The sequence below is a fragment of the Exiguobacterium sp. s56 genome, assembly GCF_018618255.1.
Taxonomy (GTDB): Bacteria; Bacillota; Bacilli; order Exiguobacteriales; family Exiguobacteriaceae; genus Exiguobacterium; species Exiguobacterium chiriqhucha.
This window is the reverse complement of sequence record NZ_JACSLR010000011.1, coordinates 55980-110985: the sequence shown is the minus strand read 5'-3', so window position 1 is coordinate 110985 and position 55006 is coordinate 55980. Positions and strand designations below refer to the sequence as shown.

Below are 55006 nucleotides of genomic sequence, written 5' to 3'. Positions count from 1 at the left end.
GGCAAACTTCTCATGTGTCGTATGCTCGACATAAATGACCGCATCACGAATCGAGTGCAGGAGGCGCGCCGTCTTCTCACGTTCTTCCTCGACTTGGTTGCGTTGTGTCGCGAGCGAAGAGGCCATTTGACGGAATGAGTTCGTCAGTTGTCCGACCTCATTTCGCGAAGAGACAGCCGCTGGAATCGGAATGATCCGTTCATCCGCCAGTCGATCACTGTTGATAATCAAGTTCTGCAGTTGACCGGTCAGTCGTTTCACGTAAGGACGGGCGGCGATAAAGAGGACGAGCAATACGGCGAGGAGAGAGAGGAGCCAGAGCACTTGCGCCCACTTTGTATGAGTGGCGAGTTGCTCCCGCAACTGATTCTCTTCTTCATTCAACGAGTTGCGGTATTCGGTAAACACCGTCTCCATATCGACGATGCTCGCACTCATGTCAGCTGCACTTTTTGAGTTGATTTTAAATTTGCGGTCGGCAGGCGGTTCCGCTTGCGGTGTCACTTTACCGAGCGTCGGCATTTTCAAAAACGGTTCGGTGACCGTCCCTTCGCGTTTGGCGATGACATATCGCTCTAGGCTCGGCATGACGCGTTGTTGATAAGCCGAGAATAGCGTCCGTGCGTCGCTGGCATACGTCTTCTCTTTTTCAGTGACCGCGTTCGTCTCGAACCATGTGGTCTGAATCTCAATTAAGTCTTGTTTTTCTTTCACGCGGGCGAGCATCGCCTCGTCGCCGAGGATGACATAGCCACGCATTTCATATTGCATCGACTGCCACGTCTCGAATAGTTCGGTCGCGTTCGTGCGACGTTCACTAATGTTCTCGAGCGATGACGTCGTCTGTTCGATTCGGTTTTCCGTATACATGTACACGGCGAGTGAGGTCAGGAGGATCAGTCCGATGAATAAATAGAAGACGAATAAAAACTGTCTTCCGATCCGCTGGTCAATCCATGCTTTCATAAAGACCGTTCCTTCCTGGAACTGCGTACATTCCTGCTGTGACAAATATCCTACGAGTGTCGTTCCTTCATTGTACAGATTTAAACCAGTTGTTTCCACCAATCAAGAAATAAGCGGAAATTTAACTATTATCTATTGAATAATAGTGAATGATGAGCTATTGTTTAATATATAGTAGAGGAGGCGAGGAAATGAATCCTCAGTTCAAGAAAGGCGTGCTCAATTTGTGCGTGCTCGCGCTCGTCGAGACGCATGACCGTTACGGATACGAGCTCGTGCAAGCCATCTCGGCAAAAGTCGCCATCTCGGAAGGGGCCGTCTATCCGCTCCTGCGGCGACTCACCTCGGACGGGTATTTCACAACGTACTTAAAGGAGTCGGCAGAAGGACCACCGCGAAAGTACTACACGATCACAGAGCAGGGGAAAGCTCATTTGGCAGAACTACGTGCGGAATGGGAAGCGTTCACGACCGGTGTCAACGAATTGATTGAAGGGGGAACGGATAAATGACAGAAGAACAGTATTTATTGGAACTCGAACGGTTACTGATGGGCATGAGCGTCATCGAGCGGGTCGATATTTTACGGGATGTGTCGGAATACTTTGCGAGCGGACGGGTTGACGGGAAGACAGATGCGGCGATGATTGAAGAACTCGGGGCGCCAAGCGCGCTCGCGAGCGAGTTGCTCGAATCAAACGAGCTCTCGTCTGAGGTGCGCAAAGAACCGGCCGTTGTCAAAAGCCAGAACGTGGCGTTTCGCAACGTCTCGATTAACGTCCTGCAAGCGCACGTCCAAGTCGTGCCGTCTCATGACGGCTTTGCCTACGCCACGCTCGAGACGGAACGAGACCACGGGGTGACGATGGAGATTGTCGGGGACACCCTGGAGATTCGAATCGAATCAGAGCGCCGGTTTGGTCTGTCGAACTTGTTCGCCTGGGCGGTGACCAAGGCACCGGTGTTACACGTCGAGTTACCACGCCATGCATATGAGCAAGTCGTCTTGAAAAATCGTCTCGGCTCCTGTGACGTGCGCAATCTCGAGGCCGCATCGGTCGAAGTTGAGAGTGAGAACGGGAGCATCACGGCCCATACTGTTAGCGCCAAGAGAGGCTCGTTCCGCTCTTCGAACGGGAAAGTCAGTCTCACGTCGATGACAGGGCAGGACCTTGACGCGCAATCGTCGAACGGACGCGTGGAAGTGCTTGGCTCGACTGTGGATCGTCTCGAGGTTCAGTCGTCGAACGGCCGTCTCGATATCCATGACGTGACAGGGGCAGTCGAGGCGAAGACATCGAACGGACGCATCGACTGTGTCATAGATGTGCTCGAGCATCCGGTCCGTCTGAAAACGAACAACGGACGCATCGATGTGCGTCTGAAGCGAGATCCGCGTGACGCCGTCATCCGGGCCAAGACGAGAAACGGCAAAGTCGAACTGTTCGGCGACCGGGCGAACGAGCGGACGTTCGGGGACGGGACGGTCGAACTCAAACTGACGAGCTCGAATGGGAGCATCACCGTCGAATAAGCATGAAAAAGACTCGCGCGTGAGCTATTCACGAGCGAGTCTTTTTGTTTACAGATCGTGGACAAGTAAGTAGGCGACACGGACCGGTCCGTGCACCCCGACAATCAAATTCATCTCGATATCGGCTGAGTTCGATGGGCCGGAAATGAAGTTGACCCCGTTTGGTGACGTGAGGTCTCCGTCTCGATCTAACGCACTGAGTTGCTTGGCCGCCTGCGTCATCCGCGGCACGAGCACCGATTTTGGGATGATGGCGATATGGTCGCGCGGCAATAGGCTGATCGTGCGTGACTTGCCGGGTGCTGCGTATTGAACGATGGTTGCACTCTCGGCGAGGGCCTGGTCGGCAATCGTGATGCCGATATCGGCTTTTATGGCGAGGGAACGGCTGTCTTCCGGTCGCTCCACATCCCACCAGTCAAACGATTCGCTCGTGTTTGGGGCCCACGCCTGAATCCGGTCGTCATGTTCAGCGATGATGGCTTTCCCTTCATACCGATCAATTAACAGACGGAGCGTATCATCGAGGTTGGCCGACTCGCATTCGACGACGTCGGTGTGGATGCGTGTCGCGACCATCCGGAATGTCTCGAGCAGTTCCTCGTCGGACGCATCTTTCAACACCTCGTCTTGCGGTCGATGCTTATACACTCGTTTCGGCGGCGTCAAATCGACGTCACGTCCGAGTTGCCCTGCGATTCGTTTTAGAAAATCCTCGCGATTGGTGATCGTGCCTGGATTCATTCTGCATTCCCCCGTTTCTTGAACCAATCCCGCACCGTCTGCTTGGCCGGTTGCGGTAAGTCTTTCGAATCCGTCCACGCCGGCAAGCCTTTGTCGATTTGTCCCGCTTTCGTGAACGGGGACGATGCGAACGGCGCGATGTGTTCGGCCGCTTCAAATAAGAACGGACTCGAGGACGTGACGGCGAAGCCTTTCATGGCGATGCGCTCGACGAACGGTGATTGTTTCTTCTCTTCGACGATGACCCGGCGATGCTCAATCAACAGCTCGTGAAGCGGGATTTTGACCGGACAGGCTTCCGTACAGGCACCGCATAGGCTCGAGGCGTATGGCAACTCTTTATAATTCTCGTATCCGTCGAGGAGCGGGGCGAGCACGGCACCGATCGGGCCCGGATAAATCGAGCCGTAGGCGTGACCACCAATATGGCGGTAGACTGGGCAGACATTGATACAGGCCGCACAGCGGATGCATTGGAGCACAGACTGGAACTGTGTGCCGAGGATGCCAGAGCGTTTGTTGTCGACGATGACGAGATGGAACTCCTCTGGTCCATCGACTTCGCCGTGACCGCGCGTGCCAGCGAACGTCGTGATGTACGAGGTGAGTCGTTGACCGACGGCGCTCCGACATAGCATATTGACGAGCACCTCGAACTCTTCATACGATGGCACGATCCGTTCCATGCCCATGACCGAGATGACCGTGTCCGAAAGCGACGTCACCATTCGACCGTTCCCTTCGTTCGTCACGAGCCCGACGGCACCGCTCTCGGCGATGGCGAAGTTACAGCCCGTGATGCCGACTTCTGCTTTCAAAAAGTCTTTCCGCAACTCACGGCGAGCATAACGCCCGAGCTCGGTCGGGTCGTTCGATCCTTCATAGCCGTGGGCCGTGAACGTCTCGTGGACGGCGTTTCGGTCTTTGTGCAAGGCCGGGGCGACGATGTGCGACGGTGGATCGTTGTCGAGCTGCAGGATCCATTCCCCGAGATCGGACTCGACGACCGTGCATCCTTCCTCATGGAGCGCCTCATTCAACCCGATTTCTTCTGTCACCATCGATTTCGATTTGACGACGTGCTTGGCATTCTTGGCGCGAACGACTTCCCGGATGTAACGGTTCGCTTCTTCCGGCGTCTCGGCGAAAAAGACGTTGCCGCCCCGTTTGGAGATATTCTCGCTCAATTGATACAAGTAATAGTCAAGATGTTCGAGCACATGTTGGCGAATCTCTTCCGAATGGTCCCGAAACGCTTCCCAATCCCCAAGCTCACCTGCCGCGTTCAGCCTTCCGTCACGTAATCGGTTCTGGGCCGAACTGACAGCTTGGCGCATGAATGGATTATCAATCCCGTCTTTGCGTCGATCTTGAAACTTCTCATCTAACCGAATCCCCATGCTCATGCTTGTTTCACCCCTTCGTTCAACACTTCCGCGATATGCATCACTTTGATTGGATGACCTTGTTTATGCAGGCGTCCCCCGATATTCATCAAACACGAGGCGTCCGCCCCGATGAGCACCTCGGCCCCCGAGTTCAAGATCGATTCAACTTTCTCATCGACCATCTGCACCGAGACGTCTGGCATCTTGACGGAGAATGTCCCCCCGAAGCCGCAACAGTTGTGGACATTGTCGAGCGGGAGCATCGTCAAGCCGTCGACATTTTTGAGCAACTGCCCCGGTGCCGCCTCGATGCCGAGCAGGCGCGTCATGTGGCATGAGGCGTGGTACGTCGCCTTGGCGGAGAACTTGGCCCCGACGTCCGTCACTTCGAGCACGTCGACGATGAACTGCGTCAACTCGAACGTCTTCGCCGCATGGGCCTCGGCCCGCATCTTCCAGGCAAGGTCATCTTTGAACAAGTGTGGATAGTCGCGCATCATCATGACACATGAACCGGACGGGCCGACGATATAATCGGCATCGGCCTTCTCGAACGTCTCAATCATATGCTTCGCAATCTTCTTTGTTTCTTCATGGTAGCCGCTGTTATAGGCGGGCTGTCCGCAACACGTTTGCTCAAACGGGAAACTGACGTCACAACCTAGATGTTCTAATAGTTCGACCGTCGCTTGTCCTACCGATGGGAACAACGTATCAGAGAGACAAGTGACGAACAGTGCCACTTTAGGCATGTCCATTCCTTCTTTCCTGTTCATAGTTTTATTCGTAAACGGTTTCACAGTTATTATTCCATAACAAACAGCCACAAAACAGAAAAATGGGACGAATCTCTCAAATAAATGTAAAATCCTACCTAATTGAGAACTAAATGATAATGAATCAAGATTCAGGATGGAACTGATATACGACAGTGTTCCCGTGCTGAATAACAGAAAAACCCTCGTCGGTCGACGAGGGCACGAATCTAACTTATAAGAAGAACATTTCCAAAATGAACAGTGCGCCGAACAAGTAGATGAGCGGGTGGACCGTCTCTTTGTTCATCGCTTTGAAGATTGGATACAGGATGAACCCGAAGGCGATCCCGCGTTCGATACTGCCCGAGAGCGGCATGATGAGAATCGTCATGAACGCCGGGAAGTATTCGCTGAAATCGGTCCAGTCGATATAGCGGACGTTCGTCAACATGAGCGCACCGACGATGATGAGCGCCGGCGCCGTGATGGCGGCAACGCCAGAGATGGCACCGATGAGCGGGCTGAAGAATAGGGTGAGTCCGAACAAACCGGCTACGACCGCTGTCGTGAGACCGGTCCGTCCGCCTTGGGCGACACCGGCAGCTGATTCAATGTAAGCCGTCGACGGGCTCGTCCCGACGAGCGAGCCACCCATTGTCGCGAGCGAGTCGGCGAACAAAGCGCGGTGACCGTTCTCAATCGTCCCATCCTCTTTCAACAGGTTGGCCTGTTTTCCGACACCGACGAGTGTTCCCGTCGTATCGAATAACGTGACGAGGAAGAATGACAAGACGGCACCGAACAAGCCGTATTGGATGACGTCTGAGAACGCCGTGAGCGGATTGACCATCAGTCCTTCCGGCAATGTCGGCATCGCCGTCACGCCTTCAATCTTCAAGAGACCCATGAAATAGGCGGCGATTCCGGTAAGTACCATCCCGATGAGGAGCGAGCCTGGGACGTTCCGAGAGAACAAGAGCGCCGAGACAATCAAGCCACCGAGGACGAGCAAGACACTCGGCGATGACAAGTCCCCGAGCCGGACAAGGTTCGCCTCATCCGCAACGATGAGACCTGACAACTTCAATCCGAGCGAGGCAATGAACAAACCGATACCGGTCGTGATGGCATGCTTGAGCGACGCTGGAATCGCTTGAATCAGTTTCGTCCGAATCGGTGACAGCGACAAAATCAAGAAGAAGACCGACGAGACGAACACGACGCCGAGCGCGGCTGACGGAGCAATCTGTTGCTGGGCGACGAGTGTATACGCGAAGAATGCGTTCAGTCCCATCCCTGGTGCAACGGCGATTGGGAGGTTGGCGTAGAACGCCATGAGGCCGGTACCAATCAAGATGGCGATGATGGTCGCCGTGAACGCTTGTGCGAACGGGATGCCGGCATCTGACATAATCGCAGGGTTGACGACGGAGATGTATGCCATCGTCACGAACGTTGTGATGCCGGCCATCACTTCTTGTTTAACGTTCGTCCCATGTTGTTTCAATTGAAAAAAGTTCATGAATAAAACTCCCTATCATTAGTAATTTCCGAACAATAATGTTCGTCAATCTTCGAATTAACGTTATCAACTTGATGACTATACAAAATGAGCTGGCTGTCGTCAATGATTTTGAGTGAAAATACCTAAAATATTCTCATGTAAGCGCTGAATGTTCGGAAATAGACAAAATAAAAATAGTACTTGCTCTGAAACGCGTTTCAGACTGTACGGTTAAGTCAAAGGAGGGAAAGCTCATGAATCCGACAACGTGGAAGACATGGTGTAGTGGGATCGTCTACGAACTCGTCATCAATCAGTTGTATACGCCGCTCGGAAGAATGTTGTGCGCCCGTTTCCAAGACGAGTTTCTTCATCTCTCCGTCGAAGAACGGTTTCGTCTCGTCCAAGCCATCCGGAAACAAGTGATTGCGAAAGGTGACAGTCAGGAGTCAGAGTGGGTACACTATATGCAAAGACTGACAGATTGAGGTGAAGCGGAATGGCGAACATCCGAGATATCGCGAAATATGCGGACGTATCCGTGACGACGGTATCGCGCGTGCTCAATGAGCATCCGTACGTGTCGAAAGAGAAGCGGGAACGGGTGCGACGGGCGATGGCCGAACTTGGCTATTTACGGAATCAGCAGGCGCTGACGTTATCGACCGGTCGCACGCAGCGTTTCGTCGTCGTGTTGCCGTATTTGGATCATCCGTATTATGGACTGTTCGTCAACGGGCTCGCGAAAGCTGCCCTCCAAAGAGATTATCGACTCGTCATGTGGCAGACAGAATATCAACTCGACCAAGAGCGGCAAGCGCTTGATTTATTGAAGCACCGTGAAGTCGATGGGGCGATTCTGTTATCCCATACGATGTCATTCGATGAGATGGAAACGTATAGACAGTTTGGTCCGATTGCGGTCGCGACCGTCGGAGCGCCGCAGACGATTTCTTCGGTCCACGTCGATCATTACACCGCGTTCGTCGCCGGTTTGCGCGTGTTGGCGCAAGCGGGATATGCCGAAATCGGCATCGTGTTGTCAAGACAAGACAGTCCAAGCTCGATCGCGCGTCAGCAAGCGTACTTCGATGAAGTCGAACTTGCGCGTGAGCGGTGGGTCTGGACCGGTTACTTGACGAGCGAGGACGGAATCGGACTGGCCGATGCGTTTCTGCGTCAACAAGAGCGTCCTCGAGCGCTCTTTTTCTCGTCGGATTATGTGGCGCTCGGTTTTTTAGGGGAATTACGCCGTCGCGGTGTCAGCATCCCCGATGAAGTCGCCATCCTGGGCTTCGATGGTCATCCGATCGGTCAGGCATTCGGTCTGTCGACGATGCACTCGCCAAATGAAGACATCGGCCGGACGCTGTTCGACGTGACGTTTGATGAAATGAACGGTGCAGCTTCGGTCACAAACAGTTTAACGGTCACGTATTTGCCGGGGACGACACTCTAGGCAACTTCCTCGCTCGTCTTTTCTGAAACGATTAGAATGGAGACAGAAGTCGAGAGGAGGATGACAGATGAAGATTAACGTGACAGAAGAAGCACTCCAATTTTTTAAAGATGAAATGGAAGTCGAGGCAGGCCAGACGGTGCGCCTCTTCGCCAAATATGGGGGTTCGACCGATTTGACGCACGGCTTCTCAGTGGGCGTCATCACAGAAGACATCGACAACGCTGTAGTCGAAACGGAAGAGGACGGGATTCGCTTCGTCGTGGCTGAACAGGATGAATGGTTGTTCCAAGGACAAGACGTCAACGTCGAGATTCGTGGCGACGAGGTCGTATTCGTTCAAGCGTGACATCACAGTTTGTTAACAGAAAGAATACATCCGTTTGAAGCCATCCAGCTCGGGGAACAGTCTACGACATGACAAAACCGAAAGGATGAGACAGATGTCAGAACAAGATAAAAAGCGTGAACAAGAAGAACAAGAGAAGTTGAAACGAGACCAACCGGATATTTCGCACGAAGAAGATTCAAAAGGGGATCATTCGGACCTCGAAGAGACGGACGAAGACGAACAAGCGTAAAGAGCCCCTAGTGGCTCTTTTTGTTTGGGAATTGAAAGAATGAGTATAGACGTTATAATGGATAAGGGAAAACTATCATAGTGAGGAGAATGTATGATGAGTACAGTACTAGTCTTTGGACATAAAAATCCAGATGCGGATACGATTTGCTCGGCGCTCGCTTACGCGGAGCTCAAGAAAAAGTTAGGGATGGACGCCGAGGCGATCCGCCTCGGTGAAGTGAACGGGGAGACGCAATATGCGCTCGACCACTTCCGCGTCAAGGCACCACGCCTCGTGGAACGCGTCTCAGACGAAGTGAACTCGGTCATCTTGGTCGACCATAACGAGTTCCAACAAAGTGCGGAAGACATCGCAGACGTGCGCATCCTTGAAGTCGTCGATCACCACCGTATCGCCAACTTCCAAACAGCAGATGCCCTCTACTATCGGGCGGAGCCGGTCGGATGCACGGCGACGATTTTGCTCAAACTCTATAAAGAGCACGATGTCGAAATCGCGCCTGACATGGCAGGATTGATGCTATCGGCGATCATCTCGGACTCGCTCTTGTTCAAGTCACCGACATGCACGGACGAGGATATCAAAGCGGCAAAAGAACTCGCAGCTATCTCAGGTACAGACATCGAGACATACGGTCTTGAGATGTTGAAAGCTGGAGCCGACCTTAGCCAAAAGACAATCCCAGAACTCATCTCGCTCGACGCGAAAGAGTTTGCGATGGGTGACTACCGCATTGAGATTGCTCAAGTGAACACGGTCGACGCGAACGATGTATTGAGCCGTAAAGCTGAAGTCGAAGCGGCAATGGCCGTGAAGATGTTAGACAAAGAACTCGATTTGTTTGTCTTCGCCATCACGAACATTTTGACGAACGATTCAGAAGCACTCGTTGTCGGTAAGAAGACGGATCTATTCGAGCAGGCGTTCAACGTCAAATTGGTCGATGGTCTTGCGACACTCCCTGGTGTTGTCTCACGTAAAAAGCAAATCGTACCGGTGCTCACAGCAGCGGCGACGAACTAAGAAACGAGAAAGGCTCGAATAAGAAACGAGAAAGGCTCGAAGCAGGTCAATCTGCTTCGAGCCTTTTTGCGGTTAAGATGCTTGTTTTTGTCGTCCATACGTTCCGATTCGCCATAATTTCTCGAACGGACCGTATCGATGTGATTTGAGCCACCACATCGAGAAGAACGCTTGGGCAATCAAAATTGCGATACTTAAGAACAATCCTTCCGTCAACGACAGGCGACCGTAGTAGCCGAGGGCGATAACGGGCAGGACGACGACGAGCGTGTGCGTCAAATAGTTCGTCAGCGCCATACGGCCGAGCGCCTGCAGCGGACGGAATGCGCGCCCGTTACGGACGGCGATCGTAAAGAGACAGACGTACGTCGTCGCGAGCAGTTTCCCAGAGACGAGGATAGCCGCAGAGTTCGTCGCCGAATACTCGGCACCGCTACCGTAGTGATGCCAAATAATAACTGCGAAGAACGGTAGGGCCGCTATCGTGCAGATGATGGCCGTCCGGGTCAATCCTCGGATGCTCCACGTGAGGAGTTTCCGTTCGCGTCCAATATACAGGCCGAACAAGAACAGGCTTAGAATTTCAACCCCAACAAAAAATGAGTTTTGGAACATGTCAAAAATCTCTTCGTCTAAGCGATAGTCGAACCATGGGCCGAATCCAGAATTAAAGATTGCCGGGAAAGGATCACCACTAAACCTAAATCCGAGCGACAATTCTAAGTACATGGATGAGACATAGAAGAGTAAAAAGCTCCCAATCAACAAACTCCATGCCCATGTCAAAATCGCCCGGTTGCTTAATCCATAAAACAGTGGGAGCAACAAGCCCCACATCGCGTACGTATGTAAGATGTCACCCGACCAAATGGCCAGGTGAACGAGTCCGAATAGAAACAAAATCGCGATACGGCGGATATAACGGGCGACCGAGTCCCCGCGCGCATACGAGCGCTCGAGAAAAATCGAGAAGCCGATTCCGAACAGGAGCGAGAAAATCGTGTAAAACTTCGTCTGGACGAACAAATCGAACAGCGTCCGAACGAGTAAATCGCTCCCCGCATAGTCGGCGCGACCGGAAATCCAGTCGCTTCCGAGCATTGTGGGGATATTGACGAGGAAGATGCCGCACAGGGCAAAACCTCGAATGATGTCATACAGAACGATGCGTTCATTAACTTGAATCGGGCCAGCCATACGCCACTTCCTCTACACGGATTAGAATACTTTTGTCGTCCACGATTCGCAGTTCCAGACGTCGGTGACGATGTCTTGATAGAACTCTGGTTCGTGACTGATGAGTAGGATACTGCCTTTATATTCTTTCAACGCACGTTTCAACTCTTCCTTCGCGTCGACATCCAAGTGGTTCGTCGGCTCATCGAGGAGGAGCAAGTTCGATTCGTTGTTTTGGAGCTTACAGAGACGGACCTTCGCTTTCTCTCCACCACTGAGGACCGCGATTTTACTCTCGATATGCTTCGTCATGAGACCGCATTTCGCGAGCATGGCGCGGACTTGTTGCTGGTTGAGGGACGGGAACTCGCTCCAAATCTCTTCGATACACGTGTTGTTGCTGACGGCCGCTTCTTGTTCGAAGTACCCGATCTCCAAGAACTCACCGCGTTCGACGGTTCCTTCAAGCGGGTTGATCATGCCAAGAAGACTCTTCAACAACGTCGTTTTCCCGATCCCGTTCGCACCGACGAGGGCGATCTTCTGACCGCGCTCCATTTGGAGGTCGAGCGGGCGTGAGAGCGGCTCGTCATAACCGATGACGAGATTTTTGGCGTCAAAGATGAGACGACCTGACGTGCGTGCCTGCAAGAACCGGAATTCTGGTTTCGGACGTTCCGCACTCAATTCGATGACGTCCATCTTATCGAGTTTCTTCTGGCGTGACATCGCCATGTTCCGCGTCGAGACGCGTGCCTTGTTGCGGGCGACGAAGTCTTTCAAGTCGGCGATTTCAGCCTGCTGGCGTTTATAAGCCGATTCAAGCTGCGAGCGTTTCATCTCGTACACTTCCATGAACTTGTCGTAGTCCCCGACATAGCGTGACAAGTCTTGGTTCTCCATATGGTAGACCAAGTTGATGACGCTGTTTAAGAACGGGATATCGTGCGAAATCAAGATGAAGGCGTTGTCGTAGTTCTGGAGATAACGCTTCAACCACTCGATGTGGGCCTCGTCCAAATAGTTGGTCGGCTCATCGAGGAGGAGGATGTCCGGCTTCTCGAGAAGCAATTTCGCGAGCAATACTTTTGTCCGCTGACCACCTGAGAGGTCCGTGACGTCACGGTCGAGTCCGACATCTAAAATACCGAGACCGCGAGCGACTTCTTCGACTTTCGCGTCGATGATATAAAAGTCGTTCGAATCGAGCATTTCCTGCAGTTCGCCGACTTCAGCGAGCATGTCGTCCATCTGTTCTGGCGTCGCATCGCCCATTTCCATATAGAGCTCACCGATTCGTGTTTCGGTGTCAATCAAGTATTGGAACGCGCTCTTCAACACGTCCCGAATCGTCATCCCACGCTCGAGGACAGCGTGCTGGTCGAGGTAACCGACGCGGACATTTTTCGCCCATTCAATTTTCCCTTCGTCCGGTTGGAGTTTGCGCGTGATGATGTTCATGAACGTTGATTTTCCTTCACCGTTCGCTCCGATGAGGCCGATGTGTTCGCCTTTCAATAGACGGAAAGACACGTCGTTCAAAATGGCGCGGTCACCGAAACCGTGGCTCAAGTTTTGTACTGTTAATATACTCATATTTCTTATTCGTTCCCTTCAAAGTTGACTATCCGATATTGTAGCATGGATTCAAAAAAATTAGTACGCCAGCCCGACTGATTGGCGGACGAAGTGTTGTTCTTCAACGGCGTTCAGCATGAACTGGGCGACATCGGCTCGTGAAATCTGTTTTCCGTTGTCTGGAATGCTGTCGACGGACGTGCGATACACCGAGGTCCGGGGACCGTCCGTCAGTTGCATCGGCCGCACGATCGTGTAATCGAACGACGAGTTGCGCCACAAATCGACCGCGGCCCGGTGATCACGGAGCGGCTTCCGAAGCATGAACGTCACGACCGTACCAGCGATTCCGGGAATCTCTTTATCGATTCCGGCCGAGGCGAGATAGACGACCCGAGTGACGTCATTTGCTTTCAGCGCCGGAACAAGTGCATCGGTGACGCGGGCCAAGAAGTCCGAATCGCTCAAGTCGGTCCCGAGACAGCTGATGACGGCGTCATGACCAGCGAGGGCATCTGTCAAAGCGGCGCTGTCTGTGACGTCGCCTTCGATGATTTCAAGTTGCGGAGTCGGAATCAATTTTTTTTGTTCCCGCACGAAGGCGGTCACATGGTGGCCATGCTCGATGGCCTGGTCGACAAACTGATGACCGGTCCGGCCAGTGGCCCCTAATACGAATAGCTTCATATGGATGTGGCTCCTCTCGTTTTTCCAGTATCTTTAGTATACAGGAGTTTCAGAAAAATCGAACTTTTAGCCGTCTTTTCCAAAACGGGTTGCAATTTATTAAATATCGTCTAGAATAAGTCCTATCTTATATAAATAAAAGATTCGCACTCGTATATCAGCGGGAATATGGCCCGCAAGTCTCTACCGAACCACCGTAAATGGTTCGACTACGGGTGACGCTTGTCGTGTGCATTCGTTTTGTTTCCATGCGGTTCGTCGTCCCCGGGTTGGGGTGACGAATCGCATTTTTTATTGGAGGGAAAACAATGAAGCAGTTAGAAGACAAAATCAGAGATGAAGGGCAAGCGTTGTCCGAACACGTATTGAAAGTCGATGCCTTCTTAAACCATCAAGTCGATCCTGTCTTGATGCAGGCGATCGGTCGTGAGTTCGCGGACCGGTTCCGTGACGCGGGAATCGATCGTATCGTCACATTGGAATCGAGCGGAATCGCCCCAGCCATGATGACGGCGCTTGAGATGAACATCCCGTTCGTCTTTGCCCGTAAACGTAAATCACTTACGCTCCAAGACGATCTCGTCGAAGCGGACGTTTACTCGTTCACGAAACAAGAGACGAACCGCATCAGTTTGAGCCGTCGCTTCGTCCAACCCGAAGAACGAGTGCTCGTCATCGATGACTTCCTCGCCAACGGGGAAGCCGCTCTCGGTTTGACGCAACTCGTCGAATCAGCCGGGGCGGTCGTCGCCGGTGTCGGCATCGTCATCGAGAAGTCGTTCCAACCGGGACGGGACAAGTTGCTCGAGCGAGGCTATCAAGTCGAGTCACTAGCCCGAATTGCCAAGCTTGAAGCGGGTGAGATTTCCTTCGTGGAGGTGGTCCGATGAATACGTTTAAGACAGCCAGCCTTGGTTTCCAACACTTACTCGCCATGTACACGGGCGCGGCCATCGTCCCGCTCATCGTCGGTGGTGCCATCGGACTCGGTCCGACGGAACTCGCGTATCTCGTCGCAATCGATTTGTTCATGTGTGGTGTCGCGACGCTGTTGCAAGTCTGGACGACTCGTTTCACCGGTGTTGGTCTGCCAGTCGTACTTGGTTGTACGTTCACCGCGGTCGGTCCGATGATTGCCATCGGTAGTTCGAGCGGTATCACCGCTATTTACGGGGCACTCATCGCGAGCGGAATCATTGTCATCTTAATTTCAGGCTTTGTCGGGAAACTGGCCCGCTTCTTCCCGCCGGTCGTGCTCGGCTCGGTCGTGACGATTATCGGTCTCTCGCTCATCCCAGTCGCTGTCAATGATATCGGCGGTGGGATGCCAGGTGAGCCTGGCTTCGCTTCGATGCAAAACTTGGCGCTCGGTGGCTTGACCATCGGTTTGATTCTCGTCTTGAACCGAATCGGTACCGTGTTCACGCGCGCGGCCGCTGTCTTGTTTGCGGTCTTGATCGGTACAGGGGTCGCCGCGTTCCTCGGTCTCGTCGATTTCAGTCCGGTCCGTGAGGCCGGTTGGTTCCAAATGGTACAACCGTTCTACTTCGGGATGCCGACGTTTGACGTCTCGGCCATCCTCGTCATGACGCTCGTGGCCATCATCTCGATGATTGAATCGACCGGTGTCTTCTTAGCATTGAGCGATATCACGAAAAAACCGATTGGCTCGAACGAGTTGACGAAAGGGTATCGGGCCGAGGGTGTGGCAACGATTCTCGGAGGGATTTTCAACAGCTTCCCGTACACGACGTTCAGTCAAAACGTCGGTCTCGTCCAATTGTCAGGCGTCAAATCACGTCGCGTCATCTTCTGGACGAGCGGTCTGTTGATTTTGCTGGGCTTCTTGCCGAAAGTCGCGACGTTCACGACATTGATCCCGAAACCGGTTCTCGGCGGGGCGATGCTCGTCATGTTCGGCACGGTCGCCGCGTCAGGGATTCGGATTTTGAGCCAAGTCGATTTTGCGAAAAATGAGAACTTGATTACAATCGCCTTGTCGATCGGTGTCGGACTTGGCATCACGGCCAACCCGGCCATCGTCGCAAATATGCCGGAAGCGGTGCAGTTGTTCACGGACAGTGCCATCGTCGCCGGATCGTTCACTGCCTTGTTATTGAACGGGTTCTTCCGACTCGTCGACCGGTTCCGTCCGGCCGAGGTCGTTGCCGATAACCGGCAAGTCAGCTAGACTGAAAGGAACTACGTAACTAGGGGGAACAAGCATGGGGAAAACTGCACTTGTCGTTGGCGCCACCGGATTGATTGGACGCGAACTCGTCGAACAGTTGCTCGAACAAGAACGGTATGATCAAGTCTGGATAATCGTCCGCCGCTCGAAACGATGGAGTCATCCGAAACTGCATGAAGTCGTCGGGTTCGAAGGAATGGACGAGGCGTTGCCGCACATTGATGATGTCTACTGCGCACTTGGGACGACGATTGCCGTCGCCGGTTCACGTCAGGCGTTCAAACATGTCGATCTCGACTTGCCGCTTGAAGTGGCACGTGTCGCGAAACGACACGGGGCGACACGTTACGCCGTCGTCTCGGCGCAAGGCGCGTCACTTCGGTCACCTTTCTTCTACAACCGGGTGAAAGGGGAGCTCGAGAACGGGCTCAAAGTGTTTGGCTTCGAACACTTGATTATCGCCCGTCCGTCGCTCTTGCTCGGAGATCGCGAGGAGTTCCGTCTCGGCGAGAAAGCAGCCGAGGTCGTCAGCCGTCCGCTCCAACCATTATTGCTCGATAAATTACCAGATGCTGCACCGATTCAAGCGCTCCATGTGGCGCGCGCGTTGATTATGGCCGCGGAAGAAGGACAAGGCATCGAAGTATTGACGTCTGGCATGATGCAGAGGATGAGCCAATGAACCCATTAACGAAGAAACGGACCAAAGCCGTCTTGATTGACGGTGTCATTGCCGGATTGCTAAGTTTTGGTGTCGAGCAGCTCGTCCGCAAGAAAGTGAAGAGCGAGTTCGTCCACGTCGTCATCACGCCGACACTCATCGCCTACGCGCTCGAGGCATGTCAGATGCGCCGTGGCGGACAGACGCTCGGGTATAAGCTGATGGGTCTCGAGTTGAAAAATGACGATGGGACACCGGTGACGGCCGAGCAAGCGTTCAAACGGGCGCTTCACCGCGACACGATCTCGATTGCCGCCTACGTCAAGGACCGCGCACACTTCGAGGCCGAAGACGGTGCCGTCTTGCCGCACGACGCTGCGTTCCATATGCACGTAACCGAAAAAAACTGACCTCACGCGAGGTCAGTTTTTTTAGTCTTTGATACGGCTGAGGATGGCTGTCGTCAAGGCGACGATTGTTCCGAGGACGAGTCCGTTCGAGAACACGGTCGCCAAGAGCGGCGGCAAATCGTTCATCGCCCCAGGTGGGAGCAACATCGCGCCGGCCCCAATCACAAGTGGAAGACCGACAGTGAGTGACGCCGTCTTTTGGTTCAATTCGAACGCTGCCTCGTTAATTCCGATGATAATCATCGTCGCGATGAGCGGGGTGACGATGGCGTATCCGACGGCGGCTGGGATGCTCGCGATGAGCGAGACGAACGGACCGATGAGGGCGAGCACCATCATCACAGCATGGGCCACGAGATGGGGTGAGCGATGGACGCTCTCCGTCGAGGATAAGAAACCAGCCGTTCCAGAGATGGCGACCGGTCCCGGTGTCCCAAACATGCCCGCCACCATTTGGCTGATGCCGCTGACAACGCCTGACGCCGGGACGTTCCCTTCGATTTGACGCTTCTCGCGCGAGCTGACGATGCGCTCAATCAATTTGATATTGGCAAGGACGTTCGTCATGAGCAGGAGCGTGATGACGAACGCAGTCGGGAGCAAATTCCAATCCCATACCCACATACCAAACGGGAATAGTTCAGGGACGAGGAAAAATGACTCAGAACGGACGATCGGATTCCCGAGACCGAGCATGTTGAATAGCCAAAACCCTACGATGAGCGTCATGACGAGGCCGTACTGCTTGAACCGGCTACGCTCGAGCGTGAGCGCGAATAAGACGAGGCCGGCCGTCGCCACGGCTTGGATTGTGTTGATGCCGTCCTCGGTCACGCCAAAGCCGCCTTTGATGACGGCACCCGACAGTTGCAGGACGAGCAGAATCATATAGACCCCGAGCACTTGTGGGGTGAACAACGACAGCATCCGTCGCAACAGTCCGGTGACAGTCATGACGACACCGAGCACACCACTTAAGAACAACATGAAACCGAGCGCTTGGAGCGTCTCTTGTCCGCTCCCATAAAGTGCTGGACCGATGGAGGCATAGAGTGTGAACACACCCCACCAAATCCCGGCTGGTCCTTCTAAGATGGGCAGGCGGTGGCCGAGAAGCGTCTGGATGATGCTGAAGAGTGCGAAGACGAACAGTGAACGTGAGATGAACGTCATCGTCTCGCCTGGCGACAGTTCAAATAAGGCAGCGATCGAGAGCGGTGGTACAATGTTTGTAGCTAAAATAAAAATAAACCACTGAATCGTCGTGGTTACAGAACTTTTGGTCATGATGTCCCCCTGCCATTTCCCTTTTTTAATACTAGTGTACCGTGACGGGGAAGTTGATGCAAATGGAGGTATATAATGAAGAAAAAACTGAAGTGGATTGGCCTCGGCCTATTAGGAGTCATCTTGGTCGCCATCATCGGCTTCCTCGTGTGGACGCAACTGACGTACGGACCGACGGAAGAGGCGCTCGGTTACGCGGCTGAGGCGACGGAAGTGAACAATCGTCTCGAGTTCGGGCAGACAGACAGCGAGGTTGGTTTCATCCTGTATCCTGGAGCGAAAGTCGAGAAAGAGGCGTACGCTTACTATGGCACCAGACTGGCAGAGGAAGGTGGCTTCGTCGCCATCCCATCGTTGCGCTTGAATCTCGGGATAGCAGATATTGATGCTGCGGAGACGATTATCGCCGCCCATCCAGACATCGAACGTTGGGTCGTCGGCGGTCATTCACTCGGCGGTTCGGCGGCGTCCGGTTACGCGCTCGAACACGAGGAGCAAGTCGAGGGGGTCATCTTCCTCGCCTCGTATCCGATTAGTACAATGGCGGATAGCAATCTGCGTGTCTTGTCGGTTTCCGGTGAACGTGACGATCTGGCCACACCGGCTGATATCGAGGCGAGCCGTGACAACGTCCCGGATGACGCCGTCTTCCATCAAATCAAAGACGGCAATCACGCCAACTTCGGAATGTACGGCCCGCAGGACGGGGATAACGATAGCCCACTCAGCGCCAAACAACAACTCGACGAGACGATTAATCAAATCTTGGATTGGCTCTAAAAAACAGCGTGCCCACATCATGGGGCACGCTGTTTTAACGTTGGTCGAGCTGATGACTGACCGCGGTCAGCAAGGCGGTCATGAGCGCGACGGCGCCACCGACGAGGGCGAGCGTCATGACAGGTGCGTTCGCATAGACAAGACCACCTAGGGCCGAGCCCATCCCGATCCCGACGTTGCTGGCGACCGGCATGAGTGACGAAGCCAGGCCTTTGGCGTCCGGATTGAACTTTTCGGCCAAGTCGATCAAATAGATTTGCGTCGAGGTCGTCAGCAGAATTGCCATGAACGACATGAGCGCGATATTGATCAGACCGAGTGTCACGTTCGATGTCGTCACGTACAAGGCAGCCAAGACGAGCGCTTGGATGAGAAAGACGAACCGGAGCCGTCCAATCGGATTATGGCTGGCGATTTTCCCGGCCGCCATATTGCTGAAGATGGAGATGAATCCGTAAGCGAACAGAATCGGGCTGACCCAAGCGACAGGGACGCCGAGCACGCCTTTCAAAATCGGCACGAGATACGTATAGACGACGTACGTCGCGCCGAAGCCGAACGCGGGGATGAAGAACGCGGTTAAAATCCGCGGGTTCGTCAAGAGGCGTAACTGATCGGCAATCGACGTCTTGACGCTCGTCAACTGACTCGGGACGACGCGGTAGACGGCGAGAAATGCGACGACGCCTAAAGCGGTCGTCAACAAGAACGTCGTTTCCCATCCGGCCCGTTGCCCGATGAACGTACCGAGCGGGACACCGAATACGTTTGCCATCGTGAAGCCACCGAAGATGAACGAGACGGCAATCCCACGCTTCCCGGTCGGCACCGATTCACTGGCGACGAGCATGGCGAGCGAGATGAGCACGCCCGTCACGACGGCGGTCATCATCCGGAGCGCGAGTAACGTCCCATACGTCGGGGCGAGACTGCTGAACAAGTTGAAGACGATGAATAGCGCGGTGAGCGTGAGCATCAGTTTTCGTTTCGGCAAATGACTCGTCAATGACATCGTCAGCGGGGTCCCGATGGCGAACGTGATGGCAAATGCCGAGACGAGCGTTCCGGCCGTGGCAATCGAAATCGACAGACCGTCGGCGATATCAGGCAAAATCCCGACGATGACAAATTCACTCGTCCCGAGCACGAACGTGAGCAAGGCGAGCGATAAAATGAGCGTCCAGTCGGTCCGACTGAGCGTTGAAGAAGTCGTCAAAAAGAATCACTACTTTCAAAAAGATTGTTGTTAGACATCAGTCGTTTCCAACCATACCGAATTTTCGCCAAAAGCAAAACCCTTTTCTCTCACATTGTAAAAGAAAAGGGTCTGATTAGCGCCAGAACGCGGTCGCTTCGACACCGGCGTGGTCGGAAACGACAGGACCGTTCTCGCCGTCAAAGACGACGGCGTGACGCGAGACATGAATCGGGGCGTTCGTCAGCATCAAGTCGATGCGAAGCGCCTGCTTGTTCTCGTCCCAGCCGGCAATCTTACCTTGGACGGTCGCATCACCTTCACGCTCGGTCGCCAAATGGAACAGGTCTTGGAGACCGTGCTCAATCAAGTAGTCGTACCCTTCGCCACGGATGAACGCGTCGTTATTGAAGTCACCGAGCAACAAGGCACGATCGTCGTCCTCGACGCGACGCAACAGTTCATCGAGCTGATGGCGCACCGGTTCATCGGCGTCATGCCACCAACCGAGGTGACATGAGTAAATTGCCGTCGGCGCATCCAAGCCGTCCAAGACCGCCTTGACGATTTTCCGAGATTTGTAATCGTTCGGATCGGTCGTCTGCGAGACGAAGAACGATTCGGTCGACACGAACGGAGTGCGCGACAAGATTGCGACCCCTTCCTCGTAGACGTCATAGCCGTAATGGGCGAAGTCCCACGTCATGTAGTAATCGACGCCTTGTTCTTTCAAACGCTCGACGAGCACATAGGCGAAGTTGTTCTCTCGAATCAAGCCATCGATGAGCGGGGCTTCTTTATGTTGATTCACTTCTTGGAGTGCGATGATGTCATATTCCTCGCTCGCGATCCGTTCGACAATCGAGTCGATTTTCTCTTGTTGACGGTCCTCTAACCAGGCGTGACAGTTCAGCGTTAATATATTCACGATAGTCCTCCTTTAGAAAAAAACAGGCCAACTCGTACGAGCTGGCCTGTTGATTATGCACCGATGACGTCTTGAATATCAGACTTCAATACGTCGGCTTTTGGGCCGTAGATTGCTTGGACACCGCGGTCTTTCAAGATGAGACCCATGGCGCCGTTCTTTTTCCATTCGCTCTCTTCTGAAACGAGCGACATGTCTTTGACTGTGACACGCAGACGCGTCATGCAGGCATCGACGTCTTCAATGTTATTTTCCCCACCGAGTAGAGCGATAATCCCCATGACCTGCTCGTTGCCGGTCACGTTCGATTTCTCAGTTGTTTCTTCCATGTAGTTCCCGTTGCGACCAGGCGTCGGAAGGTTCATCTTCTTGATGAAGAAGTTGAACACACCGAAGTTCAAGAAGAAGAAGGCCGCTGACACGAGGAAGAAGTTAATCAAGTCTTGGAGCAATCCTGCTTTCACAATCATCGGGATCCGTGTGAGCAATTCAATCGCACCGAATGCGTGGACACGAAGGTCGATGACATCCGCCAAAGCGAAGGCGGCACCGGCCATGAGTGCATAGACGACGTAAAGGACTGGAGCGACGAACATGAACATGAATTCGATTGGTTCTGTGACACCTGTCAAGAAGACGGCGAGACCAGCCGACAAGAACATCGGCTTGTATTGTGCTTTCTTGTCTTCGTCAACGTTGCGGTACATCGCGTAAGCAGCACCGATCAAGGCAGCGAACGACAAGATGACTTGACCGACTTTGAAGCGGGCCGGTACGACGTCTGCGAGCAATGCATTGTAAGCGGCTGTATCACCAGCGGCACGCAGGTTAACGAGGTCCGTTACCCAAGCCAACCAGAGCGGATCTTGACCTGCAACGACCGAACCGGCTGTCGCACCTGTCAAAATCGTATACGTGCCACCAAGTTCCGTGTAGTTCATTGGCACAGTGAGCATATGGTGAAGTCCGAACGGCAAGAGGAGGCGTTCGAGCGCACCATAGATGAACGGCGCGAGGACTGGTGCCGTGTTGCGTGACGTCGCAATCCATTCACCGAAGCTGTTGAGCGCACCTTGAATCGTCGGCCAAATGATTGACAAGGCAATCGCGGCAACGACCGAACCGAGGATGACGACGAATGGGACGAAGCGCTTCCCGTTGAAGAACGAGAGGGCGTTCGGCAATTTGTTGAAGTTATAAAACTTGTTATAAAGGGCACCACCGAGGAAACCAGCGATAATCCCGACGAACACGCCCATGTTAAGAGCTGGTGAACCGAGTACTGATGTGAAGTAGTCAGCGACGACAAGGTCAGCTCCGAAGAGTGACTGGACTGTCGCTTCCGGGTCTTGGAGCATCGTTCCGTTGACGGCAAAGATGGCACCTGTGACACGGTTAATCAAGATGAAGGCGATGAGTGCAGCGAAAGCACCGCCGGCTTTATCTTTCGCCCACGAGCCACCGATGGCGACCGCGAACAAGATATGTAAGTTGACGATGATTCCCCAACCGAGATCTTCAATGATGCGAGCCGTCGTGAGCAAGATGCTGACGTCTCCGGCTGACATGCCAATTAATTTACCGATCGAGATCATGAGACCTGCGGCTGGCATGACGGCAATGACGACCATTAAGGCCTTACCGAGTTTCTGCCAAAAGTCGAACGAGATGAGTTGTTTCATGCTATACGCTTCCTTCCTATACGGAACTTTTTATCTGTCTATGGCGACCACTAATGCAATCGCTTGCATAAATGATTGTAATCGATTGCATAAATTTGTGCAACCGTTTTCCTAATTTTCATGGATTTTCATAATCGAATCTGATTCGACTCGTTTCGCCCACAGCTTGTCAGTCGGAACGAATCTCGCTACAATACTAGAGGTTGAAAGGGGCGAGAACGATGGGATGGAGACAGACGACATCGGCATTATCAAAAGAAGAGCAGGCGGCCTTGCTTGAGGAGTTGTTGCAGTCGGGCCTGTTATTAGAAGAAGATCGATTACTGTATAGCATGTTGATGCCAGACCGTGTCAAACGGATGCAGGAAGTGTTGGCGTTACGGACGAACCACATCACGATTTTGACGGAAGGGGTCGATGATCCCCACAATCAGTCGGCCGTGCTCCGCTCGGCGGACGCGTTCGGTGTGCAGACGTTGCACGTCGTCGAGGGTCGGGCCAAGTTCAAACCGAACTCGATTATCGCCAAGAGCGCCGATCGTTGGGTCGACGTGGTCGAACACCCTTCCATTGAGGACGCGATTGACCGGTTGAAGGCGGAGGGATATCAAGTTCTCGCCACGGCACTCAGTGAAGAGGCGGTTCCGCTTGAGGACATCGACGTGTCGAAACCGACGGTGCTGTTGTTCGGGAACGAGCATCACGGCGTATCGGAACGGGCGCTCGCCAAGGCGGACGGCAATTATCTGATTCCGATGCAAGGATATGTCCAAAGCTTGAACATCTCGGTCGCTGCCGCCATCTCGTTATACGATGTGACGACGCGGGCGCGTCATGTCGTGACGGAAGGCTATGGACTGAAGGCGAAAGACAAGCAACGCATCTTAAAAAATTGGATGGTGAAGAGCCTTCCGAAGCGGTCGCTCGGCGTGTATAAGCAAAAAGGTTTGACCGCTTTTGCGCGCGAGACAGGAAAAACGGAGTAAACGGCGAAAGGTACACGCGTACGAACAACTTGTCCATATTCGGAAAGGGGATGGAAAGATGAGTACGACCAGTTCATTTATCGTGAAAGATGTGACAACGAATTTCAAAGACTATGAAGAGGAATTCTTTAACCTGTATCGGACGTTATACGGGGACATCGATCAACTGCGTTTTAAAGAACGGCTATATCGCCATGCGAATCCGCTCGTGTTGCTCGCGTTTTCAGACGAGCGTCTCGTCGGCTTCAAAATCGGTTATGAGGCCGAGCCGTATCGCTTCTATAGCTGGGCCGGCGGCGTTCACCCTGAGTTTCAAAAGCATGGCATCGGCCGCAAGTTGATGGACACGCAACTCGAATGGGTGAAGGCGCAAGGGTTCCATTCGATTCGAACGAAAGCGCGCAACACGAACAAAGGGGTCATCATCTTGAATCTGTTGTGTGGCTACGACATCATGGGGGCGTATACAGAGGATAACGAGCCTCGCATCATGATGGAGAAACAATTGAACTGACCGCTGAAGCCGTGGCGCATGCCACGGTTTTTTTATTGTCTTGAAACCAAATGGGACTGCATCCGTATTTATAGAAAAAGGGGGGCAACAGCATGGTCCATACGTTTGCATTTGGAGAGGAAGTATATATCGATTCGACCGGGATGGGGGATTCATTGTTCGAGGGGATGTTCAGCATCTTTCCGATTGTGATTATTAGTATTATCGCACTGATTGTGTTCGCCGTGATGGCAGGCATCCGCAATCAAGTGAAGACGAACAGCCTATTGAAAGATATGCAGCAGTTCGCGTCAGATCTGGCCGACCATCCGAGTGACGAGTCGGCGAACCGTCTCGCCGACTATTTGCGGGACGTGACGTCGTTCCCGGTCGAACGGACACAGATGGAGCCGTTCCGGGTCGCGCTCGGCAGCTATCACTTGATTATGGAGTCGTCGCACGTGCACGACGAGACGAAAGAGCGGATTGACCGCCAATATAAACGGCTCGGTATTTTAGACGGAGAGAAGTTCGCCGACGAGCCGGCACCGCGCCGCCGTTCAAGCTCGCATCATGACCATCATAATCACCACATGTAAAACGCGTCGGGAATGTTCCCGACGCGTTTTTCTTACATATAGCGGCTTGCATCAAATTCGATTTCGGTCCGATGGTTGGCCGTCTCGATGGCGCTGGCGATGCGGTTGGCCCGCTTCTCGACGTCAATCGCTTTCAAGCGATATAGCTCTGGATCGTAGAGTGCATGCTTGATGACGGCAGTCCCTTCACCAAAACCGTATTGAAACTCGCGCTTCGGACGCTCGGATAGTTCTTGATACATGCGGGCCTGAGCACGTAGTTGAATCGCGAACTCAATGGCCTCGACGAGTGGGAGTGGCCCGTCGTGCGTCTCAATTACCGTCTTCAAGTTCGCCTCATAAACGAGACGATCGAGACAACGCATATCTCGACGAATCGACTCGAGTTCGACTTCGATATCCTCGAGTGAGCGCGATTGAATCGTCGGGAGCGGCTCGTCTTTCTCGAGTTCGATGAACGCGACGCGCTCGACTTCTTCTAACAATTTATCAATCTGCTTATGGAGCAGGCTCTTCAGTTTGATGGCATCTGCCAAGTACATAGGGATTCCTCCTTCTGCTTTTTCTAACCGTACCATAATGTGACTCCTAAAAAAAGGAAGGCGTTACTTTTTCGAGACGAGGCGATATGATGAAAGAAAGAGAGGAGGGCGACCGATGAACAAGTGGAAAACGCAGTGGATCATTGCGATCGTCTTGGTCGTGTTCGGGACGGCGATGTTCCTCTATCAATGGATTGATTTGCGACCGGCGGAGATTCGGGATTATATCGTTCAATTCGGATGGCTCGCCCCGCTCGTCTATATCATCTTGTTCACGTTCCGTCCGCTCATCCTCTTCCCGACGTCCGTCTTGTCCGTCGCCGGCGGCTTGGCGTTCGGGACGTTCGCCGGCGTCGTCTATACGGTCATTGGGGCCACGCTCAGCGCCCTCGTCGCGTACTACGTGGCGATTCGCTTTGGTGACCGCTTTTTGCATCATTTCGAGACGAGCAGCTATGAGAAGCTGCAACATAAAATCGAAGAGGACGGCTTCTTCTACGTCTTGATTTTACGCCTGATCCCGCTCGTCAACTTTGACTTGGTCAGCTATGCCTCCGGGCTCGCGAAAGTGCGCCTCCCGGGGTACGTGCTCGCGACCATGGTCGGGATGATTCCCGGGGCGTTCGCGAACAACTTTCTCGGCAGCAGCCTCGTAAGCGGCGATGTAAAAATGGTATTGTTCGCGCTCGGCGTGCTAGTCGTCTTGACACTCGTTGCGACCGTGTTCCGCGAACCGATTAAACGACAAATCAATCGTTATAAAAAGAAGTAGGCGCTCATCGGCGCCTACTTTTTGATTTAACGGTTGTCGACCGTCTCAGGATACAAATCGTGGTTGAACAAACGATGTTCCGCCATTCTTTCATATTTCGTGCCCGGCTTGCCGTAGTTGTAGTACGGGTCGATCGAGATGCCGCCGCGTGGCGTGAACTTACCCCACACTTCGAGATAGCGCGGCTCCATCAACTTGACGAGGTCTTTTCCGATAACGTTGATGCAGTTCTCATGGAAGTCTCCGTGGTTGCGGAAGCTGAACAAGTACAGCTTGAGCGATTTCGACTCGACGAGCTTCTCGTCCGGGATGTATGAGATGTAAATCGTCGCGAAGTCCGGTTGGTTCGTGATCGGGCAGAGCGACGTGAACTCCGGTGCGTTGAACTTCACGAAGTAGTCGTTCTCCGGGTGACGGTTCGGGAACGCCTCGAGGACGTCCGGTGCGTATTCAAAAATGTAGGGGACGCTCTTCTGTCCGAGGAGCGACAAGTCTTGTAAGTCTTCTGGTCTCATGAGTATTCTCCTTAGACGCCACGTTCGTTGGCGTACAGTAATGTGTGCAGTTGCGGCAGGACACGGACGCTTTGCCATGACGGATCACGGGCGACGTCCTCCCATAGTTGTTTCAAGCGACGAAGCTGGGCGTCGGTGATGTCACCGTCCGCACCAGGCTCAGGATTGCCGGCCGATAAGTACATGACGTCCGGCGTATAGCGCGTCTGGACCGATTTCGCATAGGCGAGGTCGAGCTCATCGAAGACGGCGACTTTGAACGTCATCTGTTCGGGGCGCAGTCGTTCGACGATGGCGTCGAGTTTCTCCCAGTCGGTCGTCATGCCGGAAGAAGGTGGTTTCGGGCTGAGCGTCACGTCGTCGATGTCAGACAGCCAGTCCTGATAGCGGCTGCCTTGCGTCTCGACGGCAAGCTTGACGTCACGCGCCTTCAATTTCGCTACGAGCTCTTTCATCGCGGCGATGAGGAGCGGGTTACCGCCCGAAATGGTGACGTAGTCGTACACACCGAGCGCGTCGAGACGTTCGATGATTTCGTCGGCTGTGAGCATGTCGGGTTTCTCCGAGCCGTCCCATGTGAAGGCAGAGTCGCACCATGAACAGCGATAATCGCAACCGGCGGTCCGGACGAACATCGTCTTTTGCCCGATGGCGCGGCCTTCCCCTTGAAACGTCGGGCCGAACACTTCGAGGACAGGGATTTTCATCAGTCCACCAACCATTCGCGGCGGAACTCGGCGTACGAGGTCGGCGTCTCGTACAGTTTGACGAATTCGACGCGGACGTCGCGCTCGTCAGGCAAGTGCTTGGCGAGCTGTTCGAAAATCCAGTAGCACATGTTTTCGGCAGTCGTATTCATATAAGGTAACGACTCATTCAAATAACGATGGTCGAGGTATGGTTCGAGTTCTTCTTTAAAGATGGCTTTTAAATCACCAAAGTCGAGCGTCATGCCACGGTTATCGAGAAAACCGCTGATGCCCATTTGCAATTTATACGTATGTCCGTGCAGCGCGCGGCATTTGCCGTCGTAATCGAACAAATGATGGGCGGCATCGAATGTCACTTCTTTGACGATTTGGACGCGGTGCGGACAGTAGATGAGCGAGCCGTCTTGTTTAGCTTCGACACTCGTCGGGGCAAGGAATGGAGCGTTCTTCATACGCGCACCTCCTCATAAGCGGCGAGGCCGTTTTGACGGAGTACGCAAGCCGGGCATTCGCCACAACCTGATCCAAGGATGCCGTTATAGCACGTGAGCGTCCGTTCTTTGACGTAATCGAACGCACCGAGCTGATCCGCGAGTTCCCACGTCTGTTTTTTGTCGAGCCACATGAGCGGTGTATCGATGACGAACGGATAGTCCATCGCCAAGTTGAGCGTCACGTTCAAGGATTTGACGAACTGGTCCCGGCAATCCGGATAACCTGAGAAGTCGGTCTCACATACGCCGGTGACGATGTGATGCATACCGAGCTGTTTGGCCATGACGGCCGCAAAGGATAAGAATAAGTGATTGCGTCCATCGACGAACGTGTTTGGGACGTCCGCATTGTCGATGTCGAGATCATGTCTCGTGAGCGCATTAGAGGTGAGTTGTCCGAGTAAGGACAAGTCGAGGATGTGGTGCGGGACATCGAGTTCGGCCGCAATTTCTTTTGCGACCTCGATTTCCGCGTCATGGCGTTGCCCGTAGGCGAACGTCACCGCTTCCACATGAGAGAATTGTTGTTTTGCCCAAAATAGACAGGTGGTTGAATCTTGACCGCCGCTAAAGACGACCAATGCTTTTTCGTGTTGCAACGTGCACACTTCCTTTTTCGCTAGTTTTGATGTCGGAGGAGGTTACGAACTCCGGAGGTCACCCTCGAGCGTTTACTTTACCATAAAAAGACGTTTGACAGGGAAAAGAGAAGCAGGTATAGTAAAGAACATCACTGAAACACTTTCGCGCATAAAAGCGTTTAAGCGGTTAGGTAGAAAATAATGGAACTGAAAGGAGGGGACGTCGATGCAGATGAAAGGAAAAGAGGCTGTATTCGTCGTGCTGATGAGCGGGATTTCCCTGCTCGCACTGATGTTTTTGGCCAAAGCGACGCCACATATGGCGATCTTTGGCACAATGGTATTAATAGGGGGTTACGCGTATTATCGGACGCGTGATTTCAAACGAATCGAAGCGGCGATGATTAGCGGGATCCGTGAAGCCATCATGCCGGTCTTGATTTTACTGCTCATCGGGATGTTGATTGGCGTATGGCAAATGTCTGGCACCGTGGCGACGATCCTCTCCATCGGTTTAGATACAATTTCAGCACAATGGTTCTTGCCGAGCGTCCTGCTCATCACGATGATCGTCTCGTCGTTCACGGGCAGTGCCTTCACGACAGTCGGTACGGTCGGGGTCGCCTTGTTCGGAATCGGGATGGCGCTCGGGATCTCTCCGGCGCTCGCAGCCGGGGCCATCGTCTCGGGTGCACTCTTCGGTGACAAGATGAGCCCGCTGTCGGATACGACGAACTTCGCACCAGCCGTGGCTGGTGTCAAACTGTTCGACCATATCCGCTTTATGATGGGGACGACCGTACCGGCCATCCTCATCACCCTTGTCTTGTTCACGCTTCTCGGTCGGAGCGGTCAAGCGGCGGATACGACGCAAATCGCTGAAGCGCAGGCAGCACTCGCTGGACGATTCAACTTGTCATGGTTGACGCTACTCGCGCCGGTTCTCGTCGCGGTGCTTGCGTTCCGTCGCATGCCGGTCTTGCCGACGATGCTCGTCGGGATGTTCGCCGGGGTGTTGACAGCTGGTTTCGTTCAAGGCAACTGGAACGTCACAAACTGGTTCGGTGTCATGCAGGCCGGGTTCAAGTCGGGTGTCGAGAACGAGACGATTGCAGCTGTGCTCGATCGTGGCGGACTCGAGTCGATGCTCTGGTCGGTCAGTCTCGTCTTGATTGCGCTCGCGTTCGGTGGCTTGCTCCGTGAGCTCGGCGTATTCCAAGCGATTGTCGATGCGTTGCTCGAACGATTGAAATCACCAGGCAGCTCGGTGTTGTCGGTCGTCCTCAGCTCGATTGGCGTCAACTTGCTCGCGGGCGAACAGTACTTGTCAATCTTGCTCCCAGGTCAAGCGTTCAAGCAAGGGTTCATCGATCGCGGCATCGATCCGCGCTACTTGTCACGTGCCCTCGAAGACGGTGGGACGGTCATCAACCCGCTCATCCCATGGGGCGTGTCGGGTGCGTTCTTCGCGGCCACGCTCGGGGTGCCGGTGCTTGAATACGCACCATTCGCCTTCTTCCTCTGGCTCAGCCCGATTTTCTCGATTATTCTCGGATACGTGAAGTTGGGAAAGCAGCGTGAGACGATGCGAATCGCATCTTAATCGAATCACTCAAAAAAACCATCCAGGACAATTAGCTGTCCTGGATGGTTTTTGAGTGTCTCAGATAAAAGAGTTCTCGAGTTGCCATAACGCATCCCCGAACTGGTCGATGAGCGCCTGAGCCCTCGATTCGATGTCCGATGGCAAGTCGGCTCTTGAGAAATACTGCAAGTCCAGACTTTCTCCGTCGTTCATGGCTAACGTCCCTTGCACGCGCTTCGCATGGAAAAGGTTGATGACACTATACGTCTCATCCCCGTTCGGGTACGTAAAGTAAAATTTTGGCCCTGAGCAGACACCGATGAGTTCAAATTGATTGGTTTCAAGCCCTGTCTCTTCATTCAATTCACGAGCCGCCACTTCATCCAACGTCTCATTCAACTCCATCGAGCCTCCAGGCAATCCCCAATCGTCCGTATCGGAACGCTGTTGAAACAGCAACTCATGATTGTCATTCAAGACGAGCACGGTCGCCCCGACAGAGATTAATGGTCTGTTCCCGACTGTCTGTCTTAACTCTAATAGATACCCCACCTTGTTTCGCCTCACTTTCTCGTATGTCATATAGTTCGGCTCTCATCATGAAATCCCTTTGATCAGAAAAGGCATCTTCTTTGTGTCACCCCGTCTTCATTTGAGAAAATAAACCGAAGGAGGGATGACGATGAAACGACTCGATCCATCATTTTACGAGCAACCGACGATTGAATTGGCACGCTCATTGCTCGGTCACTATCTCGTCCACGATCATCTCGACGGTCAGATTGTCGGCAAAATCGTTGAGACGGAGGCCTATTTAGGTGCCATCGATCGGGCGGCCCATAGCTTCGGGGGCAGACGGACGAATCGGACCGAGGTCATGTTCGGATTGCCGGGACACGTCTATACGTATCAGATGCACACGCATACGCTCTTGAACGTCGTGAGCGGTCCGGTCGGCACGCCGGAAGCCGTCCTCATCCGAGCCATCGAGCCGATTGAAGGACAGGCCATCATCGACATGAATCGTCCTGGCATCAAACGGTTCGATCAGACGAACGGTCCCGGCAAGCTGACGAAAGCGCTCGGGATCACGATGGACCTGTATGGGCATTCGCTCCAACATGAACCGCTCTATATCGTCGAAGGGGACGTCATTCCAGACATCGAGGCCGGTCCGCGCATCGGCATTCCTAACACGGGCGAAGCGCGTGACTATCCGTATCGTTTCTTTGAACGCTCGAATCCGTACGTCTCCAAGTTTCGCTGAATGTTTATGCTCCGGTTAGGTGTGGAACACTCCCTATGTGCATAAAAATAATGAGGGAGTGTTTCAATATGGCAAAAGTAGCAACGCTAATCACAGACATGTTTGAAGACGTAGAGTTCACGGGTCCACGCGACGCATTGGTGGAAGCGGGGCACGAAGTTGTCACGATTGAAAAGAAAGCTGGGAATACAGTCGAAGGCAAACAAGGGGAGTCGAAGGTCACAATCGACAAAGCCATCGACGACGTCTCACCAGAAGACTTTGACGCACTGCTCTTACCGGGCGGATTCTCACCTGACTTGTTACGCGAAGATGACCGTTTCGTCCAGTTCGCCAAGGCGTTCATGGACGCGAAAAAGCCGGTATTCGCCATCTGCCATGGACCACAGCTGTTGATTACGGCGAAGACGCTCGAAGGCCGCGATGCGACCGGCTACAAGTCGATTAAAGTCGACATGGAATACGCTGGAGCGAAGTATGCGGACAAAGAAGTCGTCGTCTGCCAAGAACAGCTCGTCACGAGCCGACAACCGGATGACATCCCGGCGTTCAATCGCGAGATGCTCAATCTGCTTAAATAATGTGCAGGCCACGGAATTTTTCCGTGGCTTTTTTTGTGTTAGCGGGAATAGACAAATAAGGAGGAGATGTATGATGAAACGAGCACGTTCACCTAGTTAAGTCGGTCGAAACGTTGTGTTGCTCGGCTGGATGCGTTGGTTCGATGCGCTCATCCCAGCCTATACGATTGAACGTCTGTTTTGGGAGTCGCGGACGATCACGATTCAAGAGGTCGTCTATCTCGAGATGCTTTATGCCGTCCTCGTCGTGTTGCTTGAAGTGCCGACGGGTGTCCTTGCCGACCGATTCGAGCGGCGGCGTCTGATGCAGATCGGGGTCGGGTTGGAATGTCTATCGTTTATCGTTCTACTGTTGTCGTTCTCGTTTGTCGGGTTTGCTGTCGCCATCGCCTTGTCGGGCATTGGGGCGGCGTTTCGGAGCGGGGCCGAGAACGCGTTGTTGTATGAGACGCTCGAACAGGACGGGAAGGCGGGAACGTTTGAACGCACGATCGGTCGATTGAATGTCATTGGAATCGTCGCAGCCGTTCTCGCTGCCATCAGTGGTAGTCTGCTGGCGACACGCTTCCCGTTCGAGCTGAACTACGTGCTGTCGATTGTCAGTTTGTTCATCGCGACAGCATGTAGTTTTGGCCTTGTCGAACCGAGACGAGTCGTGTCGGACGAGCGCTTGACGTGGGCAGATATCGGGTCTGGTTTCCGCTTTATCCGGCAACATCGTCGCGTGTTCATCGTGACGTCGTTGTTTGTCGTGACCATTAGTGCGTTCAATTTTATCGATGAGTTCTGGCAACTGTATGCGCGCGACGTCGAGCTTCCGATTTATTGGTTCGGGACGATGTCAACGATCCTGCTGCTCATCCAAATACCGGGACAGTTGGTCGCACCGATGCTGCTACGCTTCGCCACGGCCGAGTGTTGGCTACGCTGGATCGGTTGGGGAATCGGCGTTGGTTTTGTCGTTCTCGGGCTCTATCCGGGGCCGATTGGTCTCGTGATTATGGTCGGAATGGCCTGTCTCATCGGTATTGTTGAACCGCTCTATCTCGGTGTGTTGCATCATCGGGTCCCATCCGGAATCAGGGCGACGACGGAATCGTCCGTCTCGATGTTGTTGCATGGCGGGATCATCCTGTTCGGTCTGTTGTTCGCCGCCGGGGCAGGTATGACGCTTTTTGCCGCCTTTTTGTTCATCGGGATCATCGTTTGTCTGCATCAAGCGATTGTCACGGTCATAGCGCGGAGAGAGGATGCTTCATGAGCTTCCTCTTTTTTACGCCTTAAGACCTAGGGCGGGTGAGGTTAAAGTTGTGTATGATAAGAAACAATACTGGAGTAGGAGATAAACAATGGAATGGTATGAATTATTTATTGGCTTTTTGTTAGGCGTCGTCGAAGGACTGACCGAGTTTGCTCCGGTATCGTCAACGGGACATATGATCCTCGTGGACGACCTGTGGCTCAACTCGAGTAGCTTCCTCGGTCAAGAGGTGGCGAACACATTTAAGATCGTAATTCAGCTCGGTTCGATTTTAGCGGTCATCGTCGTATTTCGAAATCGGTTTAAAGAGTTATTGAATCCGAAGGAGTTGCTCGCGATTCGTAGCAGCGGGCCGACAAAGAAACTGAACTTGCTACATATCTTCATCGGGCTGCTCCCGGCAGGCGTGCTTGGACTGTTGTTTGAAGACTACATCGATGAGAACTTGTTCTCCATCAAGACCGTCTTGATTGGGCTCGTCATCGGGGCATTCTTCATGATTGTAGCGGACTTGTCAGGCGTGAAGCGTCAAACGACGGCCACGCTCGATGAGATTTCGTATAAACAAGCGCTCGGTGTCGGCTTGATTCAATGTTTCTCGCTCTGGCCAGGTTTTTCACGATCAGGGTCGACCATCTCAGGGGGCGTCCTCTTAGGGATGAGTCACCGGGCCGCAGCGGACTTCACGTTCATTATGGCCGTACCGATCATGTTCGGTGCTAGTGCACTGTCGCTCTACAGCAAATGGGAGTACTTTACGATGGCGACCCTCCCGGTCTTCGTTGTCGGATTCATTAGCGCGTTCTTGTTTGCGCTCTTGTCGATTAAGTTCTTCTTGAAGTTGATCAACAAAGTGAAGTTGACGCCGTTCGCGATTTATCGCATCGTGTTGGCGGCTGTGATTTACTTCTTGTACTTCTAAGAAAAAAGCGCATGTCAGCACATGCGCTTTGAAACCAATGATCCATCAAGTTCGTATAACCAAGTAGAGGTGAGAACATGGAACATATCGTTGTCGTATTGGGAACGTTAATCGGCTTAGGAGCTGTCGGTACATTATTGTACGTGACACGCCTTGCCTATGAATCATGAGAACGGATAGTGATAGAAGCGCTCACGTTGGAGTAACTCCATGACGTGGGCGTTTTCTGCGTTGTCGATGGCGCGTAACAGGCCTTCCGTCTGTGAACGGTGGGCGAGCAACGCTTCACGCTTCGCCGCGCTCTCTTGACCGACTTCGATGACGACGTGCGGGTTTCCGAGTTCGGCGTCGGTGCGATGGTCGAACGCGACTCCTAAAAATTCAGGACGCTTCGAGGCATCGATGTCTTGCAACGCTCGGACGACCGCACGTGCCGTCGCCTCGTGATCGGGGTGGACGGCGTAACCCGGATAGAAGGAGATGACGCGTGTCGGCTGTACTTCCTCGATTAAGGCGCTGAAACGTGCCGCGAGTTCCGCTTCGTCTTCGAATTCGACGGTCTTGTCGCGAAGTCCCCACATGCGGAGGTCGTCGATGCCCATGACGGCACACGCTTCCTCGAGCTCATGTTTACGAATTTTCGGCAACTCTTCACGCGTCGTGAAAATCGGCGAGCCCATATTGCGGCCCATCTCACCGAGCGTCAGACAGACGTACGTGACCGGGAATCCGTGTTTATGGTGTTGGATAATCGTCCCGGCCGAGCTGAACGCTTCATCATCGGGATGCGGAAAAATAACGAGTAATGGTCCATTCATTGGCTTTCCACCTCCGAGGCTCCTTGTGGGAGCGGTTTGATGTCTAAGTGTAAGGCGCAGGCGAGGCGTCCGAGGCGGTCATGGCCGGCGAGCAGGAGCTGGTCTCCGTGCTGTTCGTAGTCGGTCAAACCTTCGACGTAAAGCCAACCATGATCGAGCTTCAAGCCGACCCGGTATGGTCCATCGCCCTTGATTTGGCCGATGCTATATTCGATGACGACGTTGCGGATAAACATACCGGCGTTATGAAAATCAGGGTCGTTATGCGTCGCATACGCCCCGTTCGTCGTCTCGACATGGACATAGAGCGGCATGGATACATGCGCGTCCAAATAAGTCTGGATGGTTGTAGGTTGAATTGATTTCACGCGGTTCCCTCCAATGGAAACGATGACCCGAGACATGCGTCCCGGGCCACCCGTTATGATTGTGTTGCTAGTTTTTTGCGGTAACCGGTATGGTTCGTTGGCCCAACATATTGGTTGAGGCGGAACGAGTGACGGACCGCTTCCGTGATGAACTCTTTTCCGATTTCGATGGCTTCATCGACCGAGTGACCGTTCGCGAGTGAAGCCGCGATCGCTGACGAGAACGTGCAGCCGCCGCCGTGTGTGAAGGCAGGGTCGATTTTTTCGCTCTCGAGGAGGCGATACTCGTTGCCGTCGTAAAGCACGTCAAATGCTGTGTCGAAGCCGAGCTTGCCACCGACTTTGACGATGACGATTTCAGCGCCGAGTTCATGGATCAAGCGAGCAGCCTCTTTGATTTCTTCCATCGTTGAAGGTGTCTTATCGAGGCCAGCGAGCATACGCGCCTCGAACAAGTTTGGTGTGATGATTTTAGCGACCGGTACGAGGTGCTTGCGCATCGCGACCGCGACGTCCGGGTTGAGAATCTCGTCGGCACCTTTACATGCCATGACTGGGTCGACGACCGCGTTTTGGATGCCGTACTCTTTAATTTTACGGGCAGCGAGTTCGATAATCTCTGGAGTCGGGAGCATCCCTGTCTTGACGGCATCGACACCAATCCCAGCGAGGACCGTATCAATCTGTTTCTCAATCAACGTCGTGTCGATTGGGAACACTTCGTGATGCCACGCATTATGCGGATCTTGAGCCACGATGACCGTGAGGGCGGTCATGCCGTAAACACCTAGCTCTTCCATCGTTTTCAAGTCAGCTTGGATGCCTGCACCGCCACTCGTGTCCGAGCCAGCGATTGTTAAAGCTTTTTTCATCGTCATAGTCGTTCAATCCCCTTTGTCTGTTTGGATAGTTTCACTATAACGACTTTTTGGCGTTACGACAAATCCCGAGGTCGCATCCAGACCGGAATAAGTTTTGAAAATTGATGGCAGGATTTCAATCGTATTTGGGGAATAGTAATGAATAGGGTGTAGACCACTTTCAATTTGGCTAGGAGGAAAACCGCATGTTAGTGCATAGCTTATGCATTCCGAAGAAAGATGTCGTCACAATCAGTGAAAAGGCGACATTGCGCGAAGCGCTCGACACGCTCGAAAAGACAGGCTACCGTTGTGTCCCTGTGCTCGATGAGACGGGAACGTTTTTCCGCGGTAATATTTATAAAATGCATATTTATCGCCACGGGATGAGTGGGGCGAGCCTAGACGATAACGTTATGGAACTCATCAAGAACACGCAAAAGTACGTTCACGAGTCAGACGGCTTTTTCAAAGTCTTCTTCTCAATCAAAGAACTTCCGTATATCGCGGTCTTGAAAGACGAGAGCAACGAATTTTACGGGATTTTGCCACACGGGAAGATGCTCGGCATGCTCGAAGAGGCATGGAGCCGTGACACGGGGAGCTATGTCGTCACGATTGCACTCAGTGAGCAGGCAGGGGCGCTCGAGAAAATCACGAAAGTCATCAGCAAATATTCATCAATCGCCAGCCTCATGACGCTTGACGCCAAGAGCAAGGTGTTGCGTCGCGTGTTAATCACGTTGCCGCCGGACTGTGACGAGAAGACAAAAGACAAGATTGTCGCCAAACTCGAACAAAAAGGGTTCCGCGTCGTCGAAGTCGAGAATTTAAATAACTGACGAAAGGCCTTCCTCGATGCGAGGAAGGCCTTATTCAATCCAATCGTTTTTCCATCCGGATATCCGGCCAAAATTGACCGTCCCAGTACGTGAACGCTTCGATACGGGCAATTTCGTGATAACCGAGCTTTTGATAGAGGCGATGCGCCGCTTCATTGAATCCGAACACACCGAGCTCGATGCGTGGCACACCTTGGGCACGAAGTCGATCTGCCAGTAACGTGAGGGCTGCGGTGCCGACGCCTTTCCCGCGACCTGTCTGTTCACCGATGACCAGACCAAGCCAAGCGCTGCCGCGTTCTTTGTCATACAAGTGCGGGGCGTCATAGATGAAGTTCACCTCGCCGATGAGCCGATCATCGTCGTAAATCAAGAAAATATCGTGCGTGTCCAGACGTTCCGTCAAGTCTGCGACCGTCATTTGGTGTTCCGCGACGAGTTCGGCTTCGGATCGGGCCGGACGAATCAAATGGACGATGGCGGGATCGTTATTCCAACGATTGAACGTCGCGACGATGGCGTCGGACGCTTCTCGCAATGGGACGAGCGAGATGGGCATCGAGTTCCCCTCCTTTCAGGCATTCTTCTTTGCCCTCGAACTGAAAAGTCCCCTTTTTACTGAATCGGCTTCAAGACGTTGAGGTGGCTCGGAAGCACTTCGAACGTGAGCGGGAGTTTACCGCCCGTATCTCCGTCGGCATTGACCGGAAGTGATTCTGGCGAGTCGACATGGACCCGTTTCGTCGTGAACGACGTGACGCTGTCCGTCTCTTTCAACTTGCCGGTGAAGAGGGCCGGTGCGAGTTGGATGGCGTCTTTAAAGCCGAGGTTCTCAAACAGATAGACGTGAAGTAACCCGTCGTTCAGTTCGGCGTCCGGTTCAAAGTTTTCAAACCCGCCGACCGAGTTCGTGAGGGCGATGACGACCAAATAGGCGTCTCCATCGAACGTGTGCTCTTCGGCTTGGACCGACAAGGCGTATGGACTATGCTCACGGAACGCTTTGATTCCTTCAATCAAGTAGGCGAACGGGCCCCATTTTGTTTTCTCCTCGACACTGACCTCGTCGACAGCCTCGGCGATGAGGCCGATCGCGATGACGTTCATGAAGTAGCCATTCTCGTATTTGCCGATATCCATCGGTGTCGGTTGCGCCGTCTTGAGTGCCTCGATGGCATTTGCGGGGTCGCTCGGGACGCCGAGCGCGCGTGCGAGATCGTTGACGGTACCGAGCGGGATGATGCCGAAATCAGGACGATGATCCGCTTCGGCGAGCCCCGTTACGGCCTCGTTCAGCGTCCCGTCGCCACCCATCGCGATGACAGCTTTATATTGTTTCGATGCCGCTTCTTTCGCAAAATGTGTGGCATCGTCTGCTTTCTCCGTGAACCGGACATCGACGTTGCCGTAACGCTCTCGCAAGACTTCCTCCGCGGCCGCGGCGTGTTCTTTCCCTAACTCTTTCCCGGACGACGGGTTGACGATTAACATGACTGTATCCATCAAAGCACATTCCCCTTTTCACATTCAGATATTGTCATCTATTCCCGTCCTGTGGCGAGACTAGTCATAAAAAAACAACACAGACGTGTTGTTTAATAATGGCGGAATGCCGACATATCGAGGTGGCTTGCATCTGATTCGTCGACGGCGAGTTCAATTTTCAAATGTTCATGGAACGGCGAGTCGAATGCACCCATGCAGGCGACCGGCTCATGGTCCGGGACGGGGGACTTACGTTTCGTTTTGACGAACAAATAGTCCTCACGCGACAACGTCAATAAGAAGCGTTCGACCGCATGGGGTTCGCGCGTGACGTTCGGCCATGGCAAGTGGTTGAATAGTAAAAAGACCGCGCCTTCTTTTTCGAGCGCATAGTCTGGGGCGATCCCTTCCCGGTTCAACAACTCGATGACCGTACTCAAATAGGCTTGTTTAATCGTCAATGATATCTCGTAATACTCACGCATACCGTCCACCCTTTCTAAAAATCGCAATAATTCCATTCTATACGTTTCAGACAGGGGCGACAACGAAGAAGTTTCTTGACGAAGCGTTTTTCCCACCGTATACTGCTCATGTCCTGCTATACTAAAGGTAAATGATGAACGAATTGAGGTGAAACCGACATGATTGAATCACTCGAATTGAAGGCATGGATCGTCTTGGCACGAGCGATGGACGCAATCAGTGACCGTGTGAAGGACGATTTACGACGCCACCAATTGAATTCAACAGAGTTCGGTGTTTTATCCGTCTTGTATAAACGAGGGGATACCCCGCTCCAGCAAATCGGAGACCAAATTTTGATTACGAGCGGAAGCGTCACGTACGTGATTGATAAGCTTGAAAAACGTGGCTTAATCGAGCGTGTGGCTTGTCCGTCTGACCGACGCGTTACATACGCCTCGTTGACAGAGGAAGGCAAGCGCTTGATGGACGTCGTCTATCCAGAGCACATCGAGATTTTTAAAGACATCTATGGTCCCCTTAGCGACCAAGAGACTGAACAGTTGATCGATTTATTGAAACGAGTCGGTTATAACGCGGCAGGCAAATAACGCCTGCCTGTTTTTTTTTGACTATTTATCTTGAAGTTAAACTAATTGACTACGAGATATACAGATGATATAGTTCTAACTGTTGTTACAAAAATAGAGATCACACTTATGGAGGAACCCATTTATGAAAAAGGTATTATACGTATCGGCTAACCCGAAACCAACAGAATTGTCATACAGCAAACAAGTCGCAGAAACGTTCATGACGACACTCACGAATGAGAATGCGTCACTCGAAGTCGAAGCAATCGAATTATACGATGTCGATGTTCAAGAAATCGACGGCGACGTCCTCAGCGCATGGGGCAAATTCGCTTCAGGCGAAGCCCTCACTGACGTCGAAGCGGCTAAAGTCGCGACGATGAACGGCATGCTTGAGAAATTCATGGAAGCTGACATGTACGTGTTCGCGACACCGATGTGGAACTTCTTCTTCCCAGCTCGCATGAAAATGTTCCTCGACAGCGTATTGACTGCTGGTAAAACGTTCCGTTATACAGAACAAGGCCCAGTCGGCCTTCTCGAGAACAAACAAGCGATCCACATCCAAGGTACGGGTGGAATCTACACAGGTACAGACCTCAACTTCGCAGACGCATACCTTCGTCAAGCACTCGCATTCGTAGGCGTGACAGAAGTGACGACACTTCCAGTTGAAGGCATGAACCAATACCCAGACAAAATCGAAGAAATCGTTGCTGACGCAAAAGCGAAAGCCGAAGCACTTGCGAAAGAAGTCGCAGGCGCGGTCACAGTATAATGATCAAGGGCGAGTCCAATCGGGCTCGCCTTTTTGTGTGCCATCGATTCGGGTATGATAAGACGGAAAGGGGAGAAACACATGGGAGAACAGTTATCAGATCGCCTGCTCGGGGATTGGAGCGACATCATCGCATCCGAGATGGCCGAGCCTTATTTTACTAACTTGAAAGCGTTCGTTGATGAGGCGTATGCGTCATCGACCGTATATCCGGCCCGAGAAGACATTTGGAATGCGTTCGTCTATACGAAGTTCAAGGACGTCAAATGCGTCATTCTCGGACAAGATCCATACCATGGGCCAAACCAAGCGCATGGACTGAGTTTCTCAGTCCAAGACGGTGTACGTTTCCCACCGTCGCTTCGAAATATCTTTCAAGAATTGCATGACGATATCGGCTGTCCCGTGCCGACCAGCGGGAATTTAGAAGCATGGGCCCGTCAAGGCGTGTTGCTGCTCAACACCGCGCTCACGGTCGAAGCAGGCAAAGCCGGTTCGCATCGGGGACAGGGATGGGAGCAGTTCACCGACTCCATCATCGAGCGACTTGGGCAGCGGGAAGATCCGCTCGTGTTCATCTTATGGGGGAACGACGCGAAGAAGAAACAGAAATTTATTGGCCCGCAACACGCCGTCTTGACCTCGGTCCACCCGAGTCCGCTCTCGTCGCATCGCGGCTTTTTCGGATCGAAGCCGTTCTCGCAAGTGAATGCGAAGTTGAGTGAGTGGGGTCAACCTGAAATCGATTGGTGTTTGTGACAGTCTGCAGATGCGGACTGTTTTTTGTTGACGGCGTCCAAATCGTCTGTTATCGTTACTAGCAACAAGATACTTTAGTGCTTAAAAGCGAATATGCATAGAAGCATAACTGTATAACAGTATAAAAGCGATGACCGAACCGAAGTAGAGACATCTTCCCTGGCCCAGAGAGCGTGTGGTGCTGTGAACACGCCCATAGGATGAATCGAATTACAGTTCGCGAGCTCTCACGTGTTGAGCGGTCCCCCGTTATCGGAGTAGAGTGACTAGACGTCCGTCTAGTAATCAGGGTGGTACCGCGGCATCGTCGTCCCTATCGAGTGAATCGATAGGGATTTTTTTACGTTCAGTCAACTAAAGGAGGAAACATCATGCTCACACAAATCATTCCACGCCATTTGGCCCCTCATATTTCGCCACAGTTCTACGACGAGTACACGCCGACCGATCATGCTGTCTGGCGCTTCGTCTTACGACTGAACTTGCACACGCTTGAAGGGAAGGCCCACCCGTTCTACATCGAAGGGTTGAAAAAGACGGGGATGGGACCGGAGCGTCTCCCGAACGTCGAACAGATGACCGAAGAGATGCGGTCGGCCGGTTGGTCGACGGTCGCAGTCGATGGTCTCATTCCAGGCGTCGCTTTCTTTGATTTCCAAGGCAACGGGATGTTGCCGGTCGCGACCGATATCCGAAAAGTCGAGAATATTTTGTACAGTCCGGCACCGGATATCATCCACGAGGCGGCCGGCCATGCACCAATGTTGATGGATCCTGAATTTTCACAGATTGTGAAGCGGTTCGGTCAGCTCGGGGCGAGGGCATTCATGAATCGAGAAGAACATGCCTCGTTCGCAGCACTTAAACGATTGACCGTCGTGAAGGAGAATGCGAACTCGACGGACGAGGAGATTGCAGCCGCGGAAGCGGCAGTTCATGCGGCCAAAGCCCAAGTGACCGGCTTCTCTGAAGCACAACAAGTCGCCCGCATCTTTTGGTGGACGGTCGAGTTTGGCCTCATCGGTGATGTAGACAATCCGCTCATCTACGGGGCAGGCCTGTTATCTTCGGTCGGAGAGAGCCGTCACTGTTTGACAGACGCCGTCACGAAGCATCCATTCAATTTGGAGCACGCCCTTGAGACGAAACAAGACGTGACGAATATGCAACGCGAGTTATTCGTCATTCCAGACTTTGAAGCGTTGAAGGACGCGCTAGACGAACTCGAGTCACGGATGGCGGTCAACCAAGGTGGGATCGCTTCGCTCGAGAAGGCGCTCGCGTCGGGCAGTCAATCGACCATCCGACTAGAAGACGGGACGGATCGCGTCGGTGTGATTCGTCACGTGACACGCTCTGGGGCACGTGCCCTCATCCAATGGGACGACTGTGTGAACGTCAATCACGGTCAATTGACGAACTTGCATAATCATGGCCTGCTCGTGCTCGATGGACCGCTTCAAGACGTGTTGGCGACAGCGGACATTCGGTTAGACGGTCAAGTCGTCAGCGAGACGACAGAGGCGTTGCATCTCGAAGACGTCGTCGTCACCATCGAAGGACGACAGATTAAACTGGAGACACTCGAAGTGAGACAAGATACGCTGCCGTCGATTTTCCCGGGTACCGAGATTGAAGAACTCGTCATCTTGGAGAAGCCGGTCCAGATTGAACGTGACGCCCGAGTATGGACGAACGATGACCCGATGTTCAATCAGGTCCGCAATATGCGGGAGCAAGGCGAGTCGATTGATGAGCTCGTGCCGACGATTCTTACCGATCATCCCGATGCTTGGTTGCTCCACATCGAATGTTTGGAGCTCGTCGAGTCTGATGCGCTTCGACAGGCGTTGACGGAACGGTTGCACGCGTTACGTGAGACGTCACCGTCGCGGCATGAGTTGATTGGCCGCGCGCTCGCATTGCTCAACTGACAAAAATAATCCCCGCCCAATGATGGGCGGGGATTATTTGTTAACGCGTCGTTTCACGCAAGAACGTGATTAAACGGCGATACGTTGCACTGGCTGCCGGCTTATCCATCTCAAAATGGTAGTCGTGGCCGAGTGTGTGCTCGTTTCGGTCATAAAAGACGCTCGTGACGTCCGCACGACCTGAGAGGATCGTCGCAAATTCTTTCGCTTGCGTTTCGAACGAACCGGTGTTGCCATCGGTGATAAACGTCGGAACGAACGTGGCCGGGATATTCACGAGCGGCGACGCTTCCGCGACGACCGGCAAGTCTTCCCAATTGTACGTTCCGAAGTAAGCCCAACCGATCCGTTTGAACAAGAAGCGGTTGACCGCCTTCGATGACTCGATGATGCTTCGTTTCAAGTCATAAGGACCTGACATGAGAATCGTGCCGAGGATCGCCGTTTTCGGAACGACTTGATTCACTTCGGCCGATGGTGCGTAGTCGTCGTTCAATTGAATACCGACGAACTGAGCGACGAGTTGGGCCCCGTTCGAGTCGCCCGCAAAAAAGACGCGGTCGAGGTCGAGACGGAAGCGGTCATTGTTTTCCGCGATATACGTGTATGCTTCTTCAAGCTGCTGGAGCGGGACGGGATACGTGACGTCAGGGGCAAGGGCGTAGTTGACGCTAACGACGTTATAGCCGTTGCTCGCGATTGACGTCGCATATTTGAAGACGTCGGCCTTGTCGCCACCGACGAACGAACCGCCGTGCACCCAAAAGATGGTCGGAACAATTTGTTTCTCGCCTTCATAGCGAATCAAGTCGAACGTCCCGTTCTCATAGGCTGAATGATAGTCGATATCTTTCCGGACCGATGTTTTTTGAACGACTTCATCAAACCCTTTGATGGCCACTTCGTTCCCGCCGGCAAATGAGGTCTTAACGAGACGTGAGGTCGGTTTCGGGGACAAAAATACGTAGGCGGCACCGGCGACAGCCGTACCGACCAGTCCAAGTCCTGCTCGTTTCAATCCTTTATTCATCGTAATTCCTCCTTGGTTCAATCCAGTTTGTTCACTTACCGATCGACGAGGACCGTTCCCATGAACGTCTCAATGACGTGGGCAATCCCGTCTTCGTTGTTTGATTTCGTGATGAAGTCGGCTTTGCCTTTGACCGTCGTGTTGGCGTTGCCCATGGCGACTCCGAGGCCGGCCCATTCAATCATCGTGAGGTCATTGTTCCCGTCGCCACAAGCGATGACGTGGGCTTGCTCAATTCCGACGTGTTCGGCGAGGAAGGCGAGGCTCGTCCCTTTCGTCACACCCGCTTCTGTGAACTCAAGGAAAAACGGTTTTGAACGCGCGACAGCAAGTTTTCCTTCAAGTTCGACTTGCAGTTTCGTTTCGATTGGAGCGAGCGTGTCGCCGTCACCGAGCATGAGACATTTGACGACAGGCGTCGTGACCGCTTCTTTGAAGTCGGCGACATGGATAACCGGCATCCCCGTCAATTCACCTTCGATATCAGTATACGGGTTCGGTTGATCGGTTACGATTTCGTTACCGATGTACGTATGAATCGCGATTTCTTCCCGGACACTGATATCATGGAGATGGGCGACCGTCTCCGGAAGCAACGTACTCGAGAAGATTTCTTCATTCGTCTCACAATTGATGATTGAGGCACCGTTGAATGAGAGAATATAGCTACCATATTTGGCAAGTTCGAGTTCACGGGCGGCATCCCACATCGCGTATGTCGGGCGACCGCTCGCGAGCACGACTTTATGTCCGCGTTCTTGTACATCTAGCAAGGCTGCTTTCGTCTTGGCGGAAATTGTATGGTCGCTCGTGAGGAGCGTATCGTCCATATCTAAAACAATCATCTTGTAACTCATAATGGTAAGGAGTCCTCCTTCAGAATCTAATGACTCCATCCTAATACGATTTGAGGTCAATTGACAACCTTGTCGCAAAAACGTAACTATAATGTAGAGTAGTGAACTTCAGAAGAGGTGGATATATGAATCGAATATTAGTAGCCGAAGATGAGCATGCGATTCGCAGCTTTATCATCGTTAATTTAAAACGAGCCGGATTTGACGTCTTTGAGGCGACGAACGGTCGCGAAGCGGTCACAGCGTTCGACCGTGAGCCGTTCGATGTCGTCTTGCTCGACGTGATGATGCCTGAGATGGATGGATTCGAGGCATGCGCCGCCATCCGCGACTTAGATGAGAACGTCGGCATCATCATGCTGACGGCACGCACGCTTGAAGAAGATAAGATTGAAGGGCTCGGCAGAGGGGCGGACGATTATATCGCCAAGCCGTTTAGCCCAGGTGAGCTTGTGGCACGGATTCAAGCACTCCTGCGCCGTGTCGAGAAAGTGAAGCGTAAAGAAAAGAAACGGTTGAAGTCCGGACCGTTCGCCATCGATTTGGCGGCGAAGCAAGTGACGAAGTATGGGCAGGCGATTGATTTGACCCCGACCGAATACGATTTGATTTGTCACCTCGTCCAAAACGAGGAAGTCGTCTTATCGCGTGACGCGCTGTTAGATGCCGTCTGGGGCATCAATTACTTCGGGGACAGAAAGACGGTCGACGTCAACATCCGTCGTCTACGTCAAAAGATTGAAGACGACCCGAGTCACCCGGCTTATATCGAGACGCTATGGGGGCATGGGTACAAGTGGCGGAGACATGACGGATGAAGCAACAGCTCGTCATTCGGATTATGCTCGTCATGACGCTCGTGCTCGTCTTTCTCGTGAGCGTCCTGTCGTACGGAACGTACCGCTATTACTATGAATATGAATCAGAGGCACTACTCAGCCATGCGACGACGAGCGCCTATCTGTATCCACAGGCGCAAGTCGGATTCGAGACACCGAGCGCGTTCTCGGTGCTCGTTCGGACGTTCGGCTATCCCGGTACCGATTTGACGATTGTCGACCGGACCGGTCAAATCATCAAAACGACGGGACAGCGGGCGCAACAGGCGGCCTTTTCGACCGAACAGTTGCAAGATCTCGCTCGAGGCGAGTCCGTCGTCCAAGACTACGATGCCGATGGGAATCACTATTTGTCGGTGACGAGTCCAATCATCACGGAAGAGACGAGTGAATTCGCCATCAGCTTCACGCGGCCGCTCGCCGACCTTGACACGTTGATTCGCGAGATTTGGATGGCTGTCGTCATGATTGGCGTCTTGATTTGGTTGGTCGCGCTCTATGCTGTCATTCGGATTGCAGACCGATTCGTGCGACCGATTCGAGACATCATTGAGACGGCCGATGAAATGGCGCAAGGTGATTTCGATGTTGAAGTCTATTCCAATGAAAAACATGAGCTCGGGGCACTGGCCCGGACGCTCACATATTTAGGTGCGAAAGTCCAGCAGCACCAATCGACGCGAAATGAATTTCTATCCAACGTGTCGCACGAGTTGCGGACGCCGCTCACTTCGATTAAAGGGTGGACGGAGACGATTCGAGGCGGGGACGAGAAAGTGTCGGACGAGACCGAGCTCGGTTTGAGCATCATCCATTCGGAGACGGAGCGGATGATCGGGCTCGTCGAGCAGCTGCTCGATTACACGAAGATTGAAGAGAGCCGGCTCGTCTTGTATCGGCAAGAACTTGATCTCGTGTCGTTGTTACGGAAAGTGACGATTCAATTGAAACAGTCACTCGAAGACAAACAGATTACGCTCATTGAGCGATATCCGCAAAAGTCGATCGGACTGTTCGATGAGAACCGGCTGAAGCAAGTATTTTTAAACTTGCTCGAGAACGCCATCCGCTTCTCGCCAGAAGGTGGGACGTTGACGGTAAGGTTCGTGCAATCGGAGCGAGTCGCGTTCATCTCAATTATTGACGAGGGACCTGGTATTTCACGGGAACACTTGCAGCGCATCACTGAAATGTTCTATCAGGCGCAAGTGACGAAAGGGAGCAGCGGGCTCGGCCTGGCGATTGCTAAGGAGTTAATCGAGGCCCACGAAGGAAAGCTCGTCATCGAAAGTGAGATCGGTCATGGGACGACGGTGACCGTTCTCTTGCCGCTCGACCCGAGCGAACTGCATTAAAAGGGTTAAACCTTCCGAATTCAGGATACATGTAATTGTATGTAGAATGAGGGAGGTTTTTTTCATGGCAACGAAATCATTGAAGCCATTGTCAGGTAGTCCGAACGCCGTCTCGACCGAAACGACAATCGAAGCGCTACGCATGGAGCCGCTCCCGTACGGGCGAGACCGCGCCGAGAGCATCGAGACAATCAAGATGGTGATGGGGCAACTGCCTCGGACCGAGCTCGTCAAGGAGACGGAGGACACGCTCCATTATGTCGTCACGACGAAACTGATGCGCTTTAAAGATGACGTCGAATTTCGATTCGACGATGAGACAAGACAAATTGAATTCCGCTCGGCATCACGACTCGGTCACTCTGACTTTGGAGTGAACCGGAAACGGATGCAAGACGTGAGTGAACGCTATCGGAGGTTGATGAGATGAAGGATTATCAATTGATTGTGATTGGTGGGGGTGCGGCCGGGATGACGGTCGCGGCCGGTGCCGCAAATTTAGGGGCGAAAGTCGCTTTGGTTGAGAAGAAAAAACACCTGGGTGGAGACTGTCTTCACGTTGGGTGTGTCCCGTCGAAAGCGCTGATCGCCGCCTCGAAAGAAGCGAGCAGCATGATGCAAGCTGCCCGAGTACTCGGAGCCGAGTTTGACGGCCGCGACCATTACCAGACGACGAAAGCACGCGTCGACCGTGCCCGTGCCATCATTCAAGATCATGATGGGACGGAACGTTTCGAAAAACTTGGGGTCGACGTGTATATCGGCGAGGCCTCGTTCCAAAGCCCATACGAACTCAAAGTCGGTGACGATTTACTGATTGGGAAGAAATTCGTCATCGCGACTGGCTCGCAACCGACCATACCGCCGATTGACGGCTTGGACGACGTGCCATACTTAACGAATGAGCAAGTGTTTGAAGAAGAGACGTTGCCGGAGAGCATCATCGTCATCGGGGCCGGGACGATCGGTCTCGAACTCGCCCAGTCGTTCGCTCGTCTCGGTAGCCAAGTGACCGTGCTCGAGGCACAGGATACGTTTTTACCGCGAGAAGACGAGTCGGTGAGCAAGTTGCTCCGTTCGCAGCTCGAGATGGCGATGCGCCTTAAAATCGGCATCAACATCAATCAAGTCTCGGAAGTCGAGGGACGCGTTCACGTCACCGGCGAAATCGATGGCGAAACGGTCACGTACGAGGCGGACAAGCTGCTCGTGGCGACAGGACGGAAACCGAGAATCGATGAGCTTCGACTCGACCGGGCTCACGTCCACGTCAAAGACGGATTCGTCGACGTCACGTCGACGTACCGCACGTCACAACCTCATATCTTTGCGATTGGCGATACGATTAAGACGTTACCGTTCACGCACGCAGCTGGCGAGGAAGGAAAAGCGGTCGTGGCCAACGCCTTGTTCGGACTTTGGAACAAGGTCGACTACACGAAGATGCCGTGGATCACGTTCACGGAACCGGAAGTGTTCCACGTCGGCATGACCGAAGCTGAGGCACGGGAGCGTCATGGTGACGATGTCGAGGTGTTTGAAGCGAAACTGTCCGAGGTCGACCGCTTCGTCGCCGACCGACAAGAGACAGGTTTCGTCAAAATTATCACGCGCAAGAACGGCAAAATCATCGGCGGTCACGCCATCGGTATGACGGCCGGGGATTGGATGCAAATCGTCGTCTATGCGATGCAACGAGGCGATAAAATCGGCAAGCTGTCCCGCATGATTTATCCGTACCCGTCGCGAAGCGAGGCCGTGAAAAAAGTGGCCGACCTTTACTGGCGGAAACGCTTGTTCAACAGCCCGCTCACGGATTTGTCACGCAAGTACTTCGAATGGACCCGATAACGAAAAATCCCACTCTCAACAGAGTGGGATTTTTTATGGCAAGACGATTGTTTCGAGCATCTTCGGTGAGCCTTCTGATAAATCGACGAGTGGTTTAATCAACACTTCGACGCGGCGGTTTTTCGAGCGCCCTGCTTCGGTGTCGTTCGTCGCAATCGGTTTGTATTCTCCGTAACTGGCAAGCGTGAATTGTCCGGGATTCAAAGCATCGTTCGTCAACAGACCGCGCATGAAAGCCGTGGCCCGGGCCGAACTGAGTTCCCAGTTCGACGGGAACCGGGCCGTGTTGATCGGGATGTTATCGGTGTGACCCGATACGACAATCTCACGGTTACCGGCTTTTTCCAGGATACCGCTAATCGAGCCGGCCACCGTTCTAGCCTCGGCGTCAAGCGTCGCTTCCCCCATACTGAACAAGGCTCGGTCTTGAATCGTCAAAACGAGACCGCTCGAGTTGATGGTCGCTTCAATCTCTTGTTCGAGCCCGTTCTTTTTGATGTATTGATTGACCTCTTCTTTTAACTCATCCAGTTTGGCGAGCTCATATGTCCGAGGATTCGCCGTCGTATCTGTCTTGTTCGTACGGCTGATGTCACTGTTCGAGGCGGTCGAAGCTTGGAACACGCTCGTCCCGCCAGAGAACACTTGGTTAAAGGATTGAGACATTTTCTCGAGCTTCGTCTGGTCGATGTTACTCGAGGCGAACAAGACGATGAAGAGGGCGAGTAAGAGCGTCAATAAATCGGCGTACGGGATTAACCAACCTTCCGGGATATGTTCCTCATGATCATGCTTCTTTTTGCGCTTCATAGTCGGCTCGCTCCTTTGGAGACAAATACACAGACAATTTATCTTCTAACGTCTTCGGAGACTCCCCACTTTGAATCGAGAGAATCCCTTCAATCATCATCTCTTTGATGATGACCTCGCTCTTCGAATACTGCTTTAATTTATTGGCGAACGGGAACCAGAGGACGTATCCTGTGAAAATCCCGAACAACGTCGCGACGAACGCGGCTGAAATCGCGTGACCGAGCTTTTCGATATCAGACAAATCTTTTAGGGCCGCAATCAAACCGATAACGGCTCCAAGAACGCCGAGTGTCGGCGCGTACGTGCCGGCTTGTGTAAAGATGTCCGAGTTTGCTTTATGGCGTTGCTCCATGTTCTCGATATCGCGCGACATGACCTCGGCGATATATTCGGATGGTTGGCCGTCGATGACCATCATCATCCCTTGTTTCAAGAACGGCTCTTCAACTTGTTCGAGCGCTGTCTCAAGCGACAGGAGTCCTTCTTTACGCGCTTGCGTCGACAAGTCGACGAACTGTGTCAACAGCCCGGATTTACTTGGTAACTCCTGCTTTTTGAAGAGAATTCCGAACAACTTCGGTACGTTTTGCAGCTGTTCTTTGGAAACGGCGATACTGACCGCGGCCGCTGTCCCGACAAAAATAATGACGAGTGCTGCCGGGTTGATGAGCGGGGCAATCCCGGCTCCTTTCAATACCATCCCTCCGACGAGGGTGAGGAACCCAAGTATGAGTCCTACTAACGTGACGACATCCATGTCTATGTTTTCCACCTTTCTAAAAAAAATCAGGAGACAAAAAAAGCGAGAGACTTAACTCGTCTCCCGCAAATGCGTTCCCGATGGTTAAGCGCCGTTTTCGTCAATCAGCATTTGGATGCTGATATTTCGTTCTTCACGCTCTATATCGGTTAACACGTCGTATTTTTTTAATAATGCGTACAATTGATTCACAACTTCTTGATCAAGTGACCAATGTAGCAGTTCTTCGAGCTGGAAATAAAGATGGGCGGGCATGCATTGTGACTGACGCTCCAACCTTCGCGAGACATCCGTTAGCGAATGATCTACCGTACTAGGGTCCACGGTTTCATTCAACCTCCTCAACATTCATAAAGTCTATCTCTCATATTACCAAAAAATCTGGCAAACAGTTAGCGATACATTTTTCTAGTTGGCAATTTTATAAGTGAGGAGTAATATGAGCCTTAGAAAACTTGATTTGAAGGAGATAGCGAGATGCGACATCGATTGACCGTACGGGAATTGCGCATAAAACGAATTGAGGCGCTTTACCGGCTCGTGTTTGAAAAGCCGGCCCGTTTTATCGCGACAGGCTTTTTGCTCGCCATTTTTTTAGGGGCGACGTTACTCTATATGCCGTTCGCACAGACACAGCCCGTGTCCTGGATTGATTGTCTGTTTATCGCGACGTCGGCCGGAACGGTGACCGGATTATCGACAATTGATATTGGGACTTCCTTTAATACGTTCGGTGAGCTCGTCATCGTCGCCTTGATTCAAATCGGCGGTTTAGGTTTTATGACGGTCGCGCTCATGCTGCTTAGTGTGCTCGGAAAGAAAATCGGTTTAAAGCAGCGCATCTTGCTCCAAGAATCACTCAACTTGTCGGGACCCGGCGGCACGGTCCGTCTCGTCCGCAACATCGTCTTCACGACGCTCATCGTCCAGTTTCTCGGCATGTTGTTTTTGACGGTCGAACTGTACAGCACCGGTGAGTATCGCTTTGGTGAGGCGCTGTATTATGGCTTTTTCCACGCGGTCTCAGCGTTTAACAACGCCGGGTTCGCCCTATGGCCGGACAATTTGATGCAGTTCGAGCAGAATACGGCCATTGTGATCACGATTGCTGTGCTGCTCATGATTGGGGGTCTCGGCTTCACGACCATCGCGGATGCGACCGAGGTGAAACGTTGGAAGCGCCTCGCCCTCCATTCGAAAATCATGATTGCCTCGCTTGCCATCGTCAACGGGATTGCCTGGTTCTCGCTCATGTTGTTTGAGTGGGTATCGAATGAGGGCGGACTGTATGGCCGTCCGTTCGGAGAAGCGATGCACGTCACCTTCTTCCAGGCTGTGACGACACGGACCGCAGGCTTCAATACAATCGACCTCACGACGATGGCGCCGATCTCAATCGGGGTCGTCTTGATTCTCATGTATATCGGTGCTGGAGCCGCTTCCACTGGGTCTGGGATTAAAGTGACGACCGTAGCCGTCATCTTGGCCGATATGTGGGCGTTCATCGTCGGGAAAAAAGAGACGGTCATCCTCGAGCGGACGATTGACGCGTTCCAAATTAAAAAAGCGTACATCGTGGCTATTACGAGTTTCTTCTTCATCTTATTGATTACCGCACTGACTATCTTGACGAACGGTCATATTCCGGCGACAGCACTCTTGTTCGAGACAGTCTCGGCCTTCGGGACGGTCGGGTTATCACTCGGGATCACGGCGGAACTGAACGATGCAGGTAAGAGTTTTATCATGTTCATGATGTTACTCGGTCGTGTCGGTTCGTTGACGATCCTCTTCACGGTCGCACGCCAGATGGACCGGAAGATTCGCTATCCAAAAGAGAAGTTGCTAATCGGATGACACACAAAAAGCCCTAATTAGGGCTTTTTGTGTGTCTCGTAATAGGCAACGACTTTTGGCAGATAGTCCTTTAAATCCGGACAGACGATATCAGTGCCGCTGAGTGCGCGGAGCGTCTGTGTCGAATCGAAATGGACTTGATGCTTAAAGTAGGCGAGTAGCTCACGCGGAACGCCGTAACGTTCCGACAGATGTAGCGCCGAGAATCCGGTCTCCGCGACCGCATGCGGGATGGTCCCGCGTGGAGGGCGACCGAACATCTCTTCGTGAATCATACGGTACACTTCGCGGGCCCCGTGTGGAAACGGGTCGGTCAAATGAAACGTCCGCTTCAAACCGACCGGAGCGTGAGCGAGATAAGCGGTTGCCTCGACGACGTAATTATAAGGAACGAGGTTTACTTCGATATTCTGTCGTCCAATGTAAGGCAGCGGGGCAGCTTGACGAAGTTGGTCCATTAACTTTAAGACGAAATAGACCCCGTCAAACTTCTTCGTCTCGCCGGTCTCGCTATGGCCAATGACGATGCCCGGACGGATGATGGTCACCGGCATCGAGCCGAGCTCGCGCGAGACGATGGCCTCGGCCTCATACTTCGTCGCCTCGTAATGGTTTTTAAAACGAACGCGGTGCCATAACTCGTTCTCATAAACGGTCCCTTGACGGCGTCCAGACACATAGGCGGTGCTGAAGTAGACGTACCGCTTTAAATAGGGTGCCCGTTTCGCCAATGAGGTGATGTGTTTCGTCCCGAGCAAGTTGATGCGATATCCGACATCATAAGGGATGTTCAAATCGTAAGCGGCTGCCAAATGGAACACGTAATTCACTTCACGCTCGATGACGGAGCGCATGATTGGATCAAGCACGACTTCAGGTAGCGTGATATCGGCCTCGACGAGCACGAGCTGATCATCTCGTAACGACGTCGCTTCCAACAGCTCCTGTTTTAAAGCATGTGCGCCGGAACGTTCGGTCGGGAGGTGGAGTGCGTAAATCGTCCCGATCTGATTCGGCAATGACGCGAGGTGCGTGATCATCTTTCCGGCTAAAAAGCCGGGGAAACCGGTGAAAGCGTAATGGTTCATAGTGTCTCCTCCGCTAAGTCCAACGTGAACGTGAATGTCGAGCCAACGCCAACGCTCGATTCGACCTCGATACTTCCGCCATGCGATTCGATGATTTCCTTACAGATGGATAGCCCGAGACCCGTCCCGCCGATTTGGCGTGTATCCGAGTTGTCGACTCGATAAAACTTCTTGAACAGTTCTTCGAACGCATGCTCCGGAATCCCGATACCAAAGTCTTGAATCGAGACGTGGGCTTGATTTCGTTCTTTTCGCACCCGTACCTCGATTTCGTGATGGTTCGGCGAATACTTGATGGCGTTCGATAACAAGTTGATGATGACCTGCTCGATGCGGTCCTGATCGGCGACGAGGTGGAGCACTTCATCGGCATCATCAAAATGGATGGAGTGGTTGCTCGTCTCGCGGAAGCGTTCGACGACGTCACGGACGAGTTCGTTCAAAAGGAAATGGTCTTTCTTATACTCTTGATTGCCATCTTCCATGCGTTGAATGTCGAGAAAATCGTTTAACAGGTCGGTCAAACGCTTCGCTTCTTTCGCCATCGTCTTTAAGTAACGCTCGCGCTTCTCGGGATTCAAGTCGCGGGTAAGCATCAGCTCGATATATCCCGACAGTGACGAGAGCGGGGTGCGAAGTTCGTGTGAGACGGTGCTGACCAGTTCGTTTTTGATTTGGTCCATCCGCTCTTCCTCGGTCCGGTTGCGGAACACGAATAAGAAGCCGCTGTCCATTCCGATTTGGCGTTTTGTATCCATACCGGTTCCGTACATCTCGTAATACTGTTCATCCCGGTCGTTCGGTTGCGGGATGGAGAAACGCATCGACACTTCGCGGGCCGAGCCGTCGAGTAATAAGTCGATTTTTTTCAACATCTCGGTGCGGTCGCGCGTGCGGAACGTCGACAGGAGCGGGATCCGCTCTTGCATCTTGTTCGGGGCGATTCCTGGCAAATCGAGCAGGCGACGGGCGTGCACGTTCATGAACAGAACGCTGCCGTTCGATTCGGTCAAGACGAACGCTTCATTGGAGGCCTGTAAAATCGATTGGATGATATCTCGTTGCCGGGCGATGGCATTCTTCTCCCGCTCGAGCATCCGCTCAACTTTCTTCCGATCGCTAATGTCGCGCATGACGGCGACCCGGAGCGTCTGGCCTTGGAACGTCACTTCTTTTGGATACACTTCCATCTCGAGGAACGTCCCGTCCTCACGACGGCCGATGACCTCGTAAGGTGTCTGGATGTGGTTCCGGATCCGGCGCAACACGTCGGCCCGATAGCCTTCTGCGATAAATTCAATCGTTTGGCGACCGACCATCTGTTCGGCCGGGATTCGGAAAATCGATTCGGCCGCCTTGTTCGCATCTAAGATGGTCCCGCCCTCGTGAAACAGGACGGCTTCGATGACCGATTCGGCGAACATGCGATACCGTTGTTCTTTATGCAGCAACTCGCCTTTCAAGGCGATTTCAGGACTGACATCGAAGACGAAAAAGAAAAAGCCGATGACGCGAGCTTGTTCGTAGACCGGATGCATGAACAGTTTTCCAACGAAATGAGTCCGGTCTTTTCGTTGGAACTTCCATTCACGGTCGCCACGGTCTAGTGCCACACGCAGCATCTGTTCGAATGACAACAACCGCTCTGTCTCGTCTTGATAATGGGTCCGTTTCTCGCTCAGCTCGCGCGACTCGAATAGACCGAACGGGGTCATTTCGTAGAGTACTTCATGCGGCTCGTAACCGAACAGCTCGGTCGCCCCTTTATTGAAGCGATTGATTAACAGATTGGCATCGGTCATAACCATCGC

At 52.9% G+C, this 55006-nt stretch carries 62 protein-coding genes, 1 riboswitch and 1 other annotated feature (2 of these 64 only partly in view); of the genes, 31 read left to right on the top strand and 31 right to left on the bottom strand.

Going from position 1 to position 55006, the window contains the following annotated elements:
• Window positions 1-966, bottom strand: partial view of a sensor histidine kinase gene (locus tag KNP71_RS11415; RefSeq protein ID WP_214830740.1) — the 5' end (the start) only. Its footprint begins 990 nt before the window's first position; only the first 966 of its 1956 coding nucleotides appear in the window; it begins with the start codon at window positions 964-966; its stop codon lies off the left edge, out of view.
• 191 nt (window positions 967-1157) lie between these two features.
• Here KNP71_RS11415 and KNP71_RS11410 point away from each other — a divergent pair, with 191 nt between their 5' ends.
• Window positions 1158-1478 carry a PadR family transcriptional regulator gene (locus KNP71_RS11410; RefSeq protein WP_021068067.1) on the top strand — a complete coding sequence of 107 codons (321 nt, stop codon included), beginning with the start codon at window positions 1158-1160 and terminating at the stop codon, window positions 1476-1478.
• Window positions 1475-2500: a DUF4097 family beta strand repeat-containing protein gene (locus tag KNP71_RS11405; RefSeq protein ID WP_021068068.1), complete on the top strand. Its 1026-nt coding sequence runs from the start codon at window positions 1475-1477 to the stop codon at window positions 2498-2500. Before KNP71_RS11410 ends, KNP71_RS11405 begins: the two co-directional genes overlap by 4 nt.
• A gap of 48 nt (window positions 2501-2548) precedes the next feature.
• Here the strand turns inward: KNP71_RS11405 and KNP71_RS11400 are convergent, their stop codons facing one another.
• The 4 genes from KNP71_RS11400 to KNP71_RS11385 form a co-directional block, all read right to left on the bottom strand.
• Window positions 2549-3244, bottom strand: a complete 696-nt coding sequence (locus KNP71_RS11400; RefSeq protein ID WP_214830738.1) for a LutC/YkgG family protein — start codon at window positions 3242-3244, stop codon at window positions 2549-2551.
• Window positions 3241-4644, bottom strand: a complete 1404-nt coding sequence (locus KNP71_RS11395) for a LutB/LldF family L-lactate oxidation iron-sulfur protein (RefSeq protein WP_483299387.1) — start codon at window positions 4642-4644, stop codon at window positions 3241-3243. Before KNP71_RS11395 ends, KNP71_RS11400 begins: the two co-directional genes overlap by 4 nt.
• Window positions 4645-4646: 2 nt before the next feature.
• The gene (locus tag KNP71_RS11390; RefSeq protein ID WP_029596292.1) at window positions 4647-5384 is read right to left on the bottom strand and encodes a (Fe-S)-binding protein; all 738 of its coding nucleotides are present in this window, start codon (window positions 5382-5384) and stop codon (window positions 4647-4649) included.
• 238 nt (window positions 5385-5622) lie between these two features.
• Window positions 5623-6912, bottom strand: a complete 1290-nt coding sequence (locus KNP71_RS11385) for an NCS2 family permease (RefSeq protein ID WP_214830735.1) — start codon at window positions 6910-6912, stop codon at window positions 5623-5625.
• A 236-nt stretch (window positions 6913-7148) separates the two neighbouring features.
• On the opposite strand from KNP71_RS11385, the gene KNP71_RS11380 reads away from it, so the two are divergent.
• The 5 genes from KNP71_RS11380 to KNP71_RS11360 all read left to right on the top strand — a co-directional run bounded on the left by KNP71_RS11380 (window position 7149) and on the right by KNP71_RS11360 (window position 9960).
• Entirely contained in the window at window positions 7149-7382 is a 234-nt protein-coding gene (locus tag KNP71_RS11380) for a hypothetical protein (RefSeq protein WP_029596290.1), read from the top strand.
• Window positions 7383-7393: 11 nt separating this feature from the next.
• Window positions 7394-8353, top strand: a complete 960-nt coding sequence (locus KNP71_RS11375; protein WP_029596289.1) for a LacI family DNA-binding transcriptional regulator — start codon at window positions 7394-7396, stop codon at window positions 8351-8353.
• A gap of 67 nt (window positions 8354-8420) precedes the next feature.
• Window positions 8421-8702: a HesB/YadR/YfhF family protein gene (locus KNP71_RS11370; protein WP_029596288.1), complete on the top strand. Its 282-nt coding sequence runs from the start codon at window positions 8421-8423 to the stop codon at window positions 8700-8702.
• 94 nt (window positions 8703-8796) lie between these two features.
• Complete coding sequence (locus tag KNP71_RS11365; RefSeq protein ID WP_021068076.1) at window positions 8797-8934, top strand: hypothetical protein; 138 nt, start codon at window positions 8797-8799, stop codon at window positions 8932-8934.
• Between the two features lie 96 nt (window positions 8935-9030).
• Window positions 9031-9960 carry a manganese-dependent inorganic pyrophosphatase gene (locus KNP71_RS11360; protein WP_214830733.1) on the top strand — a complete coding sequence of 310 codons (930 nt, stop codon included), beginning with the start codon at window positions 9031-9033 and terminating at the stop codon, window positions 9958-9960.
• A gap of 72 nt (window positions 9961-10032) precedes the next feature.
• On the opposite strand, the gene KNP71_RS11355 is transcribed toward KNP71_RS11360, so the two are convergent.
• From KNP71_RS11355 to KNP71_RS11345, 3 genes are read right to left on the bottom strand one after another with little or no spacing between them, the layout of a single operon-like run.
• Window positions 10033-11157, bottom strand: coding sequence for a DUF418 domain-containing protein (locus KNP71_RS11355; RefSeq protein ID WP_131471638.1), 1125 nt, complete (start codon window positions 11155-11157; stop codon window positions 10033-10035).
• A 21-nt stretch (window positions 11158-11178) separates the two neighbouring features.
• On the bottom strand, window positions 11179-12732 hold the full coding sequence (locus KNP71_RS11350) for an ABC-F family ATP-binding cassette domain-containing protein (RefSeq protein WP_021068083.1): 1554 nt from the start codon (window positions 12730-12732) through the stop codon (window positions 11179-11181).
• A 60-nt stretch (window positions 12733-12792) separates the two neighbouring features.
• Complete coding sequence (locus KNP71_RS11345) at window positions 12793-13401, bottom strand: NAD(P)-dependent oxidoreductase (RefSeq protein ID WP_214830731.1); 609 nt, start codon at window positions 13399-13401, stop codon at window positions 12793-12795.
• A gap of 130 nt (window positions 13402-13531) precedes the next feature.
• Window positions 13532-13633: riboswitch (purine riboswitch) on the top strand.
• 76 nt (window positions 13634-13709) lie between these two features.
• Between KNP71_RS11345 and KNP71_RS11340 the strand changes: the two genes are divergently transcribed.
• Genes KNP71_RS11340 through KNP71_RS11325 form a run of 4 tightly spaced genes read left to right on the top strand, consistent with a single transcriptional unit; the run spans window position 13710 to window position 16663 of the window.
• Complete coding sequence (locus KNP71_RS11340) at window positions 13710-14291, top strand: xanthine phosphoribosyltransferase (RefSeq protein ID WP_214830729.1); 582 nt, start codon at window positions 13710-13712, stop codon at window positions 14289-14291.
• The gene (locus tag KNP71_RS11335; RefSeq protein WP_029596283.1) at window positions 14288-15592 is read left to right on the top strand and encodes a nucleobase:cation symporter-2 family protein; all 1305 of its coding nucleotides are present in this window, start codon (window positions 14288-14290) and stop codon (window positions 15590-15592) included. The genes KNP71_RS11340 and KNP71_RS11335 overlap by 4 nt, the downstream gene beginning before the upstream one ends.
• 34 nt (window positions 15593-15626) lie before the next feature.
• Window positions 15627-16274 carry an NAD(P)H-binding protein gene (locus KNP71_RS11330; protein WP_021068087.1) on the top strand — a complete coding sequence of 216 codons (648 nt, stop codon included), beginning with the start codon at window positions 15627-15629 and terminating at the stop codon, window positions 16272-16274.
• Window positions 16271-16663 carry an RDD family protein gene (locus KNP71_RS11325; RefSeq protein WP_029596281.1) on the top strand — a complete coding sequence of 131 codons (393 nt, stop codon included), beginning with the start codon at window positions 16271-16273 and terminating at the stop codon, window positions 16661-16663. The genes KNP71_RS11330 and KNP71_RS11325 overlap by 4 nt, the downstream gene beginning before the upstream one ends.
• Window positions 16664-16684: 21 nt before the next feature.
• Here KNP71_RS11325 and KNP71_RS11320 read toward each other — a convergent pair whose 3' ends face one another.
• Complete coding sequence (locus KNP71_RS11320) at window positions 16685-17950, bottom strand: purine/pyrimidine permease (protein WP_214830727.1); 1266 nt, start codon at window positions 17948-17950, stop codon at window positions 16685-16687.
• Window positions 17951-18025: 75 nt separating this feature from the next.
• On the opposite strand from KNP71_RS11320, the gene KNP71_RS11315 reads away from it, so the two are divergent.
• Window positions 18026-18730, top strand: a complete 705-nt coding sequence (locus tag KNP71_RS11315; protein WP_214827721.1) for an alpha/beta family hydrolase — start codon at window positions 18026-18028, stop codon at window positions 18728-18730.
• A 34-nt stretch (window positions 18731-18764) separates the two neighbouring features.
• Here KNP71_RS11315 and KNP71_RS11310 read toward each other — a convergent pair whose 3' ends face one another.
• The 3 genes from KNP71_RS11310 to KNP71_RS11300 form a co-directional block, all read right to left on the bottom strand.
• Window positions 18765-19946, bottom strand: coding sequence for an MFS transporter (locus tag KNP71_RS11310; protein ID WP_214799387.1), 1182 nt, complete (start codon window positions 19944-19946; stop codon window positions 18765-18767).
• A gap of 115 nt (window positions 19947-20061) precedes the next feature.
• Window positions 20062-20853 (bottom strand): endonuclease/exonuclease/phosphatase family protein, encoded by a 792-nt coding sequence (locus tag KNP71_RS11305; RefSeq protein WP_214756394.1) that lies wholly within the window; start codon window positions 20851-20853, stop codon window positions 20062-20064.
• 53 nt (window positions 20854-20906) lie between these two features.
• A complete protein-coding gene (locus KNP71_RS11300; RefSeq protein ID WP_214762495.1) occupies window positions 20907-22535 on the bottom strand; it encodes a PTS transporter subunit IIBC in 1629 nt (542 codons plus the stop codon).
• Between the two features lie 221 nt (window positions 22536-22756).
• Here KNP71_RS11300 and KNP71_RS11295 point away from each other — a divergent pair, with 221 nt between their 5' ends.
• The 3 genes from KNP71_RS11295 (at window position 22757) to KNP71_RS11285 (ending at window position 24613) form a co-directional block, all read left to right on the top strand.
• Window positions 22757-23521, top strand: a complete 765-nt coding sequence (locus tag KNP71_RS11295) for a TrmH family RNA methyltransferase (protein WP_214830725.1) — start codon at window positions 22757-22759, stop codon at window positions 23519-23521.
• Between the two features lie 58 nt (window positions 23522-23579).
• Window positions 23580-24035, top strand: coding sequence for a GNAT family N-acetyltransferase (locus KNP71_RS11290; protein ID WP_021068095.1), 456 nt, complete (start codon window positions 23580-23582; stop codon window positions 24033-24035).
• 92 nt (window positions 24036-24127) lie between these two features.
• Window positions 24128-24613, top strand: coding sequence for a hypothetical protein (locus KNP71_RS11285; RefSeq protein ID WP_214830720.1), 486 nt, complete (start codon window positions 24128-24130; stop codon window positions 24611-24613).
• 32 nt (window positions 24614-24645) lie between these two features.
• Here KNP71_RS11285 and KNP71_RS11280 read toward each other — a convergent pair whose 3' ends face one another.
• Entirely contained in the window at window positions 24646-25155 is a 510-nt protein-coding gene (locus tag KNP71_RS11280; RefSeq protein ID WP_214830718.1) for a hypothetical protein, read from the bottom strand.
• Between the two features lie 115 nt (window positions 25156-25270).
• Here KNP71_RS11280 and KNP71_RS11275 point away from each other — a divergent pair, with 115 nt between their 5' ends.
• The gene (locus KNP71_RS11275; RefSeq protein ID WP_131471624.1) at window positions 25271-25927 is read left to right on the top strand and encodes a TVP38/TMEM64 family protein; all 657 of its coding nucleotides are present in this window, start codon (window positions 25271-25273) and stop codon (window positions 25925-25927) included.
• A 26-nt stretch (window positions 25928-25953) separates the two neighbouring features.
• Here the strand turns inward: KNP71_RS11275 and queF are convergent, their stop codons facing one another.
• The 4 genes from queF to queC are packed head-to-tail and all read right to left on the bottom strand — an operon-like array spanning window position 25954 to window position 28245.
• The gene (queF, locus tag KNP71_RS11270) at window positions 25954-26442 is read right to left on the bottom strand and encodes a preQ(1) synthase (RefSeq protein ID WP_021068099.1); all 489 of its coding nucleotides are present in this window, start codon (window positions 26440-26442) and stop codon (window positions 25954-25956) included.
• Between the two features lie 11 nt (window positions 26443-26453).
• Window positions 26454-27149 carry a 7-carboxy-7-deazaguanine synthase QueE gene (gene queE / locus KNP71_RS11265; protein ID WP_251128705.1) on the bottom strand — a complete coding sequence of 232 codons (696 nt, stop codon included), beginning with the start codon at window positions 27147-27149 and terminating at the stop codon, window positions 26454-26456.
• Entirely contained in the window at window positions 27149-27604 is a 456-nt protein-coding gene (gene queD / locus KNP71_RS11260; protein ID WP_021068101.1) for a 6-carboxytetrahydropterin synthase QueD, read from the bottom strand. The genes queE and queD overlap by 1 nt, the downstream gene beginning before the upstream one ends.
• Window positions 27601-28245 carry a 7-cyano-7-deazaguanine synthase QueC gene (gene queC / locus KNP71_RS11255; RefSeq protein WP_021068102.1) on the bottom strand — a complete coding sequence of 215 codons (645 nt, stop codon included), beginning with the start codon at window positions 28243-28245 and terminating at the stop codon, window positions 27601-27603. Before queC ends, queD begins: the two co-directional genes overlap by 4 nt.
• A gap of 208 nt (window positions 28246-28453) precedes the next feature.
• On the opposite strand from queC, the gene nhaC reads away from it, so the two are divergent.
• Window positions 28454-29830, top strand: a complete 1377-nt coding sequence (gene nhaC / locus KNP71_RS11250; RefSeq protein WP_021068103.1) for a Na+/H+ antiporter NhaC — start codon at window positions 28454-28456, stop codon at window positions 29828-29830.
• A gap of 60 nt (window positions 29831-29890) precedes the next feature.
• Here nhaC and KNP71_RS11245 read toward each other — a convergent pair whose 3' ends face one another.
• On the bottom strand, window positions 29891-30364 hold the full coding sequence (locus tag KNP71_RS11245; RefSeq protein WP_131471622.1) for an NUDIX hydrolase: 474 nt from the start codon (window positions 30362-30364) through the stop codon (window positions 29891-29893).
• Between the two features lie 124 nt (window positions 30365-30488).
• Between KNP71_RS11245 and KNP71_RS11240 the strand changes: the two genes are divergently transcribed.
• From KNP71_RS11240 to KNP71_RS11225, 4 genes are all read left to right on the top strand, one after another.
• Window positions 30489-31079 (top strand): DNA-3-methyladenine glycosylase, encoded by a 591-nt coding sequence (locus KNP71_RS11240; RefSeq protein ID WP_131471620.1) that lies wholly within the window; start codon window positions 30489-30491, stop codon window positions 31077-31079.
• Window positions 31080-31147: 68 nt separating this feature from the next.
• Window positions 31148-31660, top strand: a complete 513-nt coding sequence (locus KNP71_RS11235; protein WP_029596270.1) for a type 1 glutamine amidotransferase domain-containing protein — start codon at window positions 31148-31150, stop codon at window positions 31658-31660.
• Between the two features lie 118 nt (window positions 31661-31778).
• Entirely contained in the window at window positions 31779-32921 is a 1143-nt protein-coding gene (locus KNP71_RS11230) for an MFS transporter (RefSeq protein ID WP_251132802.1), read from the top strand.
• A gap of 88 nt (window positions 32922-33009) precedes the next feature.
• Window positions 33010-33843: an undecaprenyl-diphosphate phosphatase gene (locus tag KNP71_RS11225; protein WP_131471616.1), complete on the top strand. Its 834-nt coding sequence runs from the start codon at window positions 33010-33012 to the stop codon at window positions 33841-33843.
• A gap of 164 nt (window positions 33844-34007) precedes the next feature.
• Here KNP71_RS11225 and bshB2 read toward each other — a convergent pair whose 3' ends face one another.
• The 3 genes from bshB2 to pdxK are packed head-to-tail and all read right to left on the bottom strand — an operon-like array spanning window position 34008 to window position 35907.
• On the bottom strand, window positions 34008-34661 hold the full coding sequence (gene bshB2 / locus KNP71_RS11220) for a bacillithiol biosynthesis deacetylase BshB2 (protein ID WP_029596268.1): 654 nt from the start codon (window positions 34659-34661) through the stop codon (window positions 34008-34010).
• Window positions 34658-35029, bottom strand: a complete 372-nt coding sequence (locus KNP71_RS11215; protein WP_029596267.1) for a YojF family protein — start codon at window positions 35027-35029, stop codon at window positions 34658-34660. The genes bshB2 and KNP71_RS11215 overlap by 4 nt, the downstream gene beginning before the upstream one ends.
• A gap of 53 nt (window positions 35030-35082) precedes the next feature.
• The gene (gene pdxK / locus KNP71_RS11210; RefSeq protein WP_021068111.1) at window positions 35083-35907 is read right to left on the bottom strand and encodes a pyridoxine/pyridoxal/pyridoxamine kinase; all 825 of its coding nucleotides are present in this window, start codon (window positions 35905-35907) and stop codon (window positions 35083-35085) included.
• 188 nt (window positions 35908-36095) lie between these two features.
• On the opposite strand from pdxK, the gene cbpA reads away from it, so the two are divergent.
• The gene (gene cbpA / locus KNP71_RS11205; protein WP_021068112.1) at window positions 36096-36731 is read left to right on the top strand and encodes a cyclic di-AMP binding protein CbpA; all 636 of its coding nucleotides are present in this window, start codon (window positions 36096-36098) and stop codon (window positions 36729-36731) included.
• Window positions 36732-36765: 34 nt separating this feature from the next.
• On the opposite strand, the gene KNP71_RS11200 is transcribed toward cbpA, so the two are convergent.
• From KNP71_RS11200 to KNP71_RS11190, 3 genes are all read right to left on the bottom strand, one after another.
• A complete protein-coding gene (locus tag KNP71_RS11200) occupies window positions 36766-37290 on the bottom strand; it encodes a GNAT family N-acetyltransferase (RefSeq protein ID WP_214756388.1) in 525 nt (174 codons plus the stop codon).
• Window positions 37291-37346: 56 nt separating this feature from the next.
• Window positions 37347-38234 carry a diacylglycerol/lipid kinase family protein gene (locus tag KNP71_RS11195; RefSeq protein WP_214827701.1) on the bottom strand — a complete coding sequence of 296 codons (888 nt, stop codon included), beginning with the start codon at window positions 38232-38234 and terminating at the stop codon, window positions 37347-37349.
• A 92-nt stretch (window positions 38235-38326) separates the two neighbouring features.
• The gene (locus tag KNP71_RS11190) at window positions 38327-38701 is read right to left on the bottom strand and encodes a hypothetical protein (RefSeq protein ID WP_021068115.1); all 375 of its coding nucleotides are present in this window, start codon (window positions 38699-38701) and stop codon (window positions 38327-38329) included.
• 159 nt (window positions 38702-38860) lie between these two features.
• Between KNP71_RS11190 and KNP71_RS11185 the strand changes: the two genes are divergently transcribed.
• The 4 genes from KNP71_RS11185 (at window position 38861) to KNP71_RS11170 (ending at window position 42745) form a co-directional block, all read left to right on the top strand.
• Window positions 38861-39292 carry a MarR family winged helix-turn-helix transcriptional regulator gene (locus KNP71_RS11185; protein WP_021068116.1) on the top strand — a complete coding sequence of 144 codons (432 nt, stop codon included), beginning with the start codon at window positions 38861-38863 and terminating at the stop codon, window positions 39290-39292.
• A 124-nt stretch (window positions 39293-39416) separates the two neighbouring features.
• A complete protein-coding gene (locus KNP71_RS11180) occupies window positions 39417-40052 on the top strand; it encodes an FMN-dependent NADH-azoreductase (protein WP_029596264.1) in 636 nt (211 codons plus the stop codon).
• 81 nt (window positions 40053-40133) lie between these two features.
• A complete protein-coding gene (locus KNP71_RS11175) occupies window positions 40134-40811 on the top strand; it encodes a uracil-DNA glycosylase (protein ID WP_214827699.1) in 678 nt (225 codons plus the stop codon).
• Window positions 40812-40932: 121 nt separating this feature from the next.
• Window positions 40933-41129 (top strand) — a binding site (T-box leader).
• A 53-nt stretch (window positions 41130-41182) separates the two neighbouring features.
• Entirely contained in the window at window positions 41183-42745 is a 1563-nt protein-coding gene (locus KNP71_RS11170) for an aromatic amino acid hydroxylase (protein ID WP_214756383.1), read from the top strand.
• A gap of 40 nt (window positions 42746-42785) precedes the next feature.
• Here the strand turns inward: KNP71_RS11170 and KNP71_RS11165 are convergent, their stop codons facing one another.
• Window positions 42786-43775 (bottom strand): alpha/beta hydrolase, encoded by a 990-nt coding sequence (locus KNP71_RS11165; RefSeq protein ID WP_214830716.1) that lies wholly within the window; start codon window positions 43773-43775, stop codon window positions 42786-42788.
• Between the two features lie 35 nt (window positions 43776-43810).
• Window positions 43811-44632: a Cof-type HAD-IIB family hydrolase gene (locus KNP71_RS11160; protein ID WP_021068121.1), complete on the bottom strand. Its 822-nt coding sequence runs from the start codon at window positions 44630-44632 to the stop codon at window positions 43811-43813.
• A 125-nt stretch (window positions 44633-44757) separates the two neighbouring features.
• Here KNP71_RS11160 and KNP71_RS11155 point away from each other — a divergent pair, with 125 nt between their 5' ends.
• From KNP71_RS11155 to KNP71_RS11140, 4 genes are all read left to right on the top strand, one after another.
• Window positions 44758-45450, top strand: coding sequence for a response regulator transcription factor (locus KNP71_RS11155; protein ID WP_021068122.1), 693 nt, complete (start codon window positions 44758-44760; stop codon window positions 45448-45450).
• Window positions 45447-46826 (top strand): sensor histidine kinase, encoded by a 1380-nt coding sequence (locus KNP71_RS11150; RefSeq protein ID WP_131471610.1) that lies wholly within the window; start codon window positions 45447-45449, stop codon window positions 46824-46826. The genes KNP71_RS11155 and KNP71_RS11150 overlap by 4 nt, the downstream gene beginning before the upstream one ends.
• A gap of 64 nt (window positions 46827-46890) precedes the next feature.
• Window positions 46891-47256 (top strand): DUF1499 domain-containing protein, encoded by a 366-nt coding sequence (locus tag KNP71_RS11145; RefSeq protein ID WP_058765475.1) that lies wholly within the window; start codon window positions 46891-46893, stop codon window positions 47254-47256.
• Window positions 47253-48677, top strand: a complete 1425-nt coding sequence (locus KNP71_RS11140) for a dihydrolipoyl dehydrogenase family protein (protein ID WP_058765477.1) — start codon at window positions 47253-47255, stop codon at window positions 48675-48677. The genes KNP71_RS11145 and KNP71_RS11140 overlap by 4 nt, the downstream gene beginning before the upstream one ends.
• Before the next feature lie 33 nt (window positions 48678-48710).
• On the opposite strand, the gene KNP71_RS11135 is transcribed toward KNP71_RS11140, so the two are convergent.
• The 3 genes from KNP71_RS11135 to KNP71_RS11125 all read right to left on the bottom strand — a co-directional run bounded on the left by KNP71_RS11135 (window position 48711) and on the right by KNP71_RS11125 (window position 50586).
• The gene (locus KNP71_RS11135; RefSeq protein ID WP_021068126.1) at window positions 48711-49487 is read right to left on the bottom strand and encodes a flagellar motor protein MotB; all 777 of its coding nucleotides are present in this window, start codon (window positions 49485-49487) and stop codon (window positions 48711-48713) included.
• Entirely contained in the window at window positions 49465-50247 is a 783-nt protein-coding gene (gene motA, locus KNP71_RS11130; RefSeq protein WP_021068127.1) for a flagellar motor stator protein MotA, read from the bottom strand. The genes KNP71_RS11135 and motA overlap by 23 nt, the downstream gene beginning before the upstream one ends.
• 87 nt (window positions 50248-50334) lie before the next feature.
• Entirely contained in the window at window positions 50335-50586 is a 252-nt protein-coding gene (locus KNP71_RS11125) for a hypothetical protein (RefSeq protein WP_233005246.1), read from the bottom strand.
• A gap of 141 nt (window positions 50587-50727) precedes the next feature.
• Between KNP71_RS11125 and KNP71_RS11120 the strand changes: the two genes are divergently transcribed.
• Window positions 50728-52107: a TrkH family potassium uptake protein gene (locus KNP71_RS11120; protein ID WP_058765479.1), complete on the top strand. Its 1380-nt coding sequence runs from the start codon at window positions 50728-50730 to the stop codon at window positions 52105-52107.
• A gap of 17 nt (window positions 52108-52124) precedes the next feature.
• On the opposite strand, the gene KNP71_RS11115 is transcribed toward KNP71_RS11120, so the two are convergent.
• Both KNP71_RS11115 and KNP71_RS11110 read right to left on the bottom strand, forming a co-directional pair.
• Window positions 52125-53195 (bottom strand): SDR family oxidoreductase, encoded by a 1071-nt coding sequence (locus tag KNP71_RS11115; protein ID WP_214830714.1) that lies wholly within the window; start codon window positions 53193-53195, stop codon window positions 52125-52127.
• Window positions 53192-55006, bottom strand: partial view of a PAS domain-containing sensor histidine kinase gene (locus KNP71_RS11110; protein ID WP_214830712.1) — the 3' portion only. The gene runs 360 nt beyond the window's last position; the window shows 1815 of its 2175 coding nt (coding positions 361-2175); its start codon lies off the right edge, out of view; it ends in the stop codon at window positions 53192-53194. The genes KNP71_RS11115 and KNP71_RS11110 overlap by 4 nt, the downstream gene beginning before the upstream one ends.

Excerpts from the sequence above, each read along its gene's own strand:
- KNP71_RS11200 (WP_214756388.1), bottom strand. The coding sequence starts at position 37,290 with ATGCCCATCTCGCTCGTCCCATTGCGAGAAGCGTCCGACGCCATCGTC.
- KNP71_RS11160 (WP_021068121.1), bottom strand. The coding sequence starts at position 44,632 with ATGAGTTACAAGATGATTGTTTTAGATATGGACGATACGCTCCTCACG.
- KNP71_RS11185 (WP_021068116.1), top strand. The coding sequence starts at position 38,861 with ATGATTGAATCACTCGAATTGAAGGCATGGATCGTCTTGGCACGAGCG.
- KNP71_RS11390 (WP_029596292.1), bottom strand. The coding sequence starts at position 5,384 with ATGCCTAAAGTGGCACTGTTCGTCACTTGTCTCTCTGATACGTTGTTC.
- KNP71_RS11325 (WP_029596281.1), top strand. The coding sequence starts at position 16,271 with ATGAACCCATTAACGAAGAAACGGACCAAAGCCGTCTTGATTGACGGT.
- queE (WP_251128705.1), bottom strand. The coding sequence starts at position 27,149 with ATGAAAATCCCTGTCCTCGAAGTGTTCGGCCCGACGTTTCAAGGGGAA.
- KNP71_RS11345 (WP_214830731.1), bottom strand. The coding sequence starts at position 13,401 with ATGAAGCTATTCGTATTAGGGGCCACTGGCCGGACCGGTCATCAGTTT.
- motA (WP_021068127.1), bottom strand. The coding sequence starts at position 50,247 with ATGGATGTCGTCACGTTAGTAGGACTCATACTTGGGTTCCTCACCCTC.
- KNP71_RS11355 (WP_131471638.1), bottom strand. The coding sequence starts at position 11,157 with ATGGCTGGCCCGATTCAAGTTAATGAACGCATCGTTCTGTATGACATC.
- KNP71_RS11190 (WP_021068115.1), bottom strand. The coding sequence starts at position 38,701 with ATGCGTGAGTATTACGAGATATCATTGACGATTAAACAAGCCTATTTG.
- KNP71_RS11120 (WP_058765479.1), top strand. The coding sequence starts at position 50,728 with ATGCGACATCGATTGACCGTACGGGAATTGCGCATAAAACGAATTGAG.
- KNP71_RS11180 (WP_029596264.1), top strand. The coding sequence starts at position 39,417 with ATGAAAAAGGTATTATACGTATCGGCTAACCCGAAACCAACAGAATTG.
- KNP71_RS11300 (WP_214762495.1), bottom strand. The coding sequence starts at position 22,535 with ATGAAACAACTCATCTCGTTCGACTTTTGGCAGAAACTCGGTAAGGCC.
- KNP71_RS11135 (WP_021068126.1), bottom strand. The coding sequence starts at position 49,487 with ATGAAGCGCAAAAAGAAGCATGATCATGAGGAACATATCCCGGAAGGT.
- KNP71_RS11140 (WP_058765477.1), top strand. The coding sequence starts at position 47,253 with ATGAAGGATTATCAATTGATTGTGATTGGTGGGGGTGCGGCCGGGATG.
- KNP71_RS11385 (WP_214830735.1), bottom strand. The coding sequence starts at position 6,912 with ATGAACTTTTTTCAATTGAAACAACATGGGACGAACGTTAAACAAGAA.
- KNP71_RS11155 (WP_021068122.1), top strand. The coding sequence starts at position 44,758 with ATGAATCGAATATTAGTAGCCGAAGATGAGCATGCGATTCGCAGCTTT.
- KNP71_RS11175 (WP_214827699.1), top strand. The coding sequence starts at position 40,134 with ATGGGAGAACAGTTATCAGATCGCCTGCTCGGGGATTGGAGCGACATC.
- KNP71_RS11115 (WP_214830714.1), bottom strand. The coding sequence starts at position 53,195 with ATGAACCATTACGCTTTCACCGGTTTCCCCGGCTTTTTAGCCGGAAAG.
- KNP71_RS11405 (WP_021068068.1), top strand. The coding sequence starts at position 1,475 with ATGACAGAAGAACAGTATTTATTGGAACTCGAACGGTTACTGATGGGC.
- bshB2 (WP_029596268.1), bottom strand. The coding sequence starts at position 34,661 with ATGAATGGACCATTACTCGTTATTTTTCCGCATCCCGATGATGAAGCG.
- KNP71_RS11170 (WP_214756383.1), top strand. The coding sequence starts at position 41,183 with ATGCTCACACAAATCATTCCACGCCATTTGGCCCCTCATATTTCGCCA.
- KNP71_RS11235 (WP_029596270.1), top strand. The coding sequence starts at position 31,148 with ATGGCAAAAGTAGCAACGCTAATCACAGACATGTTTGAAGACGTAGAG.
- KNP71_RS11335 (WP_029596283.1), top strand. The coding sequence starts at position 14,288 with ATGAATACGTTTAAGACAGCCAGCCTTGGTTTCCAACACTTACTCGCC.
- KNP71_RS11320 (WP_214830727.1), bottom strand. The coding sequence starts at position 17,950 with ATGACCAAAAGTTCTGTAACCACGACGATTCAGTGGTTTATTTTTATT.
- KNP71_RS11360 (WP_214830733.1), top strand. The coding sequence starts at position 9,031 with ATGAGTACAGTACTAGTCTTTGGACATAAAAATCCAGATGCGGATACG.
- KNP71_RS11395 (WP_483299387.1), bottom strand. The coding sequence starts at position 4,644 with ATGGGGATTCGGTTAGATGAGAAGTTTCAAGATCGACGCAAAGACGGG.
- KNP71_RS11280 (WP_214830718.1), bottom strand. The coding sequence starts at position 25,155 with ATGTACTTGGCAGATGCCATCAAACTGAAGAGCCTGCTCCATAAGCAG.
- KNP71_RS11375 (WP_029596289.1), top strand. The coding sequence starts at position 7,394 with ATGGCGAACATCCGAGATATCGCGAAATATGCGGACGTATCCGTGACG.
- KNP71_RS11380 (WP_029596290.1), top strand. The coding sequence starts at position 7,149 with ATGAATCCGACAACGTGGAAGACATGGTGTAGTGGGATCGTCTACGAA.
- KNP71_RS11340 (WP_214830729.1), top strand. The coding sequence starts at position 13,710 with ATGAAGCAGTTAGAAGACAAAATCAGAGATGAAGGGCAAGCGTTGTCC.
- pdxK (WP_021068111.1), bottom strand. The coding sequence starts at position 35,907 with ATGACGATGAAAAAAGCTTTAACAATCGCTGGCTCGGACACGAGTGGC.
- KNP71_RS11165 (WP_214830716.1), bottom strand. The coding sequence starts at position 43,775 with ATGAATAAAGGATTGAAACGAGCAGGACTTGGACTGGTCGGTACGGCT.
- KNP71_RS11370 (WP_029596288.1), top strand. The coding sequence starts at position 8,421 with ATGAAGATTAACGTGACAGAAGAAGCACTCCAATTTTTTAAAGATGAA.
- KNP71_RS11400 (WP_214830738.1), bottom strand. The coding sequence starts at position 3,244 with ATGAATCCAGGCACGATCACCAATCGCGAGGATTTTCTAAAACGAATC.
- KNP71_RS11365 (WP_021068076.1), top strand. The coding sequence starts at position 8,797 with ATGTCAGAACAAGATAAAAAGCGTGAACAAGAAGAACAAGAGAAGTTG.
- KNP71_RS11225 (WP_131471616.1), top strand. The coding sequence starts at position 33,010 with ATGGAATGGTATGAATTATTTATTGGCTTTTTGTTAGGCGTCGTCGAA.
- KNP71_RS11350 (WP_021068083.1), bottom strand. The coding sequence starts at position 12,732 with ATGAGTATATTAACAGTACAAAACTTGAGCCACGGTTTCGGTGACCGC.
- KNP71_RS11195 (WP_214827701.1), bottom strand. The coding sequence starts at position 38,234 with ATGGATACAGTCATGTTAATCGTCAACCCGTCGTCCGGGAAAGAGTTA.
- KNP71_RS11145 (WP_058765475.1), top strand. The coding sequence starts at position 46,891 with ATGGCAACGAAATCATTGAAGCCATTGTCAGGTAGTCCGAACGCCGTC.
- nhaC (WP_021068103.1), top strand. The coding sequence starts at position 28,454 with ATGCAGATGAAAGGAAAAGAGGCTGTATTCGTCGTGCTGATGAGCGGG.
- KNP71_RS11150 (WP_131471610.1), top strand. The coding sequence starts at position 45,447 with ATGAAGCAACAGCTCGTCATTCGGATTATGCTCGTCATGACGCTCGTG.
- KNP71_RS11315 (WP_214827721.1), top strand. The coding sequence starts at position 18,026 with ATGAAGAAAAAACTGAAGTGGATTGGCCTCGGCCTATTAGGAGTCATC.
- KNP71_RS11275 (WP_131471624.1), top strand. The coding sequence starts at position 25,271 with ATGAACAAGTGGAAAACGCAGTGGATCATTGCGATCGTCTTGGTCGTG.
- KNP71_RS11295 (WP_214830725.1), top strand. The coding sequence starts at position 22,757 with ATGGGATGGAGACAGACGACATCGGCATTATCAAAAGAAGAGCAGGCG.
- queF (WP_021068099.1), bottom strand. The coding sequence starts at position 26,442 with ATGAGACCAGAAGACTTACAAGACTTGTCGCTCCTCGGACAGAAGAGC.
- KNP71_RS11330 (WP_021068087.1), top strand. The coding sequence starts at position 15,627 with ATGGGGAAAACTGCACTTGTCGTTGGCGCCACCGGATTGATTGGACGC.
- KNP71_RS11410 (WP_021068067.1), top strand. The coding sequence starts at position 1,158 with ATGAATCCTCAGTTCAAGAAAGGCGTGCTCAATTTGTGCGTGCTCGCG.
- KNP71_RS11285 (WP_214830720.1), top strand. The coding sequence starts at position 24,128 with ATGGTCCATACGTTTGCATTTGGAGAGGAAGTATATATCGATTCGACC.
- KNP71_RS11290 (WP_021068095.1), top strand. The coding sequence starts at position 23,580 with ATGAGTACGACCAGTTCATTTATCGTGAAAGATGTGACAACGAATTTC.
- KNP71_RS11240 (WP_131471620.1), top strand. The coding sequence starts at position 30,489 with ATGACGATGAAACGACTCGATCCATCATTTTACGAGCAACCGACGATT.
- cbpA (WP_021068112.1), top strand. The coding sequence starts at position 36,096 with ATGTTAGTGCATAGCTTATGCATTCCGAAGAAAGATGTCGTCACAATC.
- queD (WP_021068101.1), bottom strand. The coding sequence starts at position 27,604 with ATGAAGAACGCTCCATTCCTTGCCCCGACGAGTGTCGAAGCTAAACAA.